This window comes from Streptomyces sp. PsTaAH-137 (genome assembly GCF_003259365.1).
Lineage (GTDB): Bacteria > Actinomycetota > Actinomycetes > Streptomycetales > Streptomycetaceae > Streptomyces.
Genome location: NZ_QLLY01000025.1, coordinates 57,672 through 114,612, shown reverse-complemented (window position 1 = coordinate 114,612; position 56,941 = coordinate 57,672). Strand labels below are relative to the sequence as shown.

Below are 56,941 nucleotides of genomic sequence, written 5' to 3'. Positions count from 1 at the left end.
AACTGCTGTTCGCGGTGCCGATGAGCGGCCGGATCGCCGTGCCGGTCAACTTCCGGCTGAAGGCCGAGGAGATCGAGTACGTCGTGCGGCAGAGCGGCGCGTCCGTGCTGCTCGTCGACCCCGAGGTGGAGGAGATCAGCGCGAAGGCCGAGACGGCCCACCGCTTCGTCCTCGGCGAGCAGACCGAGACCGAGCTGATGCGGTTCGGGGTGGAGCCGCGCCCCTGGTCGGCCCCCGACGAGGACGCCACCGCCACCATCAACTACACGTCGGGCACCACCGCGCGCCCCAAGGGCGTCCAGCTCACCCACCGCAACATCTGGGTGAACGGGCTGACCTTCGGCCTGCACACCCGATCCTGGGAGCAGGACGTGTACATGCACACCCTGCCGATGTTCCACTGCAACGGCTGGGGCATGCCGTTCGTCGCCGCGGGACTCGGCATGAAGCAGGTCGTGCTCCGCAAGGTCGACGGCGCGGAGATCCTGCGGCGCGTGGACGAGCACGGCGTGACGCTGATGTGCGGCGCGCCCGCGGTGTGGAACGCGGTGCTGGATGCGGCCACCGGCTGGGACGGCGCGATCCCGGGCCGCGACCGGGTGCGGATCGTGTGCGCGGGCGCCCCGCCGCCCAGCCGCATGATCCAGCGCGTGGAGCAGGAACTGGGCTGGGAGTTCACCCAGATCTACGGTCTGACGGAGACGTCGCCGGTCCTGACGTTCAACCGCGCGCGGCCCGAGGAGTCCCTGCTGCCCGCCGAGGACCGGGCGCGCCGCCAGTCCCGGGCCGGTGTGCCCGCGCTGGGCGTGAAGCTGCGCGTCGCCGACTCCGGCGAGGTGCTGGCCCGCTCGAACGTCGTGCTCGACGGCTACTGGGAGAAGCCCGAGGAGACCGCGGCGGCCCTGGAGGGCGACTGGTTCCACACCGGGGACGGCGGCACCTTCGACCCGGCCGACGGCCACCTCACGATCTCGGACCGCAAGAAGGACGTCATCATCACCGGCGGCGAGAACGTGTCGTCGATCGAGGTCGAGGACACCGTCTTCAGCCACCCGGCGGTGGCCGAGGTCGCGGTGATCGGCGTACCGGACCCCAAGTGGGGCGAGACGATCAAGGCCCTGGTGGTGCTCGTGGACGGCGCGACCGTGACGGAGGCCGAGATCATCGCGTACTGCAAGGAGCGGGTGGCGGGATACAAGGCGCCGACGACCGTGGAGTTCCGGGACGCCATCCCGCGTACGGCCACGGGCAAGATCCAGAAGTTCAAGCTGCGGGAGCCGTACTGGGAGGGGCGGGACCGGGGCGTCAACTGACCCCGCCGATCCCACCCGGCCGGCGCATCAGGTCCCGAGCCGCAGCTCCCGCCCCTGCCACCGGCGCCGCAGCCAGCGGTCGTGGCTCGCGACGACGATCGCGCCGGGGCCGCTGCCCAGCGCTTCCTCCAGCTCGTCGCACAGGCGCGGCGAGAGATGGTTCGTGGGCTCGTCGAGCAGCAGCAGGTGGGGCGGGCGCGCCACCAGGAGCGCCAGCGCGAGCCGCCTGCGCTGCCCGACGGAGAGCTGCCCGACGGGTTTGTCCAGGTCGGCCGCGTGCAGCAGGCCGAGCGAGAGCAGCGGCACCCGCTCGGCCCGCGCCGCTCCCACCCCCGCCGCGTAGGTCGCGGCGACCGTCCGGTCGGCCCGGTCGAACACGGTGTCCTGGGCGAGCAGCCCCACGGTCAGGCCGGGCCGTACGCGCCGCTCGCCCTCGGCGCCGAGCCGCCCGGCGACCACGGCGAGCAGCGTGGACTTGCCCGTGCCGTTGCCGCCCGTGACCAGCAGCCGGTCGTCCGCCGGGATCTCCAGGCCGGTCGGCGCGAGCCTTCCCGGCACCCGTACGTCTCGCAGCTCCACCAATGGCCGGTCGTCGTCCGTGGCGGGCGCGGCCAGTTCCCCGGCGGCGAACCGCAGCGGGCTCGGCGGCTCGGCGACCCCGGTGCGGGTCAGCTCGTCGAGGCGTCGCGTGGCGTTGCGCACCCGGCGCGAGATCTGGCTCTGCACCCGGCCCGCCCGGTGCCCGTAGCCCATCTTCTCGTTGTCGCGCGGCCCCCGGTCCGGCGCGACCCGGTGCGCGGTCACGCCCGCCGTGTGGCGCAGTCCGGTCAGCTCCTCCTGCTCCTCGGCCCACCGCCGCTCCCAGCGCTTCCGCTCGGCGTGCTTCTCGCCCAGGTAGGCGCTGTAGTTGCCGCCGTAGCGGACCGGCCCGTCCACCGCCGGGTCCAGGTCGATCATGTCGGTGCAGACGGCGTCCAGGAACGCCCGGTCGTGGCCGGCGATCACCACGGCCGCGGGCAGCGCCCGGATCTGCTCCTCCAGGAACGCGGCGGCCTCGTCGTCGAGGTGGTTCGTCGGCTCGTCGAGCAGCAGCGCCGACGGCCGCCGCACGAGGAGGGCGGCCAGGGCGAGCCGGCCGCGCTGCCCGCCGGACAGCTCGCCGAGCGTGCGGTCGTGGCCCAGCGTGCCGAGCCCGAGACCGGCCAGCATCAGGGCCGCCCGCCGGTCGGCGTCCCAGGACTCCCGGTCCTGGGCCTGTTCGAGCCGACGGCCGTAGGCGTCCAGGAGGTCCTGATGGCCGGGGGAGTCCTCCGGGACGGCGGCCAGCTCGGCGCCGAGCCGGTCCAGCTCCGCGAGATCCTCGCGGGCCTCGCGCAACGCCTCGTCCAGTACTCCGGCGATGGTCGTCGCCGGGTCGAAGGGCATCTCCTGGTGCAGCAGGCCGAGATCGTCGGGGCGTTCGACGCTCCCCGAGTCGGGCGCGTCCACCCCGGCGAGCACCCGCAGCAGGGTGGACTTGCCGACGCCGTTCTCACCGATCAGGCCGATGCGATGACCGGGCGACGCGGTGAGGCCGACGCCGTCGAGGACGCGCCGGTCCCCGAGGACACGGACGACGTCATGGGCGAGCAGTGCGGTTTTCGGCACAGTGAACCGTCCGATGCGATCGAGGGGCGGCCCGCCGGGCGGCTGCCTCGGGCGCGGGCCATCGAGCACACCGGCGGGTCACACCTCGGGGCCGCCGCTCTCCTGGAGCGTCCCGTCGGCCACGCGCAGCCGGCGGTTCACCCCGATCTCGGTGAGGAACCGCTCGTCGTGGCTGACCACCATGAACGCGCCCTGGTAGGAGTTGAGCGCGCTCTCCAGCTGGCCCGCGCTGACCAGGTCCAGGTTGTTCGTCGGCTCGTCGAGCAGCAGCAGGTGCGGGGCGGGCTCCGCGCACAGCACACAGGCCAGCGTGGCGCGCAGCCGCTCGCCGCCGGACAGCGCCCCGACCGGCAGATGCGCGCGGGCGCCCCGGAAGAGGAAGCGGGCCAGCAGGTTCATCCGCTCCGCCTCGGGCCGCTCGGGCGCGAACGCGGCGAAGTTCTCCGCCACCGTCAGCTCGGGGTCCAGCAGATCGAGCCGCTGCGACAGGTACGCGATCCGGCCGTCGCCCCGCTTGATCTCGCCGCCGTCCGGCGCGAGGTCGCCGGTGATCAGCCGGAGCAGTGTGGTCTTGCCCGCGCCGTTGGGCCCGGTCAGCGCGATCCGCTCGGGGCCGCGCACGGTCAGGTCGACGCCGCCGTCGGCGAACACCGGCCGTCCGTCGTGCAGGGTCTGAAGGCCCTCGCCGATGAAGAGGTTCCGTCCGGCGGGCACCTGCGTGTCCGGCAGCTCCAGGGTCAGGCGCTGCTCGTCGCGCACGGCCCGCCCGGCCTCGTCGAGCCGGGCCTTCGCCTCGCTGACCCGGGAGGCGTGCATCGTGCCGGACTTGCCGGCGGCCTCCTGGGCGCCGCGCTTCATATTGCCCGCGAAGATCTTGGGCAGACCGGCGTTCTTGAGGTTCTTCGAGGCATTGCTCGCGCGCCGCTCGGCGCGCTCGCGGGCCTGCTGCATCTCCCGCTTCTCGCGCTTGAGTTCCTGCGCCGCGTTGCGGACGTTCTTCTCGGCGACCTCCTGCTCGGCGCGCACCGCCTCCTCGTACTCGGTGAAGTTGCCGCCGTACAGGCGCAGTTCACCACCGCCGAGTTCCGCGACGCGCTCCATGCGGTCGAGCAGCGCCCGGTCGTGACTGACCAGCAGCAGACAGCCGGTGAAGTCCGACAGCACGTCGTAGAGCTTGTGCCGGGCCGCCAGGTCGAGGTTGTTGGTCGGCTCGTCGAGCAGCAGCACGTCGGGCCGCTTCAGCAACTGGGCGGCGAGGCCCAGCGATACGACCTGGCCGCCGCTGAGCGTGCTCAGACTCCGGTCGAGTGCGAGCCCGGCCAGACCGAGCCGGTCGAGCTGGGCGCGGGTGCGCTCCTCGATGTCCCAGTCGTCGCCGATGGTGGTGAAGTGCTCCTCGCTCACGTCGCCGGACTCGACGGCGTCGATGGCCCGGATGACGGGTGCGACCCCGAGCACCTCGGAGACCGTGAGGCTGCTGGTCAGCGGCAGGCTCTGCGGGAGATAGCCCAGCGTGCCGTCGACCGACACGGAGCCCGCCGTGGGCTTCAGCTCGCCCGCGATCAGCTTGAGCAGGGTGCTCTTGCCGGAGCCGTTGGGCGCGACCAGGCCGGTGCGGCCCGGGGCGACGGTGAAGGAGAGGTCCTGGAAGACGGGGGTGTCGTCGGGCCGGGCGAAGGAGAGGTTCGAGCAGACGATGGAGGCGTCGGACATGAAAGTGACCTCGCGGAGGAGCGGGCAGGCAGGCCGGACAGGCCACTGCCCTGAGCGGCGTGGGAAAAAGGGGTACGACGAACCGGCCACCCCGGCACGGCGCTCTCTCAGCGCACTCCGGTGGCCTGTCAGAACCGGGACTCACCCGGAGATGTCGTCGTCACCCGCCACGACTGCCACTCCTCGCTCACAGACTGTTCGCATACGACAGATCACATAAACCCTAGCAGGCACCCCGCCGAGGCGGCCGGTCGTCAGCCGCGCAGATGGCGGGACACGTCGCCCACCAGGTGCATGGTGACCTGCCGTTCGACGAATCGCCACTGACCGTAGTGCCGGTAGAAGCGGTCGCGATAGCGGCCCGCGGCCACGGGCTGCAACGGCAGCCCGGGCAGCTCCTGGAAGACCGTGACGTAGGAGCGGGCCGACGCGCGGCCGGCGTCGTCGTCGATGTCGACGGCGATGTTCGTCGTCACGTGATGGGTGCGCGGGGTGCCGTCCTCGTACAGGATCACGCTCTCCCGCAGCATCCGCTCGACCGCCTCGGCGCCCTCGACGGGCGGCCCGCTGCCGATGAACGAGGCCTTGGCGAACAGCGCGCCGACCCCGGCGAAGTCCCCGGTGTCGACCAGTTCCGCGTATCGGGTGATCAAGTGCGTCACGGCGAAGGTGTCCGCGGAGGTGTCCATGTCCGCGAGCGTAGACGATCATCCGGCGCGGCCCGCCGAAATGCCCGGTGACGAGGGGGTACGAACTCGTGGCGGGCGCGGTTAGGTTGCTCATCGGGCGGGCCCGCGCGGGCCCGCCCGCCGAGTACTCAAGGAGGACCGCCGGTGACCGCCCCCTCGACCGCACTCTCGTACGCGCACGGCACCAGTGCGACGCCCCTGCTCGGCGACACCGTCGGCGCCAACCTCCAGCGCGCCGTCGACGCCTGGCCCGACCGCGAGGCGCTCGTTGACGTGCCGAGCGGGCGCCGCTGGACGTACGGCCAATTCAGCTCGGCCGTCGACGAGTTGGCGCGCGGACTGCTTGCGCGGGGCGTCGCCAAAGGGGACCGGGTCGGCATCTGGGCGGTCAACTGCCCCGAGTGGGTGCTCGTCCAGTACGCGACCGCGCGCATCGGCGCGGTCATGGTGAACATCAACCCGGCCTACCGGGCGCACGAACTGGGTTACGTGCTGCGGCAGTCGGGCGTCAGCGTGCTCGTCGCGTCGACCGGGCACAAGGGGACCGACTACCGCGAGCTGGTGCGCCAGGTCGCTCCCGACTGCCCTGAGCTGCGCGAGCGCGTCTTCATCGGCGAGGACAGCTGGGACGCGCTCGTCGCCGCCGGGCAGTCGGTGACGGCCGGCCAACTGGAGGCCCGTGGCGCGGAGTTGTCCTGCGACGACCCGATCAACATCCAGTACACCTCGGGCACGACCGGCTTCCCGAAGGGGGCCACCCTCTCCCACCACAACATCCTCAACAACGGCTACTGGGTGGGCGAGACGGTCGGCTACAGCGAGCAGGACCGGGTGTGTCTGCCCGTCCCCTTCTACCACTGCTTCGGCATGGTGATGGGCAACCTGGGCATCACCTCGCACGGCGCCTGCATCGTCATCCCCGCCCCCTCCTTCGAGCCGGCGGCCACGCTGCGCGCCGTGCAGGAGGAGCGGTGCACCTCGCTGTACGGCGTCCCGACCATGTTCATCGCCGAGCTGAACCTGCCGGACTTCGCCGAGTACGACCTCTCCAGCCTGCGCACCGGGATCATGGCGGGCTCCCCGTGTCCCGTCGAGGTCATGAAGCGGGTCGTCGCCGAGATGCACATGGCCGAGGTCTCCATCTGCTACGGCATGACCGAGACCTCGCCCGTCTCGCTTCAGACGCGCCGCGACGACGACCTGGAGCGCCGCACCGGCACCGTCGGCCGCGTCCTGCCGCACATCGAGGTCAAGGTGATCGACCCGGTAACCGGCGTCACCCTGCCGCGCGGCGAACCCGGCGAGCTGTGCACCCGCGGCTACAGCGTCATGCTCGGCTACTGGGGCGAGCCCGAGAAGACCGCCGAGGTCGTCGACGCCGGACGGTGGATGCACACCGGCGATCTGGCGGTGCTGCGCGAGGACGGGTACGCGCAGATCGTCGGCCGCATCAAGGACATGATCATCCGCGGCGGCGAGAACATCTACCCGCGCGAGATCGAGGAGTTCCTGTACGGGCACCCGCGGATCGCCGACGTCCAGGTGGTCGGGGTGCCGCACGAGAAGTACGGGGAAGAGGTCCTGGCCTGCGTGATCCTCCGGGACCCGGCGGACCCCCTCACCCTGGACGAACTGCGCGCGTACTGCCACGACCGGCTCGCGCACTACAAGGTGCCGAGCCGGCTGCGGCTGCTCGACGCGTTCCCGATGACGGTCAGCGGCAAGGTCCGCAAGATCGAACTCCGGGAGGCGTACCGCCCGGAGTGAGCCGCGCGGTTCAGCCGTCGCGCCGCATGCACACCCGGGGCCACCGGTCCAGGCCGAGCTCCGCCTCCGCCGCGCGGATCCGGCGCAGGCCCGGGGTGAGCGCGGCGCCGGTCAGGCGGCGGAAGCCGAGCCGCTCGTAGTACGGGGCGTTCCACGGCACCTCGGTGAACGTGGTCAGGGTCAGCCCCGCCAGGCCCTTGCGGTGGGCGTGGTCGGCGGCGTGCGCGATCAGGGCCCGGCCCACCCCGCGCCGGGCCGTGTCCGGGTGGACGGTGACCTGCTCGATGTGGAAGGCGCCGTCCACCGTCTCGCCGACCAGGTACGCGAGCACCTTTCCCGAGTCGTCGACGGCGACCCAGGCGTGTCCGGCGGCGCGGTGGCGCTCCAGTTCGGCGAGGGTGGGCGGCTCGTCGTCGGCGATCGCGTCCATGCCGAGCGGGCGGAACAGCTCGCCCGCGGCCCTCTCCAGCTCTTGCAGGCGCGGCAGTTCGGCCGGCTCGGCGCTACGAATGATCATGGCGTCAGTATGCGACAGGTGATCGCGGCCCCTCCGGGTGCCTAGGTGCCGCCTGCGATCATCTCGTCCGCGGGGCTGTTCACCGGCTGCGGTTCCCCGGTCAGGTCGAGCACGAACAGGGGCACCATCAGCTCGTCCGCGCGGGTGCGGGCCTCGTCCACGTAGCCGGCGAGGGAGAAGTAGACGCAGGCCGCCGACTCGGTCATCGACTGGAGCCACAGGCACTCCACGTCGCGCACCGTCGCGGGGCGCACCGAGGGCTCCAACTGGGCCACGAGTCCGCGCGCGGCGAGCCCGATGCCGGACGGCGGGCGCTGGTCGGCGCGGCGCACGTCCGGGTAGCCCAGCCAGCGCAGATACAGCGCGACGGCGGTCACCGCGTCGCGCGCGGTGCGGATGGCGACGGGCTGGAAGGCGGGCCGCGGCGGCGTCGCCGTCCGCGGCAGCGGTATGTGCTGGGGCGGCGGGGCCTGGTCGTCCTGGACCGGCAGCCGCAGCAGGGCGCCGCAGTCGCAGCCCAGTTCCGGACGCGGCCAGCGGTCGCGGCGGCCGCACACCGGGCACCGCAGGGTGACCCAGTCGTCGTCCCAGGTGTGGTCGCTGACCTCCTCGGCGGCGGCGCCGCGCACCAGCGGCGGGGCCACCGGCGCACCGCACGCGCACGGCAGCGCCGTGGGGACGTACGTGTGCTCGCGCGGGCAGGCCGGGCAGCGCACGCGCACGGGCTCGGCCATCACACCCCCTAGTGGGCCGAAGGATTCCGGATCGTTCGCGTCTCATCATCCACCTTGACGGCCTTCCTGACCCCCCTCTACATTGCTTCCATATAGCAGAAGCTACTTTCCACAATACGGAAATGCTATACGGACTTCAGAGCTCGCCGCGGGGCGCGACGGGAGCGCGAATCCGACATCCGAAGAACCGAACAGACACGACAGTGACCGTCAGTCACGTAGGAGTCGGGAGCACTCATGGCTCGAATGACCGCCGCCCGCGCGGCCGTTGAGATCCTCAAGCGCGAAGGCGTCAGCAGCGCGTTCGGCGTGCCCGGTGCCGCCATCAACCCCTTCTACAAGGAGCTCAAGGAGAGCGGTGGCATCGACCACACGCTCGCCCGCCACGTCGAGGGTGCCTCGCACATGGCCGAGGGCTACACCCGCGCCAACCCCGGCAACATCGGGGTCTGCATCGGCACGTCGGGCCCGGCCGGCACCGACATGATCACGGGTCTGTACTCCGCCATCGGCGACTCCATCCCGATCCTGTGCATCACGGGCCAGGCGCCCACGCACCTGATCCACAAGGAGGACTTCCAGGCCGTCGACATCTCCTCGATCGCCAAGCCGGTCGCGAAGATGGCCGTCACGGTCCTGGAGGCCGCGCAGGTCCCCGGCGTCTTCCAGCAGGCGTTCCACCTGATGCGCTCGGGCCGTCCCGGCCCGGTCCTCATCGACCTGCCGATCGACGTCCAGCAGACCGAGATCGAGTTCGACCCGGACACGTACGAGCCGCTGCCGGTCTACAAGCCGGCCGCGACCCGCGCCCAGATCGAGAAGGCGATCGGCCTCCTCCTGGAGTCCGAGCGGCCGCTGATCATCGCCGGTGGCGGCATCATCAACGCCGACGCGAGCGACCTGCTCGTCGAGTTCGCCGAGCTCACCAACACCCCGGTCGTGCCCACCCTGATGGGCTGGGGCACCATCCCGGACGACCACGACCTGAACGCGGGCATGGTCGGCCAGCAGACCGGCCACCGCTACGGCAACGCCACGTTCCTGGAGTCGGACTTCGTCCTCGGCATCGGCAACCGCTGGGCCAACCGCCACACCGGCTACAAGCTGGACGTGTACCGCGAGGGCCGCACGTTCGTCCACGTCGACATCGAGCCGACCCAGATCGGCAAGATCTTCGCGCCGGACTACGGGATCACCTCCGACGCGAAGGCCGCCCTGGAGCTCTTCGTCGAGGTCGCCAAGGAGCTGAAGGCGGCCGGCAGGCTGCCCGACCGCTCCGCCTGGGTCGCCTCGCACCTGGAGCGCAAGGAGACCCTCCTGCGCCGTACGCACTTCGACGACATCCCCATGAAGCCGCAGCGCGTCTACGAGGAGATGAACAAGGCGTTCGGCAAGGACACCCGGTACGTGACGACCATCGGTCTGTCGCAGATCGCCGGCGCCCAGATGCTGCACGTCTACAAGCCGCGCCACTGGATCAACTGCGGCCAGGCGGGCCCGCTCGGCTGGACGATCCCGGCCGCGCTCGGCGTCGCCAAGGCCGACCCGGACACCCAGGTCGTCGCCCTCTCCGGCGACTACGACTTCCAGTTCATGATCGAGGAGCTGGCCGTCGGTGCCCAGCACCGGATCCCGTACGTCCACGTCCTGGTGAACAACGCCTACCTGGGCCTGATCCGCCAGGCGCAGATCGGCCTCGACATCAACTTCCAGGTCAACCTGGAGTTCGAGAACCAGAACAGCCCGGAGCTCGGCGTCTACGGCGTCGACCACGTCAAGGTCGCCGAGGGCCTGGGCTGCAAGGCGATCCGGGTCACCGACCCCAGCGAGCTGGGCGAGGCGCTGGAGCGGGCCAAGAAGCTCGCCCAGGACCACCGGGTCCCGGTCGTCGTCGAGGCGATCCTGGAGCGCATCACGAACATCTCCATGAGCCCCACGGCCGACATCAGCGCGGTCAAGGAGTTCGAGGAGATCGCGACGGAGCCGGGCCACGCGCCCACGTCGATCCGTCCCCTGAAGGTCTGATGCCTTAAGGGACGTCCGCAAGGACCTGGGCGGGCCACCGGTGCACACCGGTGGCCCGCCCGTTTGTGTTGTCGGCGCGGTGCCCTACGGTTCATGGCATCGGCCGAAGATCGCGGGGAGTGCCGCATGGGCGCATGGATGGACTACTTCAGTGCAGTCGACGACGAGGCGGCTGCGGAGCAGCTGGACGCCGGCGAGGTGCCCGGCGCGGTGTGCGGCAACGGCATCGACCCGGCCGTGATGATGGCCAACCTGGAGGCGCTGCTGACCGGCCGCGGCTACGAGGAGGTGCGGGCCCAGCCCCGGCAGTGCGCCCTCGTCGCGCAGGAGGGGGACTGCGCGGTCGTCGTGACGACCCTGACGGACGGTGTGCGGGACGCGCTGGCCGACGCGGAGCCGCAGGCCCTGCGGTCCGCGGCGGTGGCCTGGGGACGCACCGAGGAGTTCGACGGGGACGAGGCCGAGGACGAGCTGACGGCGCTGGTCGAGTCGTTCGCCGAGCTGGCGCGCGAGGCGCGGGCGGCGGGTCACCGGCTGTACTGCCGCGTCAGCATGTGAGGCCGCGCGGGACCCTGCGGGACCGGCGGACGCACGCACGGAAGAGCCCCCGGGTACGGACCGTCGTACCCGGGGGCTCTCGTCTGGGAAGTGGTGGCCGTCCGACGGCGCGCGACTGGCGAGACATGCATGCGCGCCGCCGGACGGAGTGCGATCGGTGGCTGGGACCGCGGCGGCTGTACGACGGCTCCGGGGACGCCCTGCCTCAGGTCGACAGGGGGCCGGGAACCTTCACCACCGCACTGGCTCGCACGGCCGCCGCGGTCCTCGTCCGCCCGCACCGCCCCGGGACCACCCCTCATCCGGGTCCCGCAGCGGTTCGGGTCTGCGCGTACGGAGCTGACCTCCCATCAGTCCCGTACGCAGTCTGTGTGCCGCCCCGAGGGGCGGGTGGGGCTCAGTCCTCGCGCAGGGCGCGGACCGCCTCCTCCACGCGCTTGCCGTAGTCCGGGTCGGCGGCGTGGAAGTGGGCGAGGTTCTTCTCCACGATGTCGTCGTGCGAGACCTGGGAGAGCCCACCGGCGATGTTCGCCACCAGACGCCCCTTCTCGTCCTCCGACATCAGGCGGTACAGCTCGCCCGCCTGGAAGAAGTCGTCGTCCTTGGTGTGGGCCGGGGCCTCGTGCGTGCCCGTGTACCCGGCGACGGCGTACGGCGCGGCCAGCGGGCGGCCGGTCTCGACGGGGCCGTCGAAGGAGTTCGGCTCGTAGTTCTTGCGGGTGCGGCCGTAGGCGTTGGTCGCCATCACGCCGTCGCGCCCGTAGTTGTCCGCCTCGGTCGCCTTCGGCGCGTTGACCGGCAGCTGGGTGTGGTTGACGCCCAGGCGGTAGCGGTGCGCGTCCGCGTAGGCGAACAGCCGGCCCTGGAGCATCTTGTCCGGCGAGGGACCGATGCCGGGCACGAAGTTGTTCGGGGAGAACGCGGCCTGCTCGACCTCGGCGAAGACGTTGTCCGGGTTGCGGTCGAGGACCAGGCGGCCCACGCGCTGGAGCGGGTAGTCCTTGTGCGGCCACACCTTGGTGAGGTCGAAGGGGTTGAAGCGGTAGTCGGCCGCCTCGGCCGCCGGCATGAGCTGCACGTAGAGCGTCCAGGACGGGTGCACACCGCGCTCGATGGCCTGCAGCAGGTCCGTCTGGTGCGAGTTGGCGTCCTTGCCGACGATCTCCTGGGCCTGCTCGGCGGAGAGCGAGCGGATGCCCTGGTTGGTCTTGAAGTGGTACTTCACGAAGAAGGCTTCGCCCTGCTCGTTCGTCCACTGGTAGGTGTGCGAGCCGTAGCCGTTCATGTGCCGGTACGAGGCCGGGATGCCGCGGTCGCCCATCAGCCAGGTCACCTGGTGCGTGGCCTCGGGGGCGTGCGCCCAGAAGTCCCAGACGTTCTCCGGCTCCTGCTTGCCCGTGAAGGGGTCGCGCTTCTGGGAGTGGATGAAGTCGGGGAACTTCAGCGGGTCCTTGATGAAGAACACCGGGGTGTTGTTGCCGACGAGGTCGTAGTTGCCCTCTTCGGTGTAGAACTTCAGCGCGAAGCCGCGCGGGTCGCGGACGGCGTCCGCGCCGCCGAGGTTGTCGGCGACCGTCGAGAAGCGCAGGAAGACCTCGGTGCGCTTGCCGATCTCCGAGAGGAAGTCGGCGTGGGTGAAGCCGGTGACGTCGTCGGTCACCTCGAAGTGGCCGTAGGCGCCGGAGCCGCGGGCGTGCACCACGCGCTCCGGGATGCGCTCGCGGTTGAAGCGGGCGAGCTTCTCCAGGAGGTGCTGGTCCTGGAGCAGGATCGGGCCGCCGACGCCTGCGGTGGCGGAGTTCTGGTTGTCGGCGACAGGCGCGCCGGACTCGGTCGTGAGCACACGATTCGGCGTTTTCGGCATGGGTTCGAGGCGACCTTCCGTGCAATGGCTGCTGACGATGGCTGCGATGTGGGGGAGCGTAAGTACCCCTGAACTGCTACGTCAACAGTTTGTTGAAGTTATCGGCAGAGCTTGTTCAACATTTTGTTGAACTGCTGGGCGTGAAGGGTTCCGGGCCGCGGCGACGCCTGGGCGCGACAGGACAGGTGTCAGCGCCACCGCGGCCCGGAAGTCTTGGGGGTCAGGCCACCTGGTTGCCGGAGAGGCGCTCGACCGAGCGCAGCAGCGCGGAGTGGTCGAGGCCGCCGTCGCCCTGGGCGCGCAGCGAGGCGACCAGCTGGGCGACCACGCCGCCGACGGGCAGGGCCGCGCCGACGTTGCGGGCGGCGTCGGTGACGATGCCCATGTCCTTGTGGTGCAGGTCGATCCGGAAGCCCGGCTTGAAGTCCCGGTTGAGGAAGTTGTCCTTCTTGCGGGTCAGCACGGTGGAGCCGGCGAGCCCGCCGTTGAGGACGTCCAGCGCGGCCGTCAGGTCCACGCCGGACTTCTCCAGGAAGACCACGGCCTCGGCGCACGCCTGGATGTTCACGGCGACGATCAGCTGGTTGGCGGCCTTCACGGTCTGGCCCGAGCCGTGCGGACCGCACAGCACGATGGTCTTGCCGAGCGCGTCGAGGAGCGGCTTGGCCTCGTCGAAGTCGGCCTGCTCACCGCCGACCATGATGGACAGCACGGCCTCGATGGCGCCGGCCTCGCCGCCGGAGACGGGGGCGTCGATGACGCGGATGCCCTTCTCCTTCGCGTTCTTCGCGAGGTCGACCGAGGTCTGCGGGGTGATCGACGACATGTCGACGATCAGCGCGCCCGACCTGGCGTTCTCCAGGATGCCCTCGGGGCCGTAGGAGATCGCCTCGACCTGCGGGGAGGCGGGCACCATCGTCACGATGACGTCGGCGTCCTTGACGGCCTCGGCGATCGACTTCACGGCCGTGCCGCCGGCCGCGGCGAGGCGGTCCAGCTTGTCCTGCTCCAGGGTGAAGCCCGTGACGTCGTAACCGGCCTTGATCAGGTTCTCCGACATGGGCGAGCCCATGATGCCGAGACCGATCCACGCGACCTTGGGGAGATTGTTGCTCATGAGGGTGACACTCCAGAGGCTCTGAAAACGGTGGTACGCCGATGGGTCGGCGGCTCAGGCGGCGCGGTGCTCGCGCGGCAGCCAGTCGAAGGCCTCGGCGCTCGGGCGCTCGCCCGGCTTGTACTCCAGGCCGACATAGCCCTCGTAGCCGGCCTTCTTCAGCTGGTCGAGCAGCTCCTCCAGCGGCAGCGAGCCGGTGCCCGGCGCGCCGCGGCCCGGGTTGTCGGCGATCTGCACGTGCGCCGTCCTGTCCGTGTAGGCGCTGATGACCTGCGACAGGTCCTCGCCGTTCATCGACAGGTGGTACAGGTCCATCAGGAACTTGGCGTTGCCCAGGCCGGTCGCCGCGTTCACCTTGTCGACGATCTCGATCGCCTTGGGGGCGCTCACGATCGGGCACTTCGGCGACTCCGGCGCGTTGAGCGCCTCGATCAGCAGGACCGCGCCGACGCGGTCGGCCGCGCGGGCCGCCAGCGTCAGGTTCTCCAGGGCGAGCGCGTCCTGCGTCGCCTCGTCGACACCGTCCACGCGGTTGCCGTACAGGGCGTTGAGCGCCTTGCAGCCGAGGGACTGCGCGAAGTCGGCCGCGATGTCGACGTTCGCGCGGAACTTGTCGCTCTCCTCGCCGGGGATCGACAGGGCGCCCCGGTCGGGTCCCGGCAACTGGCCCGCGTAGAAGTTCAGTCCGGTGAGCTGGACGCCCGCCTCGGTGATCGCGGTGCGCAGGGCGTCGAGCTCGGACTGCGCGGGGGTGGGGGCGTCGACCCAGGGCCACCACAGCTCGACCGCGGTGAAGCCCGCCGCGGCGGCGGCCGCGGGACGCTCCAGGAGCGGGAGTTCCGTGAAGAGGATCGACAGGTTGACGTTGAAGCGCTGGTCTGCGAATCCCATGAGGGTCGGCGCTCCCTTCCGTAAGTTGTTCCGTATTGCGGAAGTTCGTTTCTGCTTAATGGAAGATTGCCTGTGGGTGGCGATGGCTGTCAAGAGGGGCTGCCGGAAATTCCGTCGACGGCGTTAGGTTGAGCGCGTGCGATTGAGAGTGGAGTTCACGACCGAGCCCTTCGACCTCGACGAGGCGCCGCCGCACGCGGTGGTCGCCCGGGACGTCCTGGAGGGGGCCGACCTGGACGCGGTCGACGTCGGCCCGTTCGGCAACACGGCCGAGGGGGAGTCCGACGGGGTGCTGACCGCCGTCGACGCGCTGCTGCGCAAGGCGCTCGCGGCCGGCGCCACCCGGGTCTCGCTCCAGGTGAACGTGATCGGTGACGAGTCCCGCGCGAACGGTGACGAGTCCGGGGAGGGCGATAAGTGACCGGGACCGTTGATGACGCCTCCGACCCCTTCGTCCGGGCGGTCAAGCCGCTCGTCGACGCCATGGGGGGCGAGATGATGCCGCCGCAGGAGGCAGGCAAGGACGACGTCGTGCTGAGCTGGGAGGGCGTGGACGTGCTGGCCGTCCGGCTGCCCCAGCTGGCCGACTCCCTCGATCACATCCTGGCCGCCATGGAGCGCAGGGAGGGCAAGCCGCTGGCGGATCTCGACCGCAAGGAGAAGCAGGAGGTCGTACGCGCCCTGGAGGCGCGCGGCGCGTTCTCCGTGCGGCACGGGGTGGAGACCGTGGCCGGCGCCCTGGGCGTCTCGCGCTTCACCGTCTACAACTACCTCAACCGCGAGAAGGCCACCTGACCTGCACGGATTCTCCGCTTCCCGAACCGCCGTCCGTTAACCGGACGGCGGTTTTTGTCACTCCAAGTTTTCAACAAAGTGTTGACGCCGTGTTTCCGAGAGCGTTAGCTATCCGCAGCCCGTCCAGCACAAGGCCACGGAGGCATCCCGTGACTTCAGGTACATCAGGCACACATCGGGGGTTGACCCGGTTCAACACCTCCGACGAGAGCGCGGCCCAGGCCGAGCTCCACGAGGTGTGTGCTTCATCGGCGTGGGGGAGCAAGCTGCTCGCCCAGCGCCCCTTCGCCACCGTAGAGGCCCTCTTCGAGGCCAGTGACGCCGCGACGGCCGAGCTGACCGCGGACGATCTCGCCGAGGCGATGGCGGGGCACCCGCCGATCGGCCGCCCGAAGCCCGGCGACCCGACCTCGTCGCGTGAGCAGCGCGGCATGGCGGGGGCCTCCGAGGAACTCAAGGCGCAGATGCTCGAACTGAACCTGGACTACCAGGACCGGTTCGGACACGTCTTCCTCATCTGTGCCACCGGGGCGAGCGCCGAGCAGATGCTCGACGCGCTCAAGACACGGATCGGCAACACGCCCGACCAGGAGCGGGAGATCGTCCGCACCGAACTGGGCAAGATCAACCGCATCCGCCTGACCCGCCTCGCAGAAGAAGGGGACAACGCCTGATGAGTACCGAGACCACGGCGTCGGTGTCCACACACATCCTGGACACCAGCATCGGACGCCCCGCCGAGGGCGTCGCCATCTCCCTTGCGGCACGCGCCGGTTCGGGCGCCGCCTGGGTGGCGCTCGGCGGTTCGGCCACCGACGCGGACGGGCGCTGCAAGGACCTTCCGGCCCTGCCGGAGGGCACCACTCACGTCCGTCTCGACTTCGAGACGGAAGTGTATTTCGACAAGAAGCAAGCCGATGCGCAGCAGGACGCCCCCGCGAATCGGGACAGCGGTGCGACCGGAGCGTTCTTCCCGGAGGTGGCGATCACGTTCGCCGTCGTGCCGGGCGAGCACTACCACGTACCGCTGCTGCTCAACCCGTTCGGCTACTCCGTTTACCGAGGGAGCTAGCAGACATGCCCACGATCCTGGGACAGAACCAGTACGGCAAGGCCGAGAACCGAGTCGTAAAGATCACGCGGGACGGCGACACTCACCACATCAAGGACCTGAACGTCTCGGTCGCCCTCAGCGGTGACCTCTCCGACGTGCACCTCACCGGGTCGAACGCCAACTGCCTGCCGACCGACACCACCAAGAACACCTGCTTCGCCTTCGCCAAGGAACACGGCATCGAGTCGGCGGAGCAGTACGGCATCGAGCTGGCCCGGCACTTCGTCGACAGCCAGCCGTCGATCCACCGGTCGCGCATCCGCATCGAGGAGTACTCCTGGGAGCGCATCGCCGGCTCCGACGCGGGCTCCAACTTCATCGGCGCCGACGAGGTGCAGCACTCCTTCGTCCGCAAGGGCCAGGAGGTCCGCCTCACCCAGATCACGTACGACGGCGAGACGTTCGAGGTGCTGTCCGGTCTCAAGGACCTGACCGTCATGAACACCACGAACTCCGAGTTCTGGGGCTACATCAAGGACAAGTACACGACGCTCAAGGAGGACTACGACCGCATCCTCGCCACGTCGCTGTCCACCTGGTGGCGGCACAACTGGACGGGCGCCGAGGGCGAGCGCACGCCGCAGTGGAACAAGTCCTACGAGCAGGCCAAGAAGCACATCCTCCAGGCCTTCGTCGAGACGTACTCGCTGTCGCTGCAGCAGACCCTCTTCCAGATGGGTTCGCGCGTCATCAACAACCGCAGCGAGATCGACGAGATCCGCTTCTCCGCGCCGAACAAGCACCACTTCCGCCAGGACCTCTCGGCCTTCGGCCTGGAGAACGACGCGAAGGACGGGGCCGTCTACTGGGCCGCCGACCGTCCCTACGGCCTGATCGAGGCCACCATCCTGCGGGACGGCGCCGAGCAGCGCATCCCGACCGACATGACCAACCTCTGACGGTCATCGTCATGTCCTTGTGAGTCCTTGTGAGGCGTGCCCCCACCCACCCGCAGTGGGCGGGGGCACCCCCTCCCGGAGGGAACAACATGGCAACGCCTGCAAAGGGGCCGGCTGAAGGCCCGTGTTCCACCCTGCCGGACGGCACCATCGAAGTCACCAAGGTGCATCCGGTGGACGAAAAGCTCCACGCCTCGCGGCTCGTCCCCGCCGCGCTCCAGCACATCGCCGCCATGTACGCCGGCGTCGTCACCCCTCCGCTCATCATCGGCCAGGCCGTCCACCTGGACACCGCGGGCCAGACCCGGCTGATCGCCGCGTCGCTGCTCATCGCCGGAGTGGCCACCCTGCTCCAGACGCTCGGCGTCAAGGGCTTCGTCGGCAACCGGCTGCCGTTCGTCAACGCCGCGTCCTCGGCGGGCATCGCACCCATGCTCGCCATCGCCGAGACCAACGCCCAGGGCGACCAACTCCCCGCCATCTACGGGGCGGTGATGGTCGCGGGCGTCTTCTGTCTCGCCATCGGACCGTTCTTCGGACGGCTGCTGCGCTTCTTCCCGCCGCTCGTCACCGGCGTCGTCATCACCCTCATCGGTGTGACCCTGATGCCCGTCCCCGTCGGCTGGGCCCAGGGCGGCGACAAGACCGCCGCCGACTACGGCGACATGCGCTACCTCGCGCTCGCCGCCTTCACCCTCGTCGTCATTCTGCTGATCCAGCGCTTCGGCAAGGGCTTCGTCAAGCAAGTCGCCCTGCTCTTCGGCCTGTTGATCGGCACGCTCGCCGCGATCCCGTTCGGCATGGCGGACTTCAGCTCCATCAAGTCGGCGCCGGTCGCCGCCCTGCCGACCCCGTTCGCCTTCGGCACCCCCGAGTTCCAGCCCGCCGCGATCGTCTCGCTCTGCCTCGTCATGCTCGTCCTGATGACCGAGTCCAGCGCCGGCATGCTCGCCATCGGCGAGATCTGCGAGCGCGACTGCGACGGGCGGACCATCACGCGCGGCCTGCGCACCGACGGCATCGCCACCTTCCTCGGCCCGGTCTTCGGCGGCTTCCCCACCTCCGCCTTCGCGCAGAACGTCGGCGTCGTCTCGCTCACCAAAGTGCGCAGCCGGTACGTCGTCGCCGTCGCGGGCGGCGCCCTGCTGATTCTCGGCGCCTTCCCGGTGCTCGGCGCGGTCGTCTCGATGGTCCCCATGCCGGTCCTCGGCGGCGCGGGCATCGTCCTCTTCGGCTCCATCGCCGTCAGCGGCATCCGCACACTGTCCGAGGCGGGCCTCGACGACAGCTCCAACATCATCCTGGTGGCCGTCTCGCTCGGCGCGGGCATCATCCCTCTCGCCGCGCCCACCTTCTACGCCGACTTCCCCGCCTGGGCGCAGACCGTGCTCGGCTCCGGCATCAGCGCCGGCGCGCTCGTCGCCGTATCGCTGAACCTGTTCTTCCACCATCTCGGCACCCGTAGCAGCGCCAGCGCGGCTGCGGCACTCAAATCCTCCTAGGGTCCTGCCGTGCCCAATCGCCACTCAAGAAATGAAGGACGCACCATGGCACCTTCTACGGCTTCTTCAACCGACCGCATCGTCATCGAGAACGTCGCCATCGCGACGGTCGACGCCCACGACACCGAGTACGCCTCGGGACACATCGTCGTCGCGGGCAACGTCATCGAGTCCATCGGCGCGGGCAGCGCGCCCGAGGGCCTGGAGAACGTCGTGCGCCGCGTCGACGGCACCGGCCACCTCGCCACGCCCGGCCTGGTCAACACGCACCACCACTACTACCAGTGGATCACCCGCGGTCTCGCGACGGACCACAACCTGTTCAACTGGCTGGTGGCGTTGTACCCGACGTGGGCGCGCATCGACGAGCAGATGACGTACGCGGCCGCGCAGGGCTCCCTCGCGATGATGGCCCGCGGCGGCGTGACCACCGCGATGGACCACCACTACGTGTTCCCGCAGGGCTCGGGCGACCTCTCCGGGTCGATCATCCGCGCCGCCTCCGAGATGGGTGTGCGCTTCACCCTGGCCCGCGGCTCCATGGACCGCAGCGAGAAGGACGGCGGCCTGCCGCCGGACTTCGCCATCGAGACCCTCGAAGGCGCCCTCGCCGCCACCGAGGAGACCGTGAGGAAGCACCACGACGCCTCCTTCGGCGCCATGACCCAGGTGGCCGTCGCCCCCTGCTCGCCGTTCTCCGTCTCCACCGAACTCCTCAAGCAGGGCGCCGAGTTGGCGCGCTCGCTCGGCGTACGGCTGCACACCCACGGCAGCGAGACGGTCGAGGAGGAGAAGTTCTGCCACGAGCTGTTCGGCATGGGCCCCACCGACTACTTCGAGTCGACCGGCTGGCTCGGTGAGGACGTGTGGATGGCGCACAGCGTCCACATGAACGACTCCGACATCGCCGCGTTCGGCCGGACGAAGACGGGCGTCGCGCACTGCCCGTCCTCCAACGCCCGCCTCGCCGCCGGCATCGCCCGCGTCCCCGACATGCTGGCCGCCGGCGTCCCGGTCGGCCTCGGCGTCGACGGCACCGCCTCCAACGAGTCCGGTGAACTCCACACCGAACTGCGCAACGCCCTGCTGATCAACCGCCTCGGCGCCCACCGCGAGTCCGCCCTGAACGCCCGTCAGGCGCTGCGCCTCGGCACGTACGGCGGCGCCCAGGTCCTCGGCAGGGCGGCGGAGATCGGCTCGCTGGAGACCGGCAAGCTCGCCGACCTCGTGCTGTGGAAGATGGACACGCTCGCCCACTCCTCCATCCTCGACCCGGTCATCGGTCTCGTCTTCGGCGCGGCCGCCCCGGTCACCCTCTCCCTCGTGAACGGCGTACCGGTGGTGGAGGACAGCCGCCTCCTGCACGTCGACGAGGACGCGATCGCCCGCTCCACGCGGGACGAGGCGCAGCGTCTCGCGCGGATCGCCGCGCAGGCGTAGCACCTCTCCAGAACTCCGGCCGGGGAGGACGGTCCCCGGCCGGACCCGAACTGCCGAGCGGGCAGTTCGGGAGCCGCCCCGGAACGTGGCCCCAGCTTCACGTCCCCGGGGCGGTCAGCACTGCCTGGGCGCACCACAACTTCATACGAGCTCAACCGAGTTCATTCAGTTTTCCTTGCACCACCTCCCAGAAGCGAAAAGTGCCGGCGGCCCGCCGGGACTGGAAAACAACCGGAGGAGCCGCAGTGGCGACGACGCCCAGGTTCACCAAGCAAGGCACCACCCCCGCCGACCAGGAAGCGGGACATACCAAACATCCGGTCGACGAGACCCTGCCCCCGCTGAAGATGGCGACGACCGGTCTTCAGCACGTGGCAGCCATGTACGCGGGCGTGGTCGCGCCCCCGCTCATCGTCGGCGCCTACATCGGTCTCTCCGCGAAGGAACTCACCTTCCTGACCGGCGCCTGCCTCTTCACGGCGGGCCTCGCCACCTTCCTCCAGACGCTCGGCATCTGGAAGATCGGCGCCCGGCTGCCGTTCGTCAACGGCGTGACGTTCGCGGGCGTGGCCCCGATGCTCGCCGTCGCCGACTCCACGAAGGACAAGAGCGACGCCCTGCCGATCATCTTCGGAGCGGTGATCGTGGCGGGCCTCCTCGGCTTCATCGCCGCGCCCTTCTTCTCCAAGGCGATACGTTTCTTCCCGCCGGTCGTCACGGGTACGGTCATCACGCTCATCGGCATCTCGCTGATGCCCGTCGCCTTCGGCTGGGCCCAGGGGCCCGACGCCAAGGCGTCCGACTACGGCTCCATGAAGAACCTGGCCCTCGCCGGGATCACCCTCGTCATCGTGCTGCTGCTGCGCCGCTTCACCACCGGCTTCGTCAAGCAGATCGCGGTCCTGCTCGGCCTGGTCGTCGGCACGGTCGTCGCCATCCCGTTCGGCGTCACGGACTTCTCGCCGGTCGGGGACGCGGACATCGTCGGCTTCCCGACGCCGTTCCACTTCGGTGCCCCGCAGTTCGCCGGCGCCGCCATCGTGTCGATGATCGTCGTCATGGTCGTGTCGATGACGGAGTCGACGGCGGACATGCTCGCGCTCGGTGAGATCGTCGACCGTCCCGCGGACGAGAAGACGATCGCGGCAGGTCTGCGTGCCGACACCCTCGGCACGGCGATCAGCCCGGTCTTCAACGGCTTCATGTGCAGCGCCTTCGCCCAGAACATCGGCCTGGTGGCGATGACGAAGATCCGCAGCCGGTTCGTGGTCGCGGTCGGCGGCGGCTTCCTCGTCCTGATGGGTCTGTGCCCGATGGCCGCGTCCCTGATCGCGGTCGTGCCGAGGCCGGTCCTCGGCGGCGCGGGCGTCGTCCTGTTCGGCTCGGTCGCCGCCAGCGGTATCCAGACCCTGGTCAAGGCGGGCCTGGACAAGGACAACAACGTCCTGATCGTCGCCGTGTCGCTCGCCGTGGGCCTGATCCCCATCGCGGCGCCGGAGTTCTACCACGCGTTCCCGGAGCGCGCGAAGATCATCCTGGACTCGGGCATCTCCACCGGCTGTGTCGCGGCGGTCCTGCTCAACCTGGTCTTCAACCACCTGGGCCGCGGGCGCGACGCGGACGACGTGACGGCCCCGATGGAGTCGGGCGGGGCGATCGCGGAGCAGCGCACGACGTCCGCCGCCGCGCACTGATCCGCCGGCCCCGCCCTCGACCGACCTGTCCCGTACGGCCGACGCCGCTCCCGAGATCCGGGGGCGGCGTCGGTGCTGTACGGGCTTTTTCTTGGGGCGCTGGTCAGCCGATGTGGAAGCTGTCCCCGTAGACCTTCCAGTCCAGCGGCGGGTCCAGGTTCAGATTGCCGTTCTTCAGGAACACGCGCTGGGCGGTGTCGACGCGGCTGGTGTCGCTGTGCGCCTCCTCCTGCTTCATCGCCCACACCCGCGCGTCGAGGAACGCGTTCAGCCAGGTGACCTCGTCGCCGCCCTGCGCGGGCCGCTTCGCCTTGCCGAGGGCGCGCTTGCGGATGCCGGAGAAGCTCGTCGGGTCACCGCCGTCGCCGTGCATCACGATGGCGTCGTAGTACGTGAACTGGCCGAGCGTGCCGACCCCGTCGGCCTTGCCCTGCTTGACCGCCGGGTTGAAGTACACCCGGTCGCGCTCGTCGTTCTGCGCCTGCTGGAAGGCCGAGTCCTGGGCCGCCTTCGCCCAGTCCTTGGGGAAGTTCGGGTCCAGGCCGTCGTGCGAGTCGCTGCCGTCCACGTCCCGCAGGGCGGGAAGGTACTTGGCCAGGACGTTGCCGGGCTTGCGGTCGGTGTACAGCTCGACCAGGTCGAGCATGTCCCCGGTGCCGGAGCAGAAGCCGATGATCCCGGCGGTGTAGCCGCGGCCGTCGCCGATGTCCTCGATGTACTTGTACTGGGCCTTCCAGTCGAGCGAGGAGTTCTCCGCGCTCGACACCAGCTTCATGGCGATCTCCTTCTTCGCCGGATCGTCGAGCCCGGCGGCGGCCACGGGGGACGCGCCGGCGAGCTGAGTGGTCAGCAGCGGTGCCGCGACGACCGTGGCACCGAGGAACGTGAGCATGGTGCGACGGGAGAGGCGTGAGGTGCGTATGTGGGGGGTGGGCACGGGTCCTCCTGAGGGGAGTTCGTCGTTCCGTCGACTGTTAGGAAGGTTTCCTACCAGAAATTCGGCGTGACGGGTACCCGTCAGGACAGGGTTGTGGGTGGGTGCGGGCCGGTGGGGAACTGCGCGACCAGCCCCACCGGCCGTCAGTCGGTGAACGGCCGGGGCTACAGGCCGAAGGCGCCGGGGTCCTTCGCCAGTTCCTTGAAGACCTCACCCGGGTCGGCCACCAGTTTGCGGCGGTCCAGGTCCAGCACGCCGCCCACGCCGGTGATCTCGGCCGACAGGGTGCCGTCGGTCTTTCTGATCGCCTGGAGCACGCGGAACGTCTTGCCCTCGCCCCACTCGAAGACGCACTCCACGTCCACGCTGTCGCCGGCGCGCAGCTCCCGCAGATAGCGGATGTTCGTCTCCAGGACGACGGGGCCCACGCGCCGCGTGAGCAGATCCTGCTGCTCGATGCCGCCGTGCCGCAGCAGCGCCCAGCGGGCGTGCTCCGCGTACTGCAGATACACCGCCTGGTTGAGATGGCCCTGTGTGTCGGTCTCGTACCCGCGCACCTCGACCCGGACGGAGAACGGCTCAGCCACGATGTTCCTCTCGATGATTCAGGTGACCCTGAGGGTGGGGTCGACGGCTTCAACAGGGCGGCGTGGCCCGGCATTCCGCGTGCGACCTGATGGGTCAGACCCGTCTCGGTGAGGCCAGCAGAACACGGCCCCCGCGCGCCTCCGTGTGCTCGCTCACCTGCCAGCCCGCCTGCCGGAGGGCCTCCGCGCAGGCCGTGAGCGCGGCGGGGTCGGGGTGCCGTACGGCGACGGCCTCGGGCTGCGGGGTGTCCGTCACGCGGTAGCCGGGCACCGTCCCGGTCGCCGGGACGCAGCCCGCCGCCTCCAGGGCCAGCGCCGCGGAGTGCGTGAGGCGGCCCCGCTCCCAGGCGCACGGCCGGTCGGTCGCGCCGTCCGGGTGCGTCATGCGGCGTATCTCCAGCAGGCCCTGCCACGCGGTGCGCACCTCGCGTGCCCGCGCGGGCGTGGCGACGGCGTCCGGCTCGCCGCCGAGCCGCGCCGTGAACACCCCGCCCGGAGCGGGGGCCGCCACCGGCTCGGGTGACGCGGGAGCGTCGGCGGCCTCGCGGAACCGGTGGCCCGCCGGAGTCAGGAAGTGGTCGTGCGGCGGCCGGGGATGCCGGAACGCCAGGCGCAGCGCGACGAGCCGCGCCAGCTGGGCCGCGGTCCCGGTGATCCGGCCGGTCTCCGGCTCGGCGGCGTCGATGACCCGCCGCTGCGCGGCGGTCGGCGGTCTGGTCACGGCACACCCCCGTCTCCGTGGAGCCGGCGGACGCGGGCTCCCTGCCGACGATGGTGCACGACGGGTCCGACAACGGCCTCAGGGCCGCAGGTTCCAGCCCGAGATCACAGGACGGCCGTGCTCGAAGGTCAGTCGGCTCACCGTGCCGGTCGCCAGCAGGAAGTGGGCGCCGCCCGACGGTGGCAGGCCCAGCCGGCGCGCGGTCAGCACCCGCAGGAAATGTCCGTGCGAGACGAGCACCACGCTGCCCTCGTTGTTGGCGAGCGCGGCGTCGACCTTGGAGAGCATCCGGTCCGCCCGCGCCCCGACCTCCTCGGGGGTCTCGCCGGGATGCTCCGGCGGCCCCTCCGGCACCCCGTCGTCGAAGAGGAACCAGTCGGGCCGGGTGCGCTGGATCTCCCGGGTGGTCACGCCCTCGTAGGCGCCGTAGTCCCATTCGACCAGGTCAGGGTCGACGGTGACACGGGAGAGGCCCGCCAGTTCCGCGGTCTCCCGCGCGCGCTGCAGCGGACTGACGAAGACGGCGCCCACGTGATAGCTGCCGACGAGCGGTGCGACCCGGCGCGCCTCCTCCCGGCCGTTCTCGGTCAGCGGGAGATCGGTCAGACCGGTGTGCTGGCCCGTCAGGGCCCACTCGGTCTCACCGTGCCGGACAAGGAGCAGGTCACCCAAGGCGCGCACCGTTCTGTCAGGGTCCGAAAAGGTTCACAGGACATGCAAGGGACATTCTCGCTGGAACCGTACCCGGGGCGCGCGTCACCGCAGGCAGCGGGGATTGTCGGACCCGGCCCGTAAGGTTTCAGGGATCGAACGGATCGAGGGGTCAGCCCGCGTCCGATGAGCGCAGAGAGGGGAGGCCGGGTCGCCGTGCCGGAACTGCCGGGTGTCGCGCTGCGCGCAGCCGCCGTCTTCCTGCCCGCTCCGCTGCCGCGCGAGGGCCGGATCGCGTTCTGGTCGCCGGACGACCCGGCGGGCCCGCCGGGCGCCGACACGGAGATCGCCGTGGTGCGGCCGCACGGAGCGGGCGTCCGCAGCCGCCAGGTCCCCGCCCTCGTCCTGCCCGTCGTCGACGCGCTGCCGCTGCTCGTACGGGCCCGCCGCACCCCGGGCGCCCACCCCGCTGCCGCGGCCTGGGGCGCGGCCGCCGCGCACGCGCTGCATCTGGTCGCCCGCGGCCGGCTGCTGCCCGGGCTCACCGCGTCCGACCACGACGCCTGGCGCGCGGGCCCGCTCGACGAGGACGACATCGCCCAGCTCAAGGGGATCGCCGCCGCCCTGCCGCCGGAGGGCTTCGCGGTCCCGGTGGCCGGCCGCAGGCCCGTCCAGGTGCCCGAGCCGCAGGCGCTGGTGCGGGCGTTCCTGGACGCCGTGGCCGACGCGCTGCCGCGCACCCCTGCGGCGGCGCACGCGGCGGGCGCCCCGTTCGCCGCCGCCGCTCCCCAGCACCTTCCGCAGGCACGCCCCTGGGCGGTGGAGGCGGCCGCCGGGCTCGACGCCGGCGTGAAGATCTCGCTCCGCCTCGACCTGGCGCACAAGGACCTGTTCGACACCGAGGACACTGAGGAGGCCGTAGCGGGCGTAGAGGGTGCCGACGCCCCGCCCGCCCCCGAGGCCCGGCGCGCGGGGACCGCCATCGTCCAGGTGCACAGCCTCGCCGACCCCACGCGCGTGGTCGACGCCGCACACCTGTGGGCGGGCGACGCCGACGAGCACTTCGGGCCGCGCGCCCGGATCGACGCCGTGCTCGCGGTGCGCCGGGCCGTCGCCGCGTGGCCCCCGCTCGGCCGCCTCCTGGAGCAGGACGTGCCCGACGTGCTCGCCCTCGCCGAGAGCGAGCTGATCGACCTGCTCGGGCCCGGCGCCGCACGGCTCGCCAAGGCCGGCGTCACCCTGCACTGGCCGCGCGAGCTGGCCCGTTCGCTGACCGCCACCGCGGTGGTGCGCGCCCGGACCGCGCCGGGCTCGGCGACCGACGGCACGACGTTCTTCGACGCCGACGAGCTGATGGCGTTCAACTGGCAGCTGGCGCTCGACGGGGACCCGCTGACCGAGCGCGAGATGGACCAGCTCGCCGAGTCGCACCGCGCCGTCGTCCGGCTGCGCGACCAGTGGGTCGTCGTCGATCCCGACCTCGTCCGCAAGGCCCGCAAGCGGGAGCTCGGCCTGCTCCAGCCCGTCGACGCCCTCGCGGTCGCCCTCACCGGCGAGGCCGAGGTCGACGGCGAGCGCGTCGCCGCCGTGCCCACCGGACGCCTCGCCGAGCTCCGCGACCGCCTCACCCGGGGCCTCGACACGGTCGAGCCGCCGCCCGCCCTGCGCGCCACCCTGCGCGACTACCAACTGCGCGGGCTCGCCTGGCTCGACCTCATGACCTCGCTCGGACTCGGCGGCTGCCTCGCCGACGACATGGGCCTCGGCAAGACGGTCACCCTCATCGCGCTGCACCTGCGCCGCGACCGGCCGCAGCCCACCCTCGTGGTCTGCCCCGCCTCGCTGCTCGGCAACTGGCAGCGCGAGATCGAGAGGTTCGCGCCCGGCGTCCCCGTCCGCCGCTTCCACGGCGCCGACCGCAGCCTCGACGACGGCACCGGCGGCTTCGTCCTCACCACGTACGGCACCCTGCGCACCCGCGCCGGTGAACTCGCCGCGCACGACTGGGGCATGGTCGTCGCCGACGAGGCACAGCACGTCAAGAACCCCAACTCGGCGACGGCGAAGGCCCTGCGCACCCTCGACACCCCCGCGCGCGTGGCCCTCACCGGCACCCCCGTGGAGAACAACCTGTCCGAGCTGTGGGCGCTGCTCGACTGGACGACACCGGGCCTGCTCGGCCCGCTCAAGGCCTTCCGCGCCCGGCACGCGCGCGCCGTCGAGGGCGAGGGCCCGCTGGAGAACCCGGAGGCGATCGAGCGGCTGTCCCGCCTCGTCCGCCCCTTCATCCTGCGGCGCAAGAAGTCCGACCCGGGCATCGTCCCCGAGCTGCCGCCCAAGACCGAGTCCGACCACCCGGCGCCGCTCACGCGGGAACAGGCCTCGCTCTACGAAGCGGTCGTCCGCGAATCCATGGCGCAGATCGAGGAGGCCGAGGGCATCGGCCGCCGCGGCCTCATCATGAAACTGCTGACCTCCCTGAAGCAGGTGTGCAACCACCCCGCGCAGTACCTGAAGGAGGGCGAGCAGACCCGCCCGCGCCTGGTCGGACGCTCCGGCAAACTCGCCCTGCTCGACGAGCTGTTGGACACCATCCTGGCCGAGGACGGATCCGGCGGCTCGGTCCTGGTCTTCACCCAGTACGTGTCCATGGCCCAGCTCCTCTCCACCCACCTGACCACCCGCGCGATCCCCAGCCAGCTGCTGCACGGCGGCACCCCGGTCGCCGAGCGCGAGCGCATGGTGGACCGGTTCCAGTCCGGTGAGGTGCCCGTCTTCCTGCTGTCCCTGAAGGCCGCGGGCACCGGGCTCAACCTCACGCGCGCGGGCCATGTCGTCCACTTCGACCGCTGGTGGAACCCGGCGGTGGAGGAGCAGGCCACCGACCGCGCCTACCGCATCGGCCAGACCCAGCCCGTGCAGGTGCACCGGCTCATCACCGAGGGCACGGTCGAGGACCGCATCGCCGAACTCCTCGCCGCCAAGCGGGCCCTCGCGGACGCCGTCCTCGGCTCGGGGGACGCCGCGCTCACCGAACTGACCGACCGCGAGCTGAGCGATCTCGTGTCCTTGAGGAGGGAGTCGGCGTGAGACGCGGCGACACCGGGCGCCACAGCGCCCACATCCCTGGCCGCGCCGGGGCCGCCGAGCAGGCACAGGCCCGGCACACCGACAGCAGGCGCACCTTCCCGCCGCTGCCCCCGCGCGCCCAGAGCGGCGACGCCGCGCTGACCTGGTGGGGGAACGCGTGGGTGGACGCCCTGGAGGACACCGCCCTCGACCCGGCCCGCCTCGCCCGCGGCCGGACCTACGCGGACCGCGGCCACGTCGACGCGATCACCGTCACCCCGGGCCGCGCCCTCGCCTACGTGCACGGCTCTCGCCCCCGCCCCTACCGCGCCGAGCTGCGCCTGCGCCCCCTCTCCGACGAGGCCTGGGACCGCTTCCTCGACACGGCCGCCGCCCGCCCCGACCACATGGCCTCCCTGCTCGACAAGGACGTCCCGCACGCACTCGCCGCCGTCGTCGATCTGCTGCCGACCGTCGACGACCTGACCCCGGAGTGCACCTGCCCGGACCGCGCCCACCCGTGCAAGCACGCGGCGGCGCTCTGCTACCAGACGGCGCGCCTCGTCGACGAGGACCCGTTCGTCCTGTTCCTGCTGCGTGGCCGCGGTGAGCAGGAGTTGCTCACGGCACTGACCCGGCGCAACGCCACGCACACGGCGGCCGAACAGGCCGGCGCGGCGGCCCCCGCGATCGACACGCTCCCCGCCCGGGACGTCTTCGCGGCACGCGCCGAACTCCCGCCTCCGCCACCGGAGTTCCCCGCCCCGGCCCACCCCGAGCGGCCGCCGTCCTACCCCCAGCACCCGCAGGGCCCCGACCCGCTCGCCCTGGACCTGCTCGCCACCGAGGCGGGCGCCCGCGCGCACACCCTGCTCACCACCGGCAGCGACCCGATCGCCGGACTCACCCCCTGGCAGGACGCCGTCCGCGTCGCCGCGGGACACCCCGGCTCCGGGCTCACCGCAGCCACCCGCACGCTCTACGCCTCGCTCTCCCGAGGCACCGGACGCACCCCCGCCGACCTGGCCCGCGCGGTTGCCGCCTGGCGCCAGGGCGGCCTCGAAGGACTCTCGGTCCTGGAGGAGGAGTGGGACCCGCCCGCAGGCCCCTTCGACCGGGCCCGCCCGGCACTGCTCGCCCAGGGCAATTGGGAGTTCCGCCCCCGCCGCAACCACCTCTCCACCCCGTCGCTCCAACTCCGCCTCGGCCGCGACGGCCTGTGGTACGGCTACGAGTCCGACCCGGGCCGCGACGACTGGTGGCCCCGCGGCGACCCGGCCCGGGACCCGGTCTCGGCCCTGGACTCGCTCCTCGGCCGCTGAGCCCCGCGAGGAGCTAAGGGCGCTCCAACTCCTCGGCCCAGGCACGCAGCCGGGTGAAGTCGGCGGTCCGCAGACCGTGCCGGGGGTGGATGGTGAGCAGCAGCGCGGGTGCCCCGTGGTGCTCGGCCACGTACGCCACGTCCGCCTCGGTCAGCATGTCGTCGACCCAGACGAAGGGCCGCCCGGCCGCCCACTCCACGAGCGTCCGCGTCTTCCAGTACAGCCCGTCCGGATCGGTCGCGAACAACTCCGGCCACTCGATGACCGGCAGGTCCCGCGGCAGCCCGACCGCGGGCGCGATCATCTCGTTCGCCTCGTGCATCCAGGTCGTGGCCCAGGCCAGCTCGTACGGCAGCGCACGCAGCAGCGCGCCGTGCCCCGGATGCAGCACCACGCGCAGTCCCCGCCGGTGCCGGCGCGACCCCGGCTCCTGCCGCGCCATCCAGGCGGACGGCTTCAGCCGGTGCGCGCGGTAGCCGCGCAGCCGGGCCAGCCGGTCCTTGTACGGGTTGAGCGGGCCGTCCACGTCGAGCAGCAGCAGCGGCTTGTCCGTCATGGAGGAAGAGGTGCCCACGCCGGAGCGCATGTACGCGCTCAGCGCACCGTCGGAGCCGCCGCCGACACGAACGCGTCCAGCGTCCGCTTCGACTGGAGGGAGCGCCGGTCACGGTCGGCCGCGTCGGTCGCCTCGTGCAGACAGTTCACGAACTCGAAGGCCTCCTCGGCGAGTTGGCGCAGCCGGGTGTCGTCGCAGATCAACTGCACGCGGGTGAGCGCGGAACGGGCGGTGATCCGTGACTCGTACGACGTGAACCGGGAGGCGTCCACGACGGCCTCCGGCGCGTTCTCGTGCGAGCGGAACCAGCGGTCGTTCTGGCTGCGCCGGTAGTCGTGCAGCGCCCCCGCGAACGCGCTGTAGCTGGAGATCCGCTCCTGCCGCACCTGCTCGGCCCGCGCCAGCTCCGCGCTGCGCACCGTGGCCCGCCCCTGGAAGAAATGCGTGACCACCGAGCCGAGCAGGGTGCCGAGCACCGCTATGAGAGCCGCGTCCAACGTTCCGTACTCCTCCGTCCGCGCGGCGCTTCGCCGAGAACCGGTCCGCGTCACGTCCACCGACTCGCCACCGTCACAGACGCGCCCGCGAAACTCAACGGCCGCCGCGGATGCGGTGACGTGAGCTCATCGTGCCGGAGGCCCACGGGACGACACCGGGCAGGCTACGCCTCCGGCACCGCCGTATGTCCGGGCACGAGCGACAGGCCGCGGCCCGCGAAGAACTCCGCGAACCGGTCCACCGGCAGCGACGCCGTGCGCGTCGCCTCGTCCGTGCCCGAGGGGTTGTGGAAGTGGTAGCCCGATCCGTCGGCCGTGCGCGCGGTGACCAGGACCAGATGGCCGCCCCGGCCGGGCGCCGGCTCGTGCGGGCGGCGGATCGCGTAGTGGACGGAGGCGATGACGAGCCGGCCCGCGTCGAGGAGCGCGCCGACGCCGTCCGCCGTCAGCTCCCGGTGCACCTCCGCGTCGACGCCGTGCGCCTCGCGCAGGTACGCCACGGCCGGTGCGTAGATCAGGCCGTGGATGTCCCCGTCGGCGTCCACCGTGTACGCGCCGAACTTCAGCGCGCCGTCCCGCAGTTGGAAGAGGGACGGGGCCCCGGCGCCGAGTGCCATCCGCAGACAGGTCGCCCCGCACAGGTGCCCGCACCAGCGCGCGTAGTCCTCCACCGTCGCCGCGCCCGACGTGGCCCACGCGGGGTCGAGGGCCCGGTCGAACGCGCCGTTCACGATGGGCCCGACGAGGTCCGGCGAGGCGAACTGGGTGTGGCTCGGGTACGGGCAGGTGGTGCAGGAGGTCACTGACGGTATCCGCTCAGGAAGCGCCCGATCCGGCTGATCGCGGCGTCGAGATCGTCAGCGTAGGGGAGGGTGAGGATCCGGAAGTGGTCGGGGCGCGGCCAGTTGAAGCCGGTGCCCTGGACCACCTGGATCTTCTCGCGCAGCAGCAGGTCGAGGACGAACTTCTCGTCGTCGACGAGGGGGTGCACCTTCGGGTCGAGCCGCGGGAACGCGTACAGCGAGCCCTTCGGCTTGACGCAGCTGACGCCCGGGATCTCGTTCAGCTTCTCCCACGCCTTGTCGCGCTGCTCGCGCAGCCGGCCGCCGGGCGCGGTGAGTTCGTGGATGGACTGGCGGCCGCCGAGCGCGGCCTGGATGGCGTACTGGGCGGGCGCGTTCGGGCACAGGCGCATGGAGGCCAGCATCGTCAGGCCCTCCAGATAGTTCTTGGCGTGCTGCTTCGGCCCGGTGACCACCAGCCAGCCCGAGCGGAACCCGGCCACCCGATACGTCTTCGACAGTCCGCAGAAGGTGAGGACGACCAGGTCGGGGGCGAGGGCGGCGGCGCTGTGGTGGACGGCGTCGTCGTACAGGATCTGGTCGTAGATCTCGTCCGCGAACACCATCAGACCGTGCCGGCGGGCGAGGTCGAGGATGCCCTCGACGATCTCCTTGGGGTAGACCGCGCCGGTGGGGTTGTTGGGGTTGATGATGACGACCGCCTTGGTGCGGTCGGTGATCTTCGCCTCCATGTCGGCCAGGTCCGGGTACCACTCGGCCTGCTCGTCGCACAGGTAGTGCACGGCCTTGCCGCCGGAGAGCGTCGTGACGGCCGTCCACAGCGGGAAGTCCGGGGCGGGGATCAGGACTTCGTCGCCGTCCTCGATCAGTGCCTGTACGGCCATGGAGACCAGCTCGGAGACGCCGTTGCCCAGGAAGACGTCCTCGACGTCGACCTCCAGGCCGAGCGTCTGATAGCGCTGGGCGACGGCACGGCGGGCCGAGAGGATGCCGCGCGAGTCGGTGTAGCCGTGCGCCTGCGGGAGCATCCGGATCATGTCCTGGACGATCTCCTCGGGCGCCTCGAAGCCGAAGAGCGCGGGGTTTCCGGTGTTCAGGCGCAGGACGCTGTGGCCCGCCTCCTCCAGCGCGTTGGCGTGCTCGATCACCGGGCCGCGGATCTCGTAGCAGACCTCGCTCAGCTTGCTCGACTGCCGGAACTCCATGCGCTTGCCCTCCAGGCGGACCAGGTGTCACTGTGCTGAACCGTTGTTACTTGGTTTTACCAAGTGGGTGCTTGGAAAGTCCAACAACTTGCATAGACTGCGAGCCATGCCACGCCGAAGCTACGACCAGTACTGCGCAGCGGCCCGCGCCCTCGACTCCGTCGGGGACCGCTGGACCCTCCTGATCGTGCGCGAACTCCTCGCCGGGCCGCGCCGCTACACCGATCTGCACGCCGACCTTCCCGGCGTCAGCACGGACATGCTGGCCACGCGCCTGAAGGACATGGAACGCGACGGCCTCGCCGGGCGCCGCCGGCTCGGCGCCCCCGCCTCGGTGTACGTATATGAACTCACCCCGCGCGGGCGGGCGTTGCTGCCTGTGCTCCAGGCGCTGGGGGAGTGGGGCGCCGCCGATCTCGCCGAGCGGCGGCCGACCGACGCGGTGCGGGCGCATTGGCTGGCGTTGCCTCTGTTGCGGCAGTTGGAGGGGCTCGGGGAGGCCGGGGCTGTCGAGGTGCGGGTGGATGAAGGGGTGTTCCACCTGCGGGTGGGCGGGGAGCCCGTGTACGGGGACGGGGCGCTGGGGGAGGCCGATGTGCGGCTGACACTTGGTGCCGAGGTGTGCGGGGCGGTGGCCCGCGGCGAGGTCGGGCTGGTCGAGGCCGCCCGGGCCGGCCGTCTCACGGTCTCGGGCGAGGGCGCCCTGGCCAAACGCCTGCTCCCCGAGCACGCCTGACGGCCGCCGCCCGGGCACGCCCCGGCGACCGCTTCTCGCCGCAGTCGTCCGTGCGCGCCACCGTCGTGGCTGATCGCGCAGTTCCCCGCGCCCCTGGGTTCGTTCTTCGTGTGCGGCCCGGTGGCCGCTTCTCGCGCAGTTCCCCGCGCCCCTGAGATGCGCACTTCGTGCGCCATCTCATCAAGAGAGGTGCGCCCCCGCCGCCTCAAGGGGAGGCGGCGCGTAGCGCCTGCCTCAGGGGCGCGGGGAACTGCGCGACCAGCCACGGCGAGAGGCGCGCGTGAGGAACTGGTTTTAGGGGCGCGGGGAACTGCGCAGCAGGCGGTCGTCGGGGCGCGGGGTGCTGTGGGAGCAGGGCCCCGCGCCCTTGAGGTTCTACGGGCGGCGGCCCGAGCCGCGGGTCAGGGCGTAGCCGCCGATGCCGGCCAGCGCCGCCAGCACGGCGCCGACCGCCGTCCACACCCAGCGCCCCGTCCACCACCCCGAGGACCACCCGTCCACCGGAGCCGCCTTCTCGGCCGAGGCAGTCGTCCCCGGTACCAGCGGAGCGGACAGCGTGCCGTCCACCGCCCCCGACGACCCGACATCCTTGGAGTGCGCCTCGACAGAGGCCTTCACCGGCTGCCCCAGATCGGCGTCGGCGAGCGAAGTCACCGTCAGGCGGACGAAGTACGTGCCGGGCAGCGGGTCATTGGCCCACGCCTCCGACCAGGCCCGTACAGGCCGCAGCGTGCAGCCCAGGTCCACGCTCTTCGTCTCGGCCGGCACCGTGCGCGCCTGCATCCCGTACATGCACGACTGACGGCGCCGCAGCCCGTCGTACACGTCGATCCGCCAGGTCTGCGCCCCGTGCCGGGCCTGCGCGGTCGACAGATCGACAGTGGCCCGCACCGTGGGCCGCTGCCCCGCGTCGGCCGGGTACGACCAGTACAGGTAGTCGCCCGTGGACGCGCTCGCCGTCGCCTTCTGGTCCTGCTGCATCTGCGCCGCCGTACGGAACGACGTACCGGCCTCGGTCGGCGCCTTCCCGGATGCGTCGTCGTCCGCGGCGACCGGTCCGGCCAGTGCGAGCAGCGCGGTCGCGGCGCCCACCAGGGCGCCCGTCAACAGTCTCGTACGTCGCATCAGTTGGTCCTCCAGACGGCGACACGCCAGCGCGAGAGCCAGCCCCAGATCACACCCGCGAGGAACCCGAACACGACCAGCGCGACCAGCAGCCACCAGCCGTTGCCGAGCCCGAACGCGGCCACGTCGGACGCCTGGTCGGGGCCGTCCACGAGGTCGACGGTCAGCTCGACCGGCAGGCCGGGGCTCGTCTTCACCGAGGCGGGCGCGGAGTAGGAGTTCGAGACCTGGAGGCAGACCGTCTCCGGGCCCGCTCCGTCCTCGTCATCGTCGTCGGCCTCCGGCTTCGGGTAGCGCAGGCCCGTCGAGATCGCGTCGGTGCGGCCGTCGCCCGACTCCTGGCCGCGGACGATCTCCCGGCCGTGCGTGGTGACGGCGCGCAGCAGCACGCCGTAGTCCTGGTTGACGGCCCGGTCGGCCGCGACGCTCACCGAGGCGCGCAGCTCCTGCCCGGGGTCGACGTCGACGCGGTAGAAGCGGTGCTCGCCGAACTTCTCCCGGTCGCTGTACAGGCCGGGCTTGAGCTCCGGCGCGGAGGCGCACTGCGCGGCGCCGTCGACGGCCACCGGGTTGACGACCGGATCGGCCGCCCGGTCCACCAACTGGCCGACCTTCTGGGAGAGCTGGTTCTTGTGACGCACCGCGGTGTACGTGCCGCCGGTGGCGTCCGCGATGCAGGAGAGCTGCGCGCGGGTCTTGGCGTCGGCGACCAGGCCGAGCGTGTCGATGGTCAGGCCGATGCCCTTGGCGGCGATCTCGCGCGCCACCTCGCACGGGTCGAGCGGCTGGCAGGTGTCCTCGCCGTCGCTGATGAGGACGATGCGCTTGGCGCCGTCGCCGGAGCCGAAGTCGCCGGCCGCCTTCAGCAGGGCCGGGCCGATCGGGGTCCAGCCGGTGGGCTGGAGCGTGGCCACGGCCGTCTTCGCCTCGGTGCGGTCCAACGGGCCGACGGGGTAGAGCTGCCGGGTGTCCTTGCAGCCCGTCTTGCGGTCGTCGCCGGGGTAGTCGGCGCCGAGCGTCCTGATCCCGAGTTCCACCTCTTCGGGGGTCGCGTCGAGGACCTCGTTGAACGCCTGCTTCGCCGCGGCCATCCGCGAGCCGCCGTCGATGTCGCGGGCCCGCATGGATCCGCTGACGTCCAGGACGAGTTCGACCTGCGGGGCGGGTTTGCCGTCGGTCTCGTCCGCGTACGCCGTCGCGGGCGCGAGGCCGCCGGCTGTCAGGGCGGCGAGCAGGGCGCACAGCCCTGCCGCCAGCCGTTGTCTGATGATCATCGGCGGATCTTATGAACCGAAGGGTCCCGGGACCAAAACGAGCAGGCGGGGGGGGGACCGAACCGGCTGCCGCTTCGTCAGTAGCGCTGCGCCTTGGCGACCTTGGCCGTGAGGTGCGGCTCCGGCGGCCTGGTGCTGATGGCGAGCGGCTGGGCCTTGTCCCCGGCGGCGAGGTCCTTGGCGCCGACGACGGTCGACTCCACCACCTTGCCGTCCGCGTCGCTGAAGTCGACCCGCACCGCGTAGGAGGCCTTCTGGTCGGTCTTGTTGGTGATGGTGACGACCAGCGCGCGCACGTTGTCCGTCTCCGCCAGCGGCTTGCCGGTCATCGAGACGCTGTCCATGGCGTTGCCCTTGCCGTCCGCCTTGTCCAGCTCGCGCGTGAACTCCTGGCGGTTGCGCTCCACTTCGGCGGAGACCGACGCCTCGAAGTCGTGGGCGCGCTGGGACGCCGACGCGGCCGCCCGCGACGCCGACTCCTTCACCTCCGCCTTCTTCGACGCGGCGCTGGAGGCCAGCGCCGACGGCGGCTCGCCCGAGAAGTCCGACGAGTTCGGCGCCGTCGCGCGCGGGCTGCTGCTCGCCCCGCCGGAGTCGCCGTCGTCGCCGCACGCCGCCAGCGTCAGCACGCCGGCGGCCGCGCACACGGCGAGCACGATGCCCGTGCGGTGGGTCCTGCTGGATGTCCTCATGACCGGTTCCGCTGCCTCTCTGTCGGTCTTCACGGTGCCGCGCCCGCTCTTCAGAAGCGCAGGACGGCCGCGATGTGCCCGGCCTCGGTGAGGGTGCCGTCCGGGACGAAGGCGACCTCGCCGCCGGTCTCCAGGGTGGATTCGACGATCTCGTCGACGATGTCGTGGACCGCGTCGAGGTCGTCGTCCGCCGCGGGCTCCAGATGCCCCTCGCCGGCCCGTACGGTGGTCCGGAAGTTCTCCTCCACGACGAGCCGGTGGATCCGCGCGTCCGACGCCTTCTGCCAGACCTCGTCCACCCCGGCCGCGTACGTGTGTCCGCCGCGTGCCCGGTCCAGGCCCTCCAGCGCCTCGGTGACCGCCCGCCGGGCGTCCTCCTCGCGCGCCGGGGCGACGGCCTTGGCGACCGCGTCGGGCGTGCCGTGCGCGAGCCCGCCGAACGGCACCTGGACCGCCCCGCGCGCGGCGTCGCCGACCTCGTCCAGCAGAGTCAGCGCGGCAGGCTCCCCGGTGACGTACAGCGGGCGCCGCTCGGCGGCCAGCACGGCGCCGAGGACCTCGTCCGCGTCCCGGAAGAACTGGCGCGCCTGCTCGTCGCGGAAGGTGCTCGGCAGATCGCCGACCCGCTCCTTGCGCTCCGCGTCCGGGTCCTCCAGATCGCGCTCCAGCGGGAAACCGTGACCGGAGTCCTGACGCACGCGCTCGCCCCGGCCGGCCCACAGGGTGATCCGGTCGGCGGCGACGGACAGCACCCAGTACGGGCGTGCTGCGGCGTCGGCGGCCACCAGGTTGCGGGTGAGGAAGGTGTCGGCGAGCACGACACGCTCGGGCACCGAACGGTCGACCGCCCAGACCTGGTGCTCGCCGGGGGCGGCGAGGACCAGCAGGCCGTCGGCGGCGTGCGCGAGGTCGGTCTCGGCGACGGCCTCCCGCAGCTGCGCGAGCACGTCCTCGCGGACCTCGGCGGTCACCCCGGGGTCCGCGCCGAGCCGCCGCTCGGCCTCGGACACGAGATTGTTCAGCCGGACCGGGTCCTGGGCGTTCTCCGGCCGCCGCCGATGGGTCGGCATCACCAGGGAGACCGCCGGATAGGGGCGCTGCCTGCGCAGCTCGGCGAGGATCGCGGGAGTGAGTGAGGAGTACATAACACATCATGCTGCCCATACCTCGACGTATCCGGCTATTCGAAAGCAGGACAAAAAGGTGCAGGATCGAGTAATCCGGTAGAAGACTGAGGCGTATGGATCAGCCTGTGGACCGGACCGCCAAGCTGACGCTGTTCACGCTGACGACGATGGTCGTCGGCTCCATGGTCGGCGCGGGGGTCTTCTCGCTGCCCCGCCGGTTCGCGGACGAGACGGGCGTCGCGGGCGCGCTCATCGCCTGGGTCGTCGCGGGCGCCGGCATGCTGATGCTGGCCTTCGTCTTCCAGCGGCTCGCCCTGCGCAGACCGGACCTCGACGCGGGGGTGTACGCGTACGCCAAGGCCGGGTTCGGCGAGTACCTCGGCTTCTTCGCCGCGTTCGGCTACTGGGCCAGCGCCTGCGTCGGCAACGTGACGTACTGGGTGCTGATCATGTCCACGATCGGCGCGATCGCCCCGGCGCTCGGCGACGGCGACACGTTCCTCGCGATCGTGCTGTCCTCGGTCGGCCTGTGGGCGTTCTTCCTGCTCATCCGCCGGGGCGTGAAGGAGGCCGCGACGATCAACCGGATCGTCACGGTCGCCAAGGTCGTCCCGATCGTGGTCTTCGTGATCCTGGCGCTCTTCTTCTTCAAGCCGCACGTCTTCGCCGAGAACTGGGGCGGCGCCGACTACGCGGGCTCGCTGTTCAACCAGGTCCGCGGCACCATGCTCGCCACCGTCTTCGTCTTCCTCGGCGTCGAGGGCGCCAGCGTCTACTCGCGGCACGCCAAGCGCCGCGAGGACGTCGGCCGGGCCACGATCCTCGGCTTCCTCAGCGTCTTCGCGATCTTCGCCTCGGTCACGATCGTGTCGTACGGGATCCTGCCGATGAGCGAGATCGCCGAGCTGAGGCAGCCGTCGATGGCCGGGGTGCTCCAGGAGGCGGTCGGCACCTGGGGCGAGGTCTTCGTCAGCGTCGGCCTGATCATCTCGGTGCTCGGCGCTTATCTCGCCTGGACCCTGATGGCCGCCGAGGTGCTGTACGTCGCCGCGCAGGACGCGGACATGCCGCGCTTCCTGGGCCGCGCGACCGCCGACGACGTGCCGGTGCCCGCGCTGCTCATGACGACGATCCTGTCCCAGATCGTCCTGGTCATCACGCTGTTCTCCGACGACGCCTTCAACTTCGCCCTCGACCTGACCAGTTCACTGACGCTGATCCCGTTCCTGCTGGCCGCCGCGTTCGCCCTGAAGATCGCGCTGCGGCCCGATCCACGGACGGTCGGCGGCGGAACCGGCTTCTCCTCGGACCTCGTGGTGGCCGCCCTCGCCACCGTCTACACGGCGTTCCTGCTGTACGCGGCCGGGCTCAAGTTCGTCCTCGTCTCGTTCATCTTCTACGCCCCCGCCACGATCCTCTTCGTCATGGCCCGCCGTGAGCAGGGCCGACGCGTCTTCTCCGCCCGGGAACTGATCATCCTGGCCGTCTCGATCGTCGGCGCCGTGCTCGGTGTCGTCGCGCTCGCGGTCGGCTGGATCAGCCTGTGAACCCCGTCGGCGGCCCGGCCCCCGGCGGACCGACCGCCACCCCCTCGACCAACACCGGCTCCACCACCGGAAGGCAGACCGTGACCGACCCCGACACGACCCCCGCTTCCGCCGCGTACGGCGTGCACTCCGAGGTGGGCCGGCTGCGCAAGGTGCTCGTGTGCGCGCCCGGCCTCGCGCACCGCAGACTCACCCCGACCAACTCCGACGACCTGCTCTTCGACGACGTCATGTGGGTGGAGAACGCCGAGCGCGACCACGCCGACTTCGTCAACAAACTGACCCGGCGCGGGGTCGAGGTCGTCGAACTGCACGAACTGCTCGCGCAGACCATGGCGATCCCCGAGGCGAAGAACTGGCTCCTGGACCGCAAGATCGTGGCGAACCAGGTCGGCGTCGGCCTCATCGACGACACCCGGGCGTTCCTGGAGGGCATGGAGCCCCGGCGGCTCGCCGAACACCTCATCGGCGGTCTCGCCACCACCGACCTCCCCGACGACTTCCGCTCGCCGTATGTGTCCCTGGCCCGCGAATCGACCGGCGCACGCGAATACTTGATGCCGCCGCTGCCCAACACCCTCTACACGCGCGACACCACGTGCTGGCTCTACGGCGGCCTCACCCTCAACCCGCTCTACTGGCCCGCCCGCCGCGACGAGACCCTGCTGATGAAGGCGGTCTACCTCTTCCACCCGGACTTCGTGGGCTCGACCGTCTGGTGGGGCGATCCCGAACAGGACTGGGGGCAGGCCACCTTCGAGGGCGGCGACATCATGCCCGTCGGCAACGGCGTGGTCCTGATGGGCATGAGCGAACGCACCTCGCGGCAGGCCATCACCCAGGTCGCCGCCGCCCTCTTCGAGCGGGGCGCCGCCGAGCGGGTCATCGTGGCCGGGATGCCTCAACTGCGTTCCGCGATGCACCTCGACACCGTCTTCACCTTCGCCGACCGCGACATCGTCACCCTGTACCCGAGGATCATGGACTCGGTGCGCACGTTCACGCTGCGGCCGACCGACAAGGCGCCGGGCCTGGACATCACCGACGAGGGCTCGACCCCGTTCGTCGACGTCGTCGGCAAGGCGCTCGGGATCGCCGGTGGTCTGCGGGTCATCGAGACCGGCGGTGACGTCTACGCCTCCGAGCGGCAGCAGTGGGACAGCGGCAACAACGCCGTCGCCGTCGAACCCGGCGTCGTCTTCACGTACGACCGCAACACCCAGACCAACACGCTGCTGCGCAAGGCCGGGGTCGAGGTCATCACCATCGTCGGCGCCGAACTGGGCCGGGGCCGCGGCGGCGGCCACTGCATGACGTGCCCGATCGTCCGCGACCCGGTCGACTTCTGAGCGGCGCGACCGCGGCGACCGCTCCTGACACCCCGCCCCGGCGACGAGGGTGTCATCGGTGACACATGTGTCATGCGTTAGTCACCCCCTTGACTGGTTACGTCGTGATGGGCAGACTGAGGGCTGTCCGGGTGACAAGCGGACGCGATCCACGACGTGGAGGACGGTCATGAACAGGGAATTCACCATCGACACCGCCGCGGCGGCGCGGCACGCGCGCTTCGGGAAGCTCCCCGAGCGCATCCGTGCCGAGGACACCACCCAAGGTGTGGACACCAGGCTGGACGCCAAGGTCAACGGCGCCTACAACCCCGAGGGGCAGTGGCAGTACTTCTCCTGCCTGGCCCTCGACCTGGGCCTGTAGGGGTGTGCGAGGCGGCGGCAGACGGCCCGGTCGAACAGCGCAGGTGATCACGTGCGTCATGCCTTTCCCTGCGGAACGCTCCCTCTCGACTTCGTCGGGACTCTGCGCGCGAGGCGCGACGAGGCGCCCGCGGAAAAGCTCGCCGAGGGCGCCTCGCTCGACGACTGGTTCGTCGAGTCCGGCATGTGCGACACGCCGCCCGGCGCGGACGAGTCCGACCTGGAGACCGCCATCGACCTGCGTGAATCGATCTACTCACTGGTGGCGGCACGGCTCGCGGGCGCACCCCTGCCCGCCGCCGACGTCGACGCGGTGAACCGGCACGCCGAGTGTCCGCCCGTGCAGGTGCGGCTCGGCCCCGACGGAGTGCGGCACACCGGGTCCGTCTCCCAGGGCCTCTCGACCCTCGCCCGCGCGGCGGTCGAGATTCTCGGCGGTGACGAGGGAGCCCTGCTGCGCGAGTGCGCCCGCCCCGAGTGCACCCAGGTCTACCTCGACCGCTCGCGCGGCCGCCGGCGGGAGTGGTGCGCCATGCGCACCTGTGGAAACCGGGTCAAGGCCGCGGCCTACCGGGCCCGCAAGGGCACGGCCGCGGCCTGAAACCGCCCAGGTCACTCGGCCGATTGGACTCTCGGACGGGGGAGGGCCCGCGCCCTGGCGTACATGTCCTCGGCCCGGGCGACGCGGAGGCCGGTGAAGAGGTCGCCCGCCCGGGTCCAGTGCGCCCTCGCCTCGTCCGCGGCGCCCTGTTCCAGCCGGGCGGACGCGAGGCAGTCGAGGACCTCGGCCGCGTTGTAGTCGTCGCGGAGCTGTTCGTAGAGGTACAGGGCCTTCCGGTACGTGGCGATCGCCGTGTCGAGGTCGCCCATGCGCTGCTGGGCGCGGCCGATGCTCTCCCACGTCGCGGCCTCGTCGTGACGGTTCCCGGTCCTGCGCAGGAGGGGGAGAGCCGCCTCGCAGGTGGCGATGGTCGCCTGGTGGTCACCGAGCACGGAGTGGAAGTAGCCCACGATCGCCGTGGCGCGTGCCACCTCGTAGCTCTCGCCGAGCGTCCGCGCGATCTCCAGGCTCGCACGGGCGTGTTGCAGCCCCTCCGCATAGCGCTTCTGGTGATCGCGTACGCGGCTGGCGTAGCGCTCGGCGAGGAGTTGCTCCTTCGGAGGGAGCCGGTCGAGTTGCCCGAGCATCAGGTCGACCGGCTCGTTCGCCTCGTCCGCACGGCCGGTCTCGCACAGGGCGCTCGACAGATGGGTGCCGGCGCGGGCGACGGCGGTCGGGTCGTCGAGGACGAGGGCCGCGTCGAGCGCGATGCGGGCCGTGGCGATCTCCTCCGTCCAGCGGCCCACCGCCCTGTTGTACGGCTCCCACTCCAGCGCCAGAGCGACGCGATGGCGCAGCAGCCGCGGATCCAGCAGCCCGCGCACGGCGGCAGCGGCGGTCGGTTCCTCCTGCCGGTACCACTCCAGCCCTTCCTCACGGCTGTCGACGGCGACGTGCGCCACTCCCGGAACAGGGGGACCGATCGGCTCGGACGGCAGCCGCGACACGAAGCGGTTGGCTGCGTGGGCGTTGTGCCGCAGATAGTCCAGCAGGCGCAGCCCGGCGCCGAGCGAATCGTCGCCCCGCTGCTCCGAGAGTTCGACGCCGTAGGCGCGGACCAGGTCGTGCAGGACGTAGCGGCCCTCGGCGTCGCGGGAGAGCAGGCTGGCCGAGGTCAGCTCGCGCAGATGCCTTCTGGCCGCCGCCATCTCCGTACCCGCGAGGGAGGCGGCGGCCTCGGCGGACACCGCCGGACCGGGGTGGAGCGACAGGGGCCGGAAGAACGTCGCGGCTTCCGCGGTGAGCGCGCGGTACGACCAGGAGAACACGGCTCGGACATCGATCCGCCGGTCGTCGTCGGCCAGCGCGTCCAGACGCGGCCGGGCCTCGCGGAGTTCGCGGACGCCCACGCGCAACGGCATGCCCGGGGCCGCGCTCAGCTGCGCTCCGACCACGGCGATCGCCAGGGGCAGGTGTCCGCACAGCTCGGTCAGCGCGGCCGCCGCCTCCGGCTCCGACCGGCACCGTTCCTCGCCGATCCGTGCCGCCAGGGCGGCAAGGGCCTCTTCTGGCGTCCACACGTCCAGGCTGACCAGCGAGGCGCCCTCCGCCGCCGCCAGGGCCGCCAGCCGGTTGCGCGACGTGGCGATGGTCAGGCAGCCCGGCGAGGTGGGCAGCAGCGGTCTGACCTGTTCCGCGTCGCGCGCGTTATCCAGGACGACGATCATTCTGCGCGACCTGGTCCGCTCGCGGAACAGGGCCGTGCGCGCTTCCGTGTCCGCCGGCATGTCGGCGGGTTCCACCCCGAGTGCGCGCAGGAACCGCCCGAGCGCCTCCCCCGGGTCGAGGGGCTGCTCCGCGTCCTCGAAGCCGCGCAGGTTCACATACAGCTGGCCGTCCGGGAATCGGTCCGCCACCTGATGCGCCCAGTGAACGGCGAGCGTGGTCTTGCCCACGCCGGCCATGCCGCCGATCGCGGAGATGACGACATGTCCGCCTGCCGCGGCGACCTGCGAGGTCAGACCGTGCACCGTCGTCAGTGCCTCGTGACGGCCGCGGAACACCGCCAGATCCGGCGGAAGTTGCCGGGGCACCTGGTCCGTACGCCGGACCGCCGCGCGGACCAGACGCCGGCGCGCCTCCTCGTCCAGGTCCATGGCGTCCATCAGCTCGCGCAGGGTCGCCTGCCGCGGCCGGCTCCTCCCGCGCTCCATGTCGCTGATGGCCCGGACGCTCACACCGGACAACTCGGCCAGCTTCTCCAGCGTGAGCGAGGACCGCAGCCGTTCCTCGCGCAACAGCGGGCCGACCGATTCGTTGTCCATCTCCACCCCGCCAGGCCGTGTCCGGGCACCTGGGCCGCAGCTGCCGGTCTGCCGTCAACCTAACAGCCGTGGATCGACCGCTCGCGGGACGGGCCGTGATCGTGCCGTCCGCCGCACGGCAGGGGGAGTCGATCAGTCCGACTGCGCCGTGGGGTCCTGGAGCAGGTCGGCCGTCGCGACGTCCCAGTCGACCGCGGAGAGTTCCTGGCCGGCGGGGACGAGTTCGTAGGTGTGCTCCAGCCACTCCGCCAGCGGCGGCACGGGCAGCTCGAACAGGGCCGCCATGTCCCCGGAGGCCAACTGCAGCCGGGCGGTGGCCGGGTCTCCCTCGGGGCGGGTCGACCAGATCCTGACGTCACCGAGACCGCTCACCGAGTACAGCCCCTGGTGGAGCAGATCGCGGCCGATCCGCCACAGGACGCAGGGGCCGTCCTCGATGAGCAACTCCACATGGACGACCAGGGGAGACCCCGGGTCGAACCGGAACTCCGCCCTGACGGCCTGCCGGGCCGAGACGTCCAGCACACGCTCGATGTCCAGGACCAGATGGGGGCTGCTGTCGCAGGGCGCCGTCCTGGGAGCCTGTACACCGGGATGGTTGCCGCTCATGACGAGAGGACCCTTCTCTGGGGCGGGAACTGACCCGACCCACTCTCGTCGCCGCGGGATCGTCGTCCATAAGTAACTTGACCGTCGAGATTCACCGACTTCGACCGCGGCCGCGCCGCCCGATGCCCGATTGGTGAACCTCTGTACGCCTTTGCGTACCTGGCCTGACGCCCGGCTCACCGAGACGTCACGCCCCGTCCGGGCCTGTGGGCCGCCGACATTAAGTCATTCGACTGTCGCCCCCGGCCCGCGCCTGAACGATCCTGAAACGGTCGCCCGCGCGCCGGTGCCGAATGAAGGTCGTCATGCCCGGAGGAGCCAACCGTGAACCGTACGCCCGTCGTCTTCATCCATGGTGAGTGGCTGCACGCGCTCGCGTGGGAGTCATGGGCCGAGCGCTTCGCCGGCCGGGGCTTCCGCGCCCTCGCACCCGGGTGGCCGGGAGAGGCGGCCACCCCCGAGGAGACGCGCCGGTCGCCCGCGCCGGTCGGTGACCTCGGCCTGGAGGCGCTGACGGACCACTACGCGGACATCGCGCGCTCCTTCGACAAGGCGCCGGTCATCGTCGGGCACGCGGTCGGCGGGCTCATCGCCCAGCACCTCATCGGCGTGAACATCGGCCGGGCCGCGGTGGCCATCGCGCCCGCCCCCGTCGACGGCATCCCCCTGCCCGGTGCCCGGCCCGCCCTGTGGGCCCCGGACCGGGACGGCGTCGAACCCCTGGTGTCGCTCTCCCCGGAGCGGTTCCGGAAGGTCTTCGCCAACACCCTCGACGCGGAGGAGGCCGCGCGGCTCTTCGACCGGTACGTGGTGCCCGCCCCCCGAAGGCTCCTCGCCGACCTGGACCGCGCGGGCACCGTACGCGGCCCGTACGCCGTGGCCGACACCGGCAACATCGGCAGGGGCCCGCTGCTGTTGATCTCCGGGCAGGAGGACCTGATCGTCCCGGACTCCGTCACGCGGGCCGCGTACAAGGCCTACGGCGACTCCACGGCGGTGACGGACCTCAAGCAGTTCGCGGACCGCGCGCACTCCCTCGTCGTGGACAACGGATGGCGGTTCGTCGCCGACCACGTGCTCGGCTGGCTCGACGACCAGGGCATCCGCGCACACCCGGAGGAGCGCTGACCGCGGCGCGGTCACACGTCCTGGTCACCGGGGACCTTGGCCAGCGCGTCGCGCAGTGCGGCGCGCGAGGTGATGCCGAGCTTGGGGAAGACCCGGTACAGGTGTGAGCTGACCGTGCGGGGCGAGAGGTGCATCCGCTGTCCGATCTCCTTGTTGGTCAGACCGCTCGCGGCGAGATCCGCGATCCGGCGCTCCTGCCAGGTCAGTGCCGCGAGATGAGCGGAGGACGCGGGGGCGGACGCACCGGTGGCCCGCAGTTCGGCGCGTGCGCGTTCGGTCCAGGTGGGGGTGCCGAGTCGTTCGAAGGTCTCCGCGGCGGCGGTGAGCGGGAGCCGGGCGGCCTTGCGGCCCTGGGTGTGGCGGAGGTGGATGCCGTGGTGGAGGTGGATGCGGGCGAGTTCGAAGGGGTGGTTGGCGCCCTGGGGGAGGTTCTCGGCCCGGTGGTAGAGGGTTTCGGCTTCGGTGGGGTCGGTGGTGGTCATGGCGAGGGCGCCGTAGGTGAGGAGGGCGAGGCGCGGGGAGATGCCCGGGAGGCCGGCCTGCTGGGCGGCGAGGGCGTGGGTGCGGGCTTGTTCGGTGCGGCCGGTGTGGAGGGCGGCTTCGACGAGGTCGAGGAGGGTGCGGGGGGCCTGGTGGGCGTAGGGGTGGAAGGTGCCGGGAGGTGTGATGCCGATGGCGTGGAGGTAGGCGGCCTCGTAGTCGCCTTCGGTGAGCGCGGCGGTGGTGCCGATGGCGTCGGTGATCTGCGTCAGGAAGCCGACGCCGCGGGGCCGGGCCCAGGTGTCGACCACGGCCTGGAGCTCACGGGCGTGTTCCACCTCGCCCCGCAGCGCCGCCAGCAGCCCCAGATAGGCGTGGGCGTGATAGGTGAACAGGTCGTGCCGACGGGCGGTCGTCAGTTCCAGGCAGCGCTCTCCGGTGCGCTCGGCCTCGGCCCACTCACCGGCCGCGATCTGGTCGAGCATGATCAGGTGCAGCATCGTCATGCCATTGGTCAGGGCGCCCGTCTCGACCTCGCGGTCCACGGCGCGCTGCAACTGCGGCCGGTACTGGCCGAGGGTGTCCACGTGGTACGCGGCGGACCCCAGCCGGCTGAGCTCCCACGGTTTCCGGTCGGTGAGCCCGGCGAAGGCGCGCTCCACCCGCTCGGGCACCCCGGCGCCGCGCAGCACCACATCGCCCCAGGCGTCCTGGTAGATCCGCGAGCGCGCGGGCACCAGGTCGCCGAGCCCGTCCAGGAGTTCGTGGGTGCGCTGCCAGGCGGCCTCGTCACTCGCGTACTGGCTGATGGCCAGCAACAGATCGACGAGACGGGTGAGGACGACGTCCGGTCCGCGCACCCCCGCGTCCCGCATGCTCTCGATCGCCGCGCGGACCTGCCGGTGCGAGGACCGGACGTCCCCGTCCTCGAAGAGCGCGACATAGCCCGAGGTGACCACCGAGCTCGGCGAATCGCCGGTGCCGGGCCCGGTGCCCGAGCGGATCAGCTGCCGGGCCTGGTCCAGCTGACCGGAGTGTCCGGCGACGTACGCCGCGCTGCCCAGCCGCCTGGACCGTTCCGCAGGGCTCTCGCTCAGCTCCGCGGCCCGGGTCAGCCAGGCCACGGCGGCCCGCGCGCCGCCCTGCACCGTCGCGGAGTCCGCGGCCGCCTCCAGTACGGCCGCGACCTCCTCGTCGGGGTCGACCGTCGAGGCCGCGAGGTGGGTGGCACGGCGCTCCAGCGCGTCCCGGTGCACCTGCGCCAGCATGGCGTGCGCCGCGCGCCGTTCGTTGGGGGTCGCCATCTGCACGACGGTCGACCGCACCAGGGGATGCCGGAAGACGAAGTCGCCGGTGAGCGGATCGACGTCCAACAGGCCGCAGTCCGCGGCCTCTTCGGCGCCGGTCATGCGGTAACGCGTGCCGCGCGGGCTGCCTGCCGTCGCGCCGGCACCGTCCAGCGCGCCGCGCAGCAGTTCCGTGCGCACGTCGTCGCCGAGGGCCTCGATCCGGACGCCGTACACCTGTTGTAGACGCACGGGCAGCGGGATGCCGGTGTACCCGAGCACTTCCTCGGGGGTGCGGTCCGCCCGCCGGACGTACGGCGGCAGTTCGATCAGGGCCAGCGCGTTGCCCTGGGCCTCGTCCAGCACGAGTCGGCGGATCCGAGGGTCCAGACCGGGATGCCGCAGGTCGAGGAGTTGCTCCGAGGCCTGCTCCGACAGCGTGGTCACGGGCAGTTCCGGCAGCGCGGCGGTGTCGAAGCCCGAGGGCAGATCGGCGCGGAGCACGACGACGAGCTTCACCGAGCTGCCGGTGAGCCGGCGCCCCACGAAGCCGCACACCTCGGTGCTGGAGGCGTCCATCCACTGGCCGTCGTCGAGCACGAGCAGCAGCGGTGTCGGGGACGCCGCGAGGGAGAGCAGGTCGAGCACGGCGATGCCGAGGGTCATGACCGAGGGAGGCGTCCCCTCGCTCCGGCCGAAGACGACGTCGAAGATCCTGCGATGGGCGTCGTCCAGCCGGTCGATGTGGGACAGCAGCGGATACAGGAACTGGTGCAGTCCGGCGAACGGCAGCTCGGACTCCGCCTCGACCCCGGCGGCCCGGATGACCCGGTACTCGTGGGTCGCCGCGAGGTCGGCCACATGTTCAAGCAGTGCGCTCTTGCCCACACCTGTGTCGCCGCGCAGCACGAGGGACCGGCCCCCGCTGTCGGCGAGGAACGCCGACAGCACCTCCTGCTCGCTCTCGCGGCCGACCATCGCCCCCACGATCGACTCCAAGGTCCCCACTCCCTTCACCGCTGAACCAGCTCTGACCCGCGCGTTCTCGCGTCCGTACGCACGGATCGCGCCAGGTGTCGAGGCGAGAGGTGTGCCGCCGTCCGCCAGGTGTGTCCCCCTCGGCGGAGGGCGGCCTCGCATGTGACGTGCTCCCCGTCCTCCCCACCTCGAGCAGCAGACTAATTGGCTCCCGAATATTCGTCACCTCGTATGGCCGGAAAGGTGCTTGATGTGTGGATGATCCGGCGTGTGTGCGCGCCGGAACACGTGTGATGTGAACCCCGCCGACCGCACGTACGTCTTCACATGTGGCCGGTGCCCGGTGGCGCCGCTCCCGGACGCCCTGTCACCGGGGGTCCGGCCGGCCGTGACACGCAAGGACCCGGAACCGGACCGGGCCGCCCTCTGAAGGAGACACCTGTGCAACTTGGCCTCGCCCTGCCGACCTTCGGCCCCGACGCCCACCCGGACGGCATCCTCCGCGTCTCCCGTACCGCCGAGGACCTGGGATACGACTCGCTGTGGACGGGCGACCGCGTCCTGGCCCCGCGCGTCCCGAGCGCGCCGTACCCGAGCGGCGACGGCACGATGCCGCGTGCCTACGAGAACCACATGGACCCGCTGGTCGCCCTGACGTTCGCGGCGTCCCACACGACACGGGTCCGCCTGGGCACCAGCACCCTGAACGGCCTGTGGCTGCCGCCGCTCATGCTGGCCCGCTCGCTGACCACCCTCGACGTGCTCAGCGAGGGACGGCTGGTCGTGGGCCTCGGCCTGGGCTGGATGCCCGACGAGTACACCGCGGTCTCCGTGCCCTGGAAGGGCCGCGGCGCACGACTCGACGAGACGCTGGACGTCCTGGAGGGGTACTGGAGCGGCGATGTCTTCGCGCACGAGGGACCGCTGTTCACCGTCCCGGAGACCGTGGTGGGTCTGGAGCCGCACCAGCGGCCGGGACCGCCCGTGCTGCTCGCCGCGTTCACCCCGGCCGGTCTGCGCCGGATCGGGCGCCGGCTCGGCGGCTGGCTGCCCGTGGCGATGCCGCTGCCCCACCTGATGGGCATGTGGGACACCATCCGCAGGGAGGCGGAGGAGGCGGAGCGCGATCCCGCCGCCCTGCGCATGGCCCTGCGCGTCAACCCCGAACTGACCGAGTCGGAGACCGACGCCGGCCGGATGCCGGGGGCGGGCACTCTCGGCCAGTTCATCGACTACGCCCGGGCCGCCGCCGAGGCGGGGGTGCACGAGCTGTTCGTGGACTTCGGCCAGACACCCACCACCCTCGACGAACGGATCGACCTGGCCGGCCGCTTCATCGAGGGAGTACGACGCGGCTGACGGCACGCACGCGCGGCGCGCCGTGCCGGGAGGCGGCCGGTCAGGCCGCGCCCAGACCGTGCAGCAGTGTGTCGACGACGATGTCCGCCGCCTGCGCGGGGCTCAGCTCGGGCCGTTCCCGGGAGACGAGGTGCATCAGCTGGGGCAGCAGTGCGCTCGCCCAGCCCTCCGGCAGGCCGGGCCGGAGCAGGCCCTCGTCGGTGGCGCGCCGCAGAAAGGCGTCCGTCTCGTGCACGGACGCGTCGCGACGGGCGCGGACGGTGTCGTCGGTGAGCATGCGGGTGAGGTCGACGGGCCAGGTGCGGTTGACGGTGATGATGTTCTCGACGTAGCGGTGCAGGGCGACGGCGACGGGTGCTTCGCGCAGTCGTGCGTCTTCGATGGCGTGCTCGATGGCGTCGAGGCGTGATGCGTAGATGGCGGCGAGGAGTTCGTCGCGGGAGGCGAAGCGCCGGTAGACGGTGCGCCGGTCGACGCCTGCTTCGGTGGCGATGGCGGCGATGCTCGCGCCGGAGTCGGCGGCGAGCATGCGTGCCCCGGTGGTCAGGACTGCTTCCAGATTGCGTGCTGCGTCGGCTCTCACCGCACCGAGTCTAGTGGCGGAATGTGAAGCCTAAGGCGTCTAGCGCCTCTCACGAGTAGACCCATCTCCATTAAGTGCTACATTAACGTGACAGATGAGAGAGTTAGTGCCAGCCCAATGGGTCTCATCGTGGGGGTGCGGTCGGCACGCCGCCCATGTGCGTCACTTCCTGAGAGGCATGTCCTGATGTCGAAGGCACAGCAGTCCGCAGCACCCGCGCCGGGCGGTGTGGCCGCGGCCATGAGCGCGCTGATCCTCGCGGTCCTCCTGGCCGCCCTGGACCAGACGATCGTCTCCACCGCGCTGCCCCGGATGGCGGAGGACCTCGACGGGTTCGACGACATCGCCTGGGTCAGCGCCGCCTACCTGCTCGCCTCCACCGCGGTGACGCCGCTGTGGGGCAAGCTCGGCGACATGTTCGGCCGCAAGCGGCTGTACCTGGCGTCGACCTCGATCTTCCTGATCGCCTCGGTCGCCTGCGGCCTGGCGCGGAACCTGCCCGAGCTGATCGGCGCCCGCGTGCTCCAGGGCATGGGCGGCGGCGGCATGATCGTGCTGACCTTCGCCCTCGTCGGCGACATCGTCGCCCCGAGCGAACGCGGCCGCTACCAGGGCATGTTCGGTTCGGTCTACGGCGTCGCCAGCATCGTCGGCCCCCTGCTCGGCGGCGTCTTCACCGACCAGCTGTCCTGGCGCTGGGCCTTCCTGATCAACCTGCCCGTCGGCATCGTCGCCCTGGCCGTCGCCGCCCGTGCGCTGCCCGCCGCCGCCCGGGGCGCCAAGGCCCGCATCGACTGTCTCGGCGCCACGGTCCTGGCCGCGATCGCGACCGGCCTGGTCCTGATCACGTCCTTCGGCGAGCGCTGGGGCTGGGGCTCGCCGGCCATCGTCGGCCTGATCGCCGCCACCGTCGCCCTCGGCGCGCTGCTGGTCCCGGTCGAGCGGCGCGCCGCCGCCCCGGTGCTGCCGCCGGCCATGCTCGGTTCCCGGACCGTGGTCTTCTCCTCGCTGATCGGCTTCTTCGCCAACGCCGCGATGTTCGCCGTCCTCGTCTACCTGCCGACCTACCTCCAGATCGTCCACGGCGTCTCGGCCACCCTGTCCGGCGTCTCCATGCTGCCGCTGGTCGCCGGTCTGGTCATCAGCCAGTCCCTGGCCGGACGCTGGGCCGCACACGTCGAGCGGCTGCGGACGATCCTGCTCGCGGGCCTGGCCGCCAACCTCGCCGGGCTCCTCCTCCTGGGCACCATCGGCGCCGCCACCGGCACTCCCGTGCTGAGCGTCTACTTCCTGATCACCGGAATCGGCATCGGCATGGTCCCCATGGTCGTGCTGACCACCGTCCAGAACAGCGTGCCCGCCACCGACCTGGGCGCCGCCAGCGCCGTCGTCACCTTCGCCCGCTCCATCGGCGCTGCCTTCGGCGTCGCCGTCTTCGGAACCCTGCTCAACACCGGCTTCGCCGACCGCGCCCACGCCCTGCCGACCGCCACCGGCTTCGACGCCGCCCGCCCCGACACCATCGGCCTGCTGCCCGCCGCCCTGCGCGACACCGCACGGGACGCCTTCGCCCACGCCACGGCCATGGGCTACCTCTGGATCGCCCCCACCCTCGCCGTCGGCATCGTCCTCGCCCTCTTCCTGAGGCCCGCCCGGAGGACCGACGACGGGGCCGGCACCGCCGCGACCCCCTCCGCCGGCGCCGAGGAAACGGTCCGGGCACAGGCCGCATGACGCACTGACGTGACGTCACAGCATCGCCCCGGCACGGTCCGTGCTCACCGTCAAGTGACTGATGCGGGCCGTTTGTCCGGCCGGTCAGGCTGAAGGCGGCCGACACCTTCGACACGGAGAAGAGGACCTGGCGTGACACCGGTCGAACCGCAATCTGTGCTGACCAGCAGCAACCCCGTACTCTCCCGGCCGCAGTTCAGGCGGCACGGGGGACCGAAGACCGCGGCCAGGGACCCACGGGCGGGGATCGCCGTCGCACCGGGCGGGACCGCGCCGGTCCAGGATCCGTTCCGCGAGGGCGGTCCCGCGCCGCTGCCGTTCCCCGTCGCCGACCTGCTGACGATGGACGGCGTCGTCTCCCGCGCCGCGGCGGGGCTCGCGGCGAGCACCCTCGCGGCCGTGCTCTCCTGGACGGTGCTGGTGCATGTCCCCATCGGCACGGCCGTGGCCTACGGCATCGCGGGAGGCGCCGGACTGGCCGCCACGGCACTGGTGTTGATCCAGCGGCGCAGGAATCCGCTGTCGGCGCCCCTGACCCTGACGTTCGCCGTGGTCCAGGGGGTGTTCCTCGCGGTCCTCTCGGCGACCGTCTCCCGGCACCTCGCACCGGGTGTCTTCGTACAGATGGTGCTGGGGACGACGGCCGGCTGCGCCGGAGTGCTCTTCGCGCGCGCGGTCCACTGGATGCGGGCCGGCCGCCGCTTCCGCCCCCTCGCGGGCGCCGGAGTGCTCGGACTGGGGTTCCTCGCTCTCGCCGACCTGGTCCTGTTCCCCCTCCTGGGCGCCGACGGGCTGGGCCTGCGCCCCGCGGGCCTCGCGGTCTTCCTGGGCGTCGTGGGCGTCGGCCTCGCGGTGCCCTTCCTGTCCCTGCACATCGGGAAGGTCGAGGACGGCATCACGTGCGGCGCGTCCCGCGATCTGTCCTGGACGGCAGCGTTCGGGCTCACCCTGACCCTGACCTGGCTCTACGTCGAGACCGTCCGGCTGTTCACCCTCTACCCGGCCGACGACCTCTACTGACCGCCCTCGCGCCGACGAGCCCGCGGGGCGGCGGGCTCGATACGCGAGTGCTCAACGCCCGTACGGGCTGCGGGGAGCCGGGATCGTCGGCAGGAGACGCGGGCGGGGGGATCCCGGACGTCCGGCGACGCTTCCGGGGGAGGAGCCTTCGACGCCGCCCCGGCGGACGGTCCGGAGGAACCCGGTGAGGATCTCCAGGGTCCGCTCCGGCTGCTCCAGAGCCGCCACATGTCCGCCGGCGACCGCGGCCGGTCGGGCGCCGGGTATGCCGTCCGCGAGTTCGACCGAGTGCTCCGGGGCCACGAACCGGTCCGCCGTGGCCGCGACCACCAGGGTGGGAACGGCGACCGTGGGGAGTACTGCCCGCAGATCCAGGCCCTGCGCCAGGGCGAGTTGGCGTGCGGTACCGGGGCCCGACGTCACCAGACGGGCGGTCAGCAGACGGGCCGTCTCCGGGGCGAGGCCGGCCAGATAGCCCTCGGAGAACAGCAGCGAGGCCAGAAAAGGGTTCAGGTCGACGTCGCGTCGGGCGTGCAGCGACGCCCACATCTCCAGGTTGAACCGCAGCGAGGTGTGCGGCCGGGCGAAGCCGGAAAGGGTGCACAGACCGCGGACCGGCCCGGGGTGGCGTGCGGCGGCCTTGACGGCGACGGCCGCGCCGAGCGAGGTCCCCGCGATCACGAAGTCCCGCAGTCCGGCCTCCTGGGCCGCGGCCGCCACGTGGTCGGCCACCGCGTCCACGTCCAGCGGGCCGCCGGGCAGCGGGCTGCTCCCCGATCCGGGGAGGTCCATCAGGACGACGGTGTTCTCGGCCGCGAGGCCGTCGGCCGCCGTGTCCCAGACGTCGGCCGCCGTGCCCCCGATCCCCGGAAGCAGAACCAGACCGGGCCCGCTGCCCCGGATGTCGTACGCCGGCATCTGTCACCCACCTCTTCTCGCGCTTCCTGGGAAGACGAGCGGGAAGGGTGTGTGGGTTCATCCGGCCGGTGCGTCATGAGGTCCGGGTCTCCGCCGGTGCCGCGTCCGCCCGGTCCGCGGTCCAGGCGGAGAGGATGCGCAGGGCGTCGTGGGACGGGCTGCCGGTTTCGGCCGTCAGCACCATCAGACGCTGGCCCGAGTCGTCGGAGCCGGACCAGGTGTCGCAGTCCAGGGTGAGATCGCCGACCAGGGGGTGGCGGTAGTGCTTGGTGCCGTACGTCGCGCTGTTGACCCGGTGCTCGGCCCACCAGGTGCTGAAGTCGGCGTCGCGCAGGGTCAGATCGCCGACGAGACGCGCGAGTTCGGGGTCGTCGGGGTCGGTCCCGGCCTCCATGCGCAGCGCGGCGACCGCGTCGCGCGCGTCGTGTTCCCACTCCCGGTGCAGGTCACGGACCACGGGATCGGTGAACATCAGGCGCAGGTAGTTGCGGCGGGCGGCCGGGATCGCGGCGAAGTCGGTGTAGAGCGCGACGGCGGCGCGGTTCCACGCCAGGACGTCCAGCCGCCTGCCGAGGACGAGCGCGGGCGTCTCGGTGAGCTGGGCGAGGAGCCGGCGCATGGCGGGCCGTACCCGCTGCGCGGGGCGGCGCGTCCGGCGCGGCCGGTCGTCCGTCCGCCCGGCCACCTCGTAGAGGTAGCTCTGCTGGTCCTCGTCGAGGCGCAGGGCGCGGGACAGGGTGTCGAGGACGGCCGCGGAGGCGCGGACGCGCCCCTGTTCGAGCCGGGTGTAGTAGTCCACGCTGATCGCGGCGAGCCGGGCGACCTCCTCGCGGCGCAGCCCGGCGACCCGGCGGGCGGAGTCCGTCTCCGGCAGGCCGCACGCACCGGGTTCGAGGCCGGCCCGGCGGGCCTTGAGGAACGCGCCGAGCGTACGGGCGTCGGAGTGTGCGTTCATGGCGTTCGTTCTCCCGTGATCCGCACACCCGGGAGGTGTGCGGGGCGATGTCCTCGGCGCGGCCCGAGGGCGGCGGGACCACATCCCGCCGCCCTTCGAGGGGGTCAGCGGACGGTGGCGTGGGCGGCCCGCTCGATCACGTCGGCCACCAGACGGGGGTGGGAGACGGCGACCGAGTGGGAGGCGGCGACCTCGGTGGTGTGCGCGTGGGCGCGCCCGGCCATGAAGCGCTGGACGGCGGCCGGGATGTTGAGGTCCTCGGTGGTGACGATGTCCCAGCTGGGCGTGGTCCTCCAGGCCGCGGTGGTGGCCTTCTCCTCCAGGGCGGCCTGGGCGATCGGCCGCTGCGCGGCGGCCATCAGGGCGGCCTGCTTCGCCGGCACGTCGGCGGCGAACTGGTGGCGGAACTTGTCCTGCTGGATGTAGAGGTCGGTGGCGGTGGAGCCGTCGGCCTGCTGATAGGTGACCGGGTCGAGGGCGTCGGGGAGCGTGGAGCCGGGGTACTTGTTGGTGAGCTCCAGGGCGCTCTCGCCGGCGGCGGGCAGGAAGGCCGCGACATAGACCAGGGCCTTGACCTCGGGGTCGTTCGTGGCCGCCTCGCTGATCACGTTGCCGCCGTAGGAGTGGCCGACGAGGATCTTCGGGCCCTTGACGTGGTCGAGGACCGTGCGCAGGGCGGCGGCGTCGGAGGCCGGGCCGCGCAGCGGGTTGGCGGCGGCGACGACCGGGTAGCCGTCGGCGCGCAGGTCGGCGATGACACCGTTCCAGCTGGAGCCGTCGGCGAAGGCGCCGTGCTCCAGGACGACGGTCGGCCTGGCGTGCCGGCCGGTGTCGGCGGCCCGGGTGGCCTCGGTCGCGCCGGCGGTGCCGCTGAGGGCGAACGCGCCGAGCGCGAGCCCTGCCGTGGCCACCGCGACGGCGCCCGTGGTCAGCCGCTTGCGGCCGCCCTTGATGCTCACCATGACAGATTCCTCTCAGACATTTCGGTACAGGAAAGGGCGGGTGGGCCGACCTCGGCCAGCTCGTCACCGCTCCAACTGGTTATTAACGTGTCATGCGGTGCGTCACTCGTCAAGACGGTGACGTGAATGATCGCGCCTGTGCCCCGCGGTGGGCGGCGATCTCGGGCGCTACGTCGCCCAGGGGTCCCGCACGACGATGTCCGCGAGCGCGGCCGCGCAGCCGGCGAGCATCCGCTCGCCCTTCTCCGCGCTCGCCGTCCGGGCGTCGCCCGCGACGCCGGTCTCCGTGATCCGGTCGAAGGACACGGCCATGTACAACGGGTCGGTGGACTCCGCGGGCAGTGTGATCCGTGGTCCGTGCGCCCGCGCCAGGTGCTCGGCGCGGATCAGGCCGGGGTGGGCCGCCATCATCATGGACGTCTCGCCCTCGCACGCGTGCATGAGGCCGTCCTGGGTCTCCAGGGTGTCCCGCACCACGTCCCGTCCGGCGCCGAAGTAGCTGGCGAACGCGATCGGCGTCGACAACTCCGCGGTCAGCTCGGTAGTGAGGGCGTTGAGCGCGGTCATGTTCCCGCCGTGCCCGTTGACGATCAGGACGCGGGAGAAACCCACCCGGATCACGGACCGGCAGATGTCCCGCAGCAGCGCGTGCAGTGTCGGCAGGCTGAGCGTCAGGGTGCCGCCGAAGGCCATGTGGTGCTCCGACAGACCCGTGGGGATCGAGGGGGTGACCACCACGCCGGTGTGCTCGGCGGCCAGCACCGCCGCCCGGTGGCACACCTCCGTGGCGAGGAAGTCGTCGACGCCGGTGGGCAGATGGGGCCCGTGCTGCTCCGTGGCCCCGATGGGTATCACCACCACCGCGTCCCGCGCCGCGAGGGCGCGCAGGTCGGCGGCGGTCAGACGGTTCCACTGGACTTCGGTCATCCAGGGCTCCTCCTGGACGGGCCGACACGGTGCGCGGCACCGGGCCGGCGGCGGATACGGGGATCTCAGAGGTGGTCGGCGTCGACCACGGCCTGGGCGAAGGCGGTGGGCGCCTCCTGCGGCAGGTTGTGCCCGATGTCCGTGATCAGGCGGTGCAGGTACGGGCCGGTGAAGTGCTTGCGGTAGCCGGAACCGTCGCCGGGCGCCGCGGTGAAGGGGTCGAGAGCCGCGTCGAGGGTGACCGTCGGCACGTGGATGTCGGGCTGCGCCGCGAGCTGCTTCTCGTAGCGGTCGTAG

At 71.7% G+C, this 56,941-nt stretch carries 51 protein-coding genes (2 of these 51 only partly in view); 23 read left to right on the top strand and 28 right to left on the bottom strand.

Annotated elements, in window-relative coordinates; all coding sequences use genetic code 11:
- Nucleotides 1–1,313: the 3' portion of an AMP-binding protein gene (locus K377_RS37110; RefSeq protein WP_111668051.1), read on the top strand. The gene continues 229 nt to the left of window position 1, outside the view; the window shows 1,313 of its 1,542 coding nt (coding positions 230–1,542); the start codon falls outside the window, past its left edge; the stop codon is at nt 1,311–1,313.
- A 27-nt stretch (nt 1,314–1,340) separates the two neighbouring features.
- Here the strand turns inward: K377_RS37110 and K377_RS37105 are convergent, their stop codons facing one another.
- From K377_RS37105 to K377_RS37095, 3 genes are all read right to left on the bottom strand, one after another.
- Complete coding sequence (locus K377_RS37105; protein ID WP_111668066.1) at nt 1,341–2,960, bottom strand: ABC-F family ATP-binding cassette domain-containing protein; 1,620 nt, start codon at nt 2,958–2,960, stop codon at nt 1,341–1,343.
- Between the two features lie 78 nt (nt 2,961–3,038).
- Nucleotides 3,039–4,673, bottom strand: coding sequence for a ribosomal protection-like ABC-F family protein (gene abc-f, locus K377_RS37100; RefSeq protein ID WP_111668050.1), 1,635 nt, complete (start codon nt 4,671–4,673; stop codon nt 3,039–3,041).
- A 254-nt stretch (nt 4,674–4,927) separates the two neighbouring features.
- The gene (locus tag K377_RS37095) at nt 4,928–5,362 is read right to left on the bottom strand and encodes a nuclear transport factor 2 family protein (RefSeq protein ID WP_111668049.1); all 435 of its coding nucleotides are present in this window, start codon (nt 5,360–5,362) and stop codon (nt 4,928–4,930) included.
- Nucleotides 5,363–5,506: 144 nt separating this feature from the next.
- On the opposite strand from K377_RS37095, the gene K377_RS37090 reads away from it, so the two are divergent.
- Nucleotides 5,507–7,129, top strand: a complete 1,623-nt coding sequence (locus K377_RS37090) for an AMP-binding protein (RefSeq protein ID WP_111668048.1) — start codon at nt 5,507–5,509, stop codon at nt 7,127–7,129.
- A 10-nt stretch (nt 7,130–7,139) separates the two neighbouring features.
- Here the strand turns inward: K377_RS37090 and K377_RS42775 are convergent, their stop codons facing one another.
- On the bottom strand, nt 7,140–8,426 hold the full coding sequence (locus K377_RS42775; protein WP_272920601.1) for a GNAT family N-acetyltransferase: 1,287 nt from the start codon (nt 8,424–8,426) through the stop codon (nt 7,140–7,142).
- Between the two features lie 200 nt (nt 8,427–8,626).
- Here K377_RS42775 and gcl point away from each other — a divergent pair, with 200 nt between their 5' ends.
- Nucleotides 8,627–10,405, top strand: coding sequence for a glyoxylate carboligase (gene gcl, locus K377_RS37075; RefSeq protein WP_161195076.1), 1,779 nt, complete (start codon nt 8,627–8,629; stop codon nt 10,403–10,405).
- Between the two features lie 126 nt (nt 10,406–10,531).
- The gene (locus K377_RS37070; protein ID WP_111668044.1) at nt 10,532–10,963 is read left to right on the top strand and encodes a hypothetical protein; all 432 of its coding nucleotides are present in this window, start codon (nt 10,532–10,534) and stop codon (nt 10,961–10,963) included.
- A 397-nt stretch (nt 10,964–11,360) separates the two neighbouring features.
- Here the strand turns inward: K377_RS37070 and K377_RS37065 are convergent, their stop codons facing one another.
- From K377_RS37065 to K377_RS37055, 3 genes are all read right to left on the bottom strand, one after another.
- Nucleotides 11,361–12,827 (bottom strand): catalase, encoded by a 1,467-nt coding sequence (locus K377_RS37065; protein WP_111668043.1) that lies wholly within the window; start codon nt 12,825–12,827, stop codon nt 11,361–11,363.
- A gap of 220 nt (nt 12,828–13,047) precedes the next feature.
- Nucleotides 13,048–13,944 (bottom strand): 2-hydroxy-3-oxopropionate reductase, encoded by an 897-nt coding sequence (locus K377_RS37060; RefSeq protein ID WP_111668042.1) that lies wholly within the window; start codon nt 13,942–13,944, stop codon nt 13,048–13,050.
- Nucleotides 13,945–13,998: 54 nt separating this feature from the next.
- Complete coding sequence (locus tag K377_RS37055; protein ID WP_111668041.1) at nt 13,999–14,835, bottom strand: TIM barrel protein; 837 nt, start codon at nt 14,833–14,835, stop codon at nt 13,999–14,001.
- Between the two features lie 136 nt (nt 14,836–14,971).
- Here K377_RS37055 and K377_RS37050 point away from each other — a divergent pair, with 136 nt between their 5' ends.
- From K377_RS37050 to K377_RS37015, 8 genes are all read left to right on the top strand, one after another.
- Complete coding sequence (locus K377_RS37050) at nt 14,972–15,256, top strand: hypothetical protein (protein ID WP_111668040.1); 285 nt, start codon at nt 14,972–14,974, stop codon at nt 15,254–15,256.
- 62 nt (nt 15,257–15,318) lie between these two features.
- Nucleotides 15,319–15,630, top strand: a complete 312-nt coding sequence (locus K377_RS37045) for a helix-turn-helix domain-containing protein (RefSeq protein WP_111668065.1) — start codon at nt 15,319–15,321, stop codon at nt 15,628–15,630.
- A gap of 149 nt (nt 15,631–15,779) precedes the next feature.
- Nucleotides 15,780–16,304 (top strand): 2-oxo-4-hydroxy-4-carboxy-5-ureidoimidazoline decarboxylase, encoded by a 525-nt coding sequence (uraD, locus tag K377_RS37040; protein WP_161195074.1) that lies wholly within the window; start codon nt 15,780–15,782, stop codon nt 16,302–16,304.
- Nucleotides 16,304–16,702: a hydroxyisourate hydrolase gene (gene uraH / locus K377_RS37035; protein WP_111668038.1), complete on the top strand. Its 399-nt coding sequence runs from the start codon at nt 16,304–16,306 to the stop codon at nt 16,700–16,702. The genes uraD and uraH overlap by 1 nt, the downstream gene beginning before the upstream one ends.
- 5 nt (nt 16,703–16,707) lie before the next feature.
- Nucleotides 16,708–17,643, top strand: coding sequence for a factor-independent urate hydroxylase (gene pucL / locus K377_RS37030; protein ID WP_111668037.1), 936 nt, complete (start codon nt 16,708–16,710; stop codon nt 17,641–17,643).
- Between the two features lie 89 nt (nt 17,644–17,732).
- Entirely contained in the window at nt 17,733–19,145 is a 1,413-nt protein-coding gene (locus K377_RS37025; RefSeq protein ID WP_111668036.1) for a nucleobase:cation symporter-2 family protein, read from the top strand.
- A gap of 45 nt (nt 19,146–19,190) precedes the next feature.
- Nucleotides 19,191–20,585 (top strand): 8-oxoguanine deaminase, encoded by a 1,395-nt coding sequence (locus K377_RS37020; RefSeq protein ID WP_111668035.1) that lies wholly within the window; start codon nt 19,191–19,193, stop codon nt 20,583–20,585.
- A 245-nt stretch (nt 20,586–20,830) separates the two neighbouring features.
- Nucleotides 20,831–22,279, top strand: a complete 1,449-nt coding sequence (locus tag K377_RS37015) for a nucleobase:cation symporter-2 family protein (RefSeq protein ID WP_181512741.1) — start codon at nt 20,831–20,833, stop codon at nt 22,277–22,279.
- Between the two features lie 103 nt (nt 22,280–22,382).
- On the opposite strand, the gene K377_RS37010 is transcribed toward K377_RS37015, so the two are convergent.
- The 4 genes from K377_RS37010 to K377_RS36995 form a co-directional block, all read right to left on the bottom strand.
- Entirely contained in the window at nt 22,383–23,171 is a 789-nt protein-coding gene (locus tag K377_RS37010) for a chitosanase (protein WP_111668063.1), read from the bottom strand.
- Nucleotides 23,172–23,380: 209 nt separating this feature from the next.
- Nucleotides 23,381–23,803: a thioesterase family protein gene (locus K377_RS37005; protein WP_111668034.1), complete on the bottom strand. Its 423-nt coding sequence runs from the start codon at nt 23,801–23,803 to the stop codon at nt 23,381–23,383.
- A 94-nt stretch (nt 23,804–23,897) separates the two neighbouring features.
- Complete coding sequence (locus K377_RS37000) at nt 23,898–24,524, bottom strand: hypothetical protein (protein WP_111668033.1); 627 nt, start codon at nt 24,522–24,524, stop codon at nt 23,898–23,900.
- Nucleotides 24,525–24,602: 78 nt separating this feature from the next.
- Complete coding sequence (locus K377_RS36995) at nt 24,603–25,196, bottom strand: histidine phosphatase family protein (protein WP_111668032.1); 594 nt, start codon at nt 25,194–25,196, stop codon at nt 24,603–24,605.
- A 165-nt stretch (nt 25,197–25,361) separates the two neighbouring features.
- Between K377_RS36995 and K377_RS36990 the strand changes: the two genes are divergently transcribed.
- Both K377_RS36990 and K377_RS36985 read left to right on the top strand, forming a co-directional pair.
- Nucleotides 25,362–28,265, top strand: a complete 2,904-nt coding sequence (locus tag K377_RS36990; RefSeq protein WP_181512740.1) for a DEAD/DEAH box helicase — start codon at nt 25,362–25,364, stop codon at nt 28,263–28,265.
- Nucleotides 28,262–29,566, top strand: a complete 1,305-nt coding sequence (locus tag K377_RS36985) for an SWIM zinc finger family protein (RefSeq protein WP_375605991.1) — start codon at nt 28,262–28,264, stop codon at nt 29,564–29,566. The genes K377_RS36990 and K377_RS36985 overlap by 4 nt, the downstream gene beginning before the upstream one ends.
- A 13-nt stretch (nt 29,567–29,579) precedes the next feature.
- Here the strand turns inward: K377_RS36985 and K377_RS36980 are convergent, their stop codons facing one another.
- From K377_RS36980 to K377_RS36965, 4 genes are all read right to left on the bottom strand, one after another.
- Complete coding sequence (locus K377_RS36980; RefSeq protein WP_111668060.1) at nt 29,580–30,122, bottom strand: hypothetical protein; 543 nt, start codon at nt 30,120–30,122, stop codon at nt 29,580–29,582.
- A gap of 38 nt (nt 30,123–30,160) precedes the next feature.
- Entirely contained in the window at nt 30,161–30,619 is a 459-nt protein-coding gene (locus K377_RS36975; protein WP_111668031.1) for a hypothetical protein, read from the bottom strand.
- Nucleotides 30,620–30,783: 164 nt separating this feature from the next.
- The gene (locus K377_RS36970) at nt 30,784–31,422 is read right to left on the bottom strand and encodes a peptidase (RefSeq protein WP_111668030.1); all 639 of its coding nucleotides are present in this window, start codon (nt 31,420–31,422) and stop codon (nt 30,784–30,786) included.
- Nucleotides 31,419–32,627, bottom strand: coding sequence for a pyridoxal phosphate-dependent aminotransferase (locus K377_RS36965; RefSeq protein ID WP_111668029.1), 1,209 nt, complete (start codon nt 32,625–32,627; stop codon nt 31,419–31,421). Before K377_RS36965 ends, K377_RS36970 begins: the two co-directional genes overlap by 4 nt.
- 106 nt (nt 32,628–32,733) lie before the next feature.
- Here K377_RS36965 and K377_RS36960 point away from each other — a divergent pair, with 106 nt between their 5' ends.
- Entirely contained in the window at nt 32,734–33,363 is a 630-nt protein-coding gene (locus tag K377_RS36960) for a helix-turn-helix domain-containing protein (protein WP_111668028.1), read from the top strand.
- Nucleotides 33,364–33,738: 375 nt separating this feature from the next.
- Here the strand turns inward: K377_RS36960 and K377_RS36955 are convergent, their stop codons facing one another.
- The 4 genes from K377_RS36955 to K377_RS36940 all read right to left on the bottom strand — a co-directional run bounded on the left by K377_RS36955 (nt 33,739) and on the right by K377_RS36940 (nt 37,599).
- Complete coding sequence (locus K377_RS36955; RefSeq protein WP_181512739.1) at nt 33,739–34,488, bottom strand: hypothetical protein; 750 nt, start codon at nt 34,486–34,488, stop codon at nt 33,739–33,741.
- Nucleotides 34,488–35,762, bottom strand: coding sequence for a VWA domain-containing protein (locus K377_RS36950; RefSeq protein WP_111668026.1), 1,275 nt, complete (start codon nt 35,760–35,762; stop codon nt 34,488–34,490). The genes K377_RS36955 and K377_RS36950 overlap by 1 nt, the downstream gene beginning before the upstream one ends.
- Nucleotides 35,763–35,839: 77 nt before the next feature.
- Nucleotides 35,840–36,454 (bottom strand): FxLYD domain-containing protein, encoded by a 615-nt coding sequence (locus K377_RS36945; RefSeq protein WP_111668025.1) that lies wholly within the window; start codon nt 36,452–36,454, stop codon nt 35,840–35,842.
- A 50-nt stretch (nt 36,455–36,504) separates the two neighbouring features.
- Entirely contained in the window at nt 36,505–37,599 is a 1,095-nt protein-coding gene (locus K377_RS36940; protein ID WP_111668024.1) for a chemotaxis protein, read from the bottom strand.
- Nucleotides 37,600–37,694: 95 nt separating this feature from the next.
- Between K377_RS36940 and K377_RS36935 the strand changes: the two genes are divergently transcribed.
- The 4 genes from K377_RS36935 to K377_RS36920 all read left to right on the top strand — a co-directional run bounded on the left by K377_RS36935 (nt 37,695) and on the right by K377_RS36920 (nt 41,441).
- Nucleotides 37,695–39,128: a basic amino acid/polyamine antiporter gene (locus K377_RS36935; RefSeq protein WP_111668023.1), complete on the top strand. Its 1,434-nt coding sequence runs from the start codon at nt 37,695–37,697 to the stop codon at nt 39,126–39,128.
- 80 nt (nt 39,129–39,208) lie between these two features.
- Nucleotides 39,209–40,477, top strand: a complete 1,269-nt coding sequence (locus K377_RS36930; RefSeq protein ID WP_111668059.1) for an arginine deiminase — start codon at nt 39,209–39,211, stop codon at nt 40,475–40,477.
- A 169-nt stretch (nt 40,478–40,646) separates the two neighbouring features.
- Complete coding sequence (locus tag K377_RS36925; RefSeq protein ID WP_111668022.1) at nt 40,647–40,841, top strand: hypothetical protein; 195 nt, start codon at nt 40,647–40,649, stop codon at nt 40,839–40,841.
- A 51-nt stretch (nt 40,842–40,892) separates the two neighbouring features.
- The gene (locus K377_RS36920; protein ID WP_111668021.1) at nt 40,893–41,441 is read left to right on the top strand and encodes an ABATE domain-containing protein; all 549 of its coding nucleotides are present in this window, start codon (nt 40,893–40,895) and stop codon (nt 41,439–41,441) included.
- 11 nt (nt 41,442–41,452) lie between these two features.
- On the opposite strand, the gene K377_RS36915 is transcribed toward K377_RS36920, so the two are convergent.
- Nucleotides 41,453–43,705: a tetratricopeptide repeat protein gene (locus tag K377_RS36915; RefSeq protein ID WP_111668058.1), complete on the bottom strand. Its 2,253-nt coding sequence runs from the start codon at nt 43,703–43,705 to the stop codon at nt 41,453–41,455.
- Nucleotides 43,706–43,837: 132 nt separating this feature from the next.
- Nucleotides 43,838–44,314, bottom strand: a complete 477-nt coding sequence (locus K377_RS36910) for an SsgA family sporulation/cell division regulator (protein ID WP_111668020.1) — start codon at nt 44,312–44,314, stop codon at nt 43,838–43,840.
- Nucleotides 44,315–44,638: 324 nt separating this feature from the next.
- Between K377_RS36910 and K377_RS36905 the strand changes: the two genes are divergently transcribed.
- A complete protein-coding gene (locus K377_RS36905) occupies nt 44,639–45,442 on the top strand; it encodes an alpha/beta hydrolase (RefSeq protein WP_111668019.1) in 804 nt (267 codons plus the stop codon).
- A gap of 11 nt (nt 45,443–45,453) precedes the next feature.
- On the opposite strand, the gene K377_RS36900 is transcribed toward K377_RS36905, so the two are convergent.
- Nucleotides 45,454–48,186, bottom strand: coding sequence for an AAA family ATPase (locus K377_RS36900; RefSeq protein WP_375605992.1), 2,733 nt, complete (start codon nt 48,184–48,186; stop codon nt 45,454–45,456).
- Between the two features lie 441 nt (nt 48,187–48,627).
- On the opposite strand from K377_RS36900, the gene K377_RS36895 reads away from it, so the two are divergent.
- A complete protein-coding gene (locus K377_RS36895; RefSeq protein ID WP_111668017.1) occupies nt 48,628–49,545 on the top strand; it encodes a TIGR03619 family F420-dependent LLM class oxidoreductase in 918 nt (305 codons plus the stop codon).
- A gap of 40 nt (nt 49,546–49,585) precedes the next feature.
- Here the strand turns inward: K377_RS36895 and K377_RS36890 are convergent, their stop codons facing one another.
- Nucleotides 49,586–50,074: a TetR/AcrR family transcriptional regulator gene (locus K377_RS36890; RefSeq protein WP_111668016.1), complete on the bottom strand. Its 489-nt coding sequence runs from the start codon at nt 50,072–50,074 to the stop codon at nt 49,586–49,588.
- 240 nt (nt 50,075–50,314) lie between these two features.
- Here K377_RS36890 and K377_RS36885 point away from each other — a divergent pair, with 240 nt between their 5' ends.
- Both K377_RS36885 and K377_RS36880 read left to right on the top strand, forming a co-directional pair.
- Entirely contained in the window at nt 50,315–51,862 is a 1,548-nt protein-coding gene (locus K377_RS36885; RefSeq protein ID WP_111668015.1) for an MDR family MFS transporter, read from the top strand.
- A gap of 132 nt (nt 51,863–51,994) precedes the next feature.
- A complete protein-coding gene (locus tag K377_RS36880) occupies nt 51,995–52,882 on the top strand; it encodes a Bax inhibitor-1/YccA family protein (protein ID WP_111668014.1) in 888 nt (295 codons plus the stop codon).
- Nucleotides 52,883–52,933: 51 nt separating this feature from the next.
- On the opposite strand, the gene K377_RS36875 is transcribed toward K377_RS36880, so the two are convergent.
- The 5 genes from K377_RS36875 to K377_RS36855 form a co-directional block, all read right to left on the bottom strand.
- Nucleotides 52,934–53,800, bottom strand: a complete 867-nt coding sequence (locus tag K377_RS36875; RefSeq protein WP_111668013.1) for an alpha/beta fold hydrolase — start codon at nt 53,798–53,800, stop codon at nt 52,934–52,936.
- 73 nt (nt 53,801–53,873) lie between these two features.
- Entirely contained in the window at nt 53,874–54,755 is an 882-nt protein-coding gene (locus tag K377_RS36870; RefSeq protein ID WP_111668012.1) for a helix-turn-helix domain-containing protein, read from the bottom strand.
- Between the two features lie 104 nt (nt 54,756–54,859).
- Entirely contained in the window at nt 54,860–55,717 is an 858-nt protein-coding gene (locus K377_RS36865; RefSeq protein WP_111668011.1) for an alpha/beta fold hydrolase, read from the bottom strand.
- 168 nt (nt 55,718–55,885) lie between these two features.
- Nucleotides 55,886–56,644, bottom strand: coding sequence for a creatininase family protein (locus K377_RS36860; RefSeq protein WP_111668010.1), 759 nt, complete (start codon nt 56,642–56,644; stop codon nt 55,886–55,888).
- Nucleotides 56,645–56,709: 65 nt separating this feature from the next.
- A protein-coding gene (locus tag K377_RS36855) for an alpha/beta fold hydrolase (RefSeq protein WP_111668009.1) crosses the window boundary here: on the bottom strand, nt 56,710–56,941 show its 3' portion. Its footprint extends 848 nt past the window's final position; only the last 232 of its 1,080 coding nucleotides appear in the window; its start codon lies off the right edge, out of view; its stop codon occupies nt 56,710–56,712.

Bases quoted from the DNA above. Each gene is read 5' to 3' on its own strand.
- K377_RS36955 (WP_181512739.1), bottom strand. From the start codon at position 34,488: ATGCGACGTACGAGACTGTTGACGGGCGCCCTGGTGGGCGCCGCGACC.
- K377_RS36945 (WP_111668025.1), bottom strand. From the start codon at position 36,454: ATGAGGACATCCAGCAGGACCCACCGCACGGGCATCGTGCTCGCCGTG.
- K377_RS37025 (WP_111668036.1), top strand. From the start codon at position 17,733: ATGGCAACGCCTGCAAAGGGGCCGGCTGAAGGCCCGTGTTCCACCCTG.
- gcl (WP_161195076.1), top strand. From the start codon at position 8,627: ATGACCGCCGCCCGCGCGGCCGTTGAGATCCTCAAGCGCGAAGGCGTC.
- K377_RS36990 (WP_181512740.1), top strand. From the start codon at position 25,362: ATGAGCGCAGAGAGGGGAGGCCGGGTCGCCGTGCCGGAACTGCCGGGT.
- K377_RS36885 (WP_111668015.1), top strand. From the start codon at position 50,315: ATGTCGAAGGCACAGCAGTCCGCAGCACCCGCGCCGGGCGGTGTGGCC.
- K377_RS37060 (WP_111668042.1), bottom strand. From the start codon at position 13,944: ATGAGCAACAATCTCCCCAAGGTCGCGTGGATCGGTCTCGGCATCATG.
- K377_RS36960 (WP_111668028.1), top strand. From the start codon at position 32,734: ATGCCACGCCGAAGCTACGACCAGTACTGCGCAGCGGCCCGCGCCCTC.
- K377_RS36910 (WP_111668020.1), bottom strand. From the start codon at position 44,314: ATGAGCGGCAACCATCCCGGTGTACAGGCTCCCAGGACGGCGCCCTGC.
- K377_RS36980 (WP_111668060.1), bottom strand. From the start codon at position 30,122: ATGACGGACAAGCCGCTGCTGCTGCTCGACGTGGACGGCCCGCTCAAC.
- K377_RS36870 (WP_111668012.1), bottom strand. From the start codon at position 54,755: ATGAACGCACACTCCGACGCCCGTACGCTCGGCGCGTTCCTCAAGGCC.
- K377_RS36925 (WP_111668022.1), top strand. From the start codon at position 40,647: ATGAACAGGGAATTCACCATCGACACCGCCGCGGCGGCGCGGCACGCG.
- K377_RS36940 (WP_111668024.1), bottom strand. From the start codon at position 37,599: ATGTACTCCTCACTCACTCCCGCGATCCTCGCCGAGCTGCGCAGGCAG.
- K377_RS37095 (WP_111668049.1), bottom strand. From the start codon at position 5,362: ATGGACACCTCCGCGGACACCTTCGCCGTGACGCACTTGATCACCCGA.
- K377_RS37045 (WP_111668065.1), top strand. From the start codon at position 15,319: ATGGGGGGCGAGATGATGCCGCCGCAGGAGGCAGGCAAGGACGACGTC.
- K377_RS36890 (WP_111668016.1), bottom strand. From the start codon at position 50,074: ATGCTCGCCGCCGACTCCGGCGCGAGCATCGCCGCCATCGCCACCGAA.
- uraH (WP_111668038.1), top strand. From the start codon at position 16,304: ATGAGTACCGAGACCACGGCGTCGGTGTCCACACACATCCTGGACACC.
- K377_RS36965 (WP_111668029.1), bottom strand. From the start codon at position 32,627: ATGGAGTTCCGGCAGTCGAGCAAGCTGAGCGAGGTCTGCTACGAGATC.
- K377_RS37070 (WP_111668044.1), top strand. From the start codon at position 10,532: ATGGGCGCATGGATGGACTACTTCAGTGCAGTCGACGACGAGGCGGCT.
- K377_RS42775 (WP_272920601.1), bottom strand. From the start codon at position 8,426: ATGAGACGCGAACGATCCGGAATCCTTCGGCCCACTAGGGGGTGTGAT.
- pucL (WP_111668037.1), top strand. From the start codon at position 16,708: ATGCCCACGATCCTGGGACAGAACCAGTACGGCAAGGCCGAGAACCGA.
- K377_RS36875 (WP_111668013.1), bottom strand. From the start codon at position 53,800: ATGCCGGCGTACGACATCCGGGGCAGCGGGCCCGGTCTGGTTCTGCTT.
- K377_RS36900 (WP_375605992.1), bottom strand. From the start codon at position 48,186: ATGGTCGGCCGCGAGAGCGAGCAGGAGGTGCTGTCGGCGTTCCTCGCC.
- K377_RS36950 (WP_111668026.1), bottom strand. From the start codon at position 35,762: ATGATCATCAGACAACGGCTGGCGGCAGGGCTGTGCGCCCTGCTCGCC.
- K377_RS36860 (WP_111668010.1), bottom strand. From the start codon at position 56,644: ATGACCGAAGTCCAGTGGAACCGTCTGACCGCCGCCGACCTGCGCGCC.
- K377_RS37020 (WP_111668035.1), top strand. From the start codon at position 19,191: ATGGCACCTTCTACGGCTTCTTCAACCGACCGCATCGTCATCGAGAAC.
- K377_RS37065 (WP_111668043.1), bottom strand. From the start codon at position 12,827: ATGCCGAAAACGCCGAATCGTGTGCTCACGACCGAGTCCGGCGCGCCT.
- K377_RS36915 (WP_111668058.1), bottom strand. From the start codon at position 43,705: ATGGACAACGAATCGGTCGGCCCGCTGTTGCGCGAGGAACGGCTGCGG.
- K377_RS36935 (WP_111668023.1), top strand. From the start codon at position 37,695: ATGGATCAGCCTGTGGACCGGACCGCCAAGCTGACGCTGTTCACGCTG.
- abc-f (WP_111668050.1), bottom strand. From the start codon at position 4,673: ATGTCCGACGCCTCCATCGTCTGCTCGAACCTCTCCTTCGCCCGGCCC.
- K377_RS37010 (WP_111668063.1), bottom strand. From the start codon at position 23,171: ATGCTCACGTTCCTCGGTGCCACGGTCGTCGCGGCACCGCTGCTGACC.
- K377_RS36865 (WP_111668011.1), bottom strand. From the start codon at position 55,717: ATGGTGAGCATCAAGGGCGGCCGCAAGCGGCTGACCACGGGCGCCGTC.
- K377_RS37055 (WP_111668041.1), bottom strand. From the start codon at position 14,835: ATGGGATTCGCAGACCAGCGCTTCAACGTCAACCTGTCGATCCTCTTC.